Origin of the sequence: Acinetobacter sp. Ver3, assembly GCF_000632455.1 — a bacterium.
Classification (GTDB): Bacteria; Pseudomonadota; Gammaproteobacteria; order Pseudomonadales; family Moraxellaceae; genus Acinetobacter.
The window spans coordinates 1-54,404 of the sequence record NZ_JFYL01000015.1 but is presented as its reverse complement, the minus strand read 5'-3'; the positions used below and the strand labels follow the sequence as shown (position 1 = coordinate 54,404).

Here is a 54,404-nt window from a genome sequence, read left to right as displayed (position 1 = left end):
TAACTCTGTATAGAAATAAATGAAAGTGCACTCAGAAATAGACTTAAAATTGAATAAATTAAGATTTTTTCTTTATTTTTAATGATTTGATAACTTTGATAAAAAACACCACAGAGTAAACTGATGATTGTAAGCGGTATGTGAAATTGATGATTAAGAAAAGCTTTAAGAAAAACAGTGCAATAGCAAATTAATACGATACCGATAAGAAAGCGAGTGAAGGGATAATTCAATACATCCCAAAAGTCTGATTTAAAATTTAGACGTTTTTTTAGACTAATTTTATGTTTAATTTTTTCTTTATACATTGCGACTAGGATTTATTCTGATTGTTGTCTCATCTTTATGGATAAAAGTATATTTAGAAAATTTATTAAGTTCAAAAATAAAGCCGACGATTCGAGTGATGTGAAATCGTCGGCCAAAATACTTCAGTCATTCAAATTTAGGCTGCTAAACTAAATTTTTCTGCAAGAAGCATGATTTATAGGTCTCATTGGGGTATAAGGTCACCGTGTATCATTGCGGATGCCGGTGCAATGACTACGCGGTTGCTACTGACCTTGTACCTTATATAACGCATAAGGTTGTGATTCGGTTGACAAGAAAATTAAAAATATTTGATTTATTTTCGGTTATGCTTTGTGACAGGAATTTATTGCGTCTGAGAGTTATGGTTTCTTTAAGAAAATATTTTTTATGGTTCTTTTTACTTTGCTTAGGATTAACGCTGGTTGCAGGTATATTGGCAGCGTTATTGCCTTCGGCAATTGCAGGAATAGTCACTGCACTTCCATATTTAATAGCGATGATTGTTGTTTTATATAAATTTATTCATCAACAACAACGTGCACCTTCGGATCAAGAACGTAAAAAATTCACATTAGGCTTTACATTGATTTTTTGGGGCTATAACTTTCTTGGTGTTTTTTTAAGTATTTTATTTTTCTCGAGAAAAGACCCTGAAATTTGGCAGAACTTTTTACTCTATGTCCAAAATTCCAGTTTCTTAAGTCTCAGTGCAATTATGATTTTGATGCTGGCGATCCCATTATATTTAATTACCTTTTGGTTTTATGGTCCACAAGCGAAGCGCATGGCGAATAAATTGGTGGTAAATAAGTAATCATGAATTGAGCTCAAAGGCATCTTTCACCATGATAGAGGGATCAGATCATAAGAGTATTTCTATGTATCATCCTTGCGTTTTGGTTACTGGTGCAACAGGTTTTATTGGATCTTATTTGGTTGCATATTTGCTAGATCAAGATTATCAAGTGATTGGTTTAAGCCGACAGTCCAATCCAAAAATGAAGCATCCACGTTTGACATGGGTTCAATCTTTCGATGATATCCAACACGCTCAAATTGACTATGTTATTAACTTAGCGGGTGAAAGTATTGGTGATGGTCGCTGGACGCAAAGGCGAAAACAAAAACTCATCGACAGCCGAGTGAATACGACCGATGCATTATTACATTATCTGCTGACCCATCAGCAACATCCCAAGCGAATTATTTCTGGTTCTGCTGTAGGATATTATGGTATTGATCCTGATCAAGAATGGTCAGAAAAAAACAATGAGCAGGGATCATCTCAACCGATCTTTATGTCCGAACTTTGCCAAGAGTGGGAGAGGTCGGCGCTCCAACACAAAAATCAGTTTGATATTAAGGTCATTCGTTTAGGCGTGGTGTTTGGGCATGGCGGAGGAATTTTACAACAATTACTCTTACCGATTCGATTTAATCTGGTAGGTAAAATTGGTTCAGGTCGGCAGCCCTTAGCATGGATTCATATTCAGGACGTGATTCAGGCGATTGAATTTCTGATGTTGAATGACACTCCAAACGAAGTTTTTAATTTCGTTGCTCCTGAACAAACGAATCAGGTGTATTTTGTTCGCACCGCAGCAAAAATTTTAAACAAGAAACCGCTTTTAAGTCTGCCTGATTCATTGTTTAAAATCATGTTAGGTGAGCAGTCTCAATTGGTTTTAAATGGACAATACGTTATACCAGAAGCACTTATTCAAGCAGGTTATACATTTCAGTATCCAGAACTCACAATGGCGTTGGAGCAACTACTTCCATCACATTAAACTTGAAACTTCAAAGATGGGTCATAGGGTCTAGGATCAACGAGGGTGGTCTGATTCAGCATGAGTTGTCGTAGTAACTGCGCTGCAGCTGGCCCCATGCATAAACCATTTCTAAAATGACCAAAATTCGCCCATAAGTTTTTCATTTCAGGCATTAAACCGATATACGGAATTCCATCAGGTGAGCTAGGTCTCAAGCCTGCCCATTGTCGCACAATCGGGAAATTTTTAAGTTCAGGTATGAGTTGAATGCATGCTTGGTAAATGGATTGTTGTGTTTTCAAATTTGGGCGATGTTCAAAACCTAATTCCGCCATACTGGAACCACAGACGATATGGCCATCTCGACGTGGAATCATATACATGACATTGTACATACACATCGTGGGTAGCCAGTTTTCAGGGGTTTTGAATAGGATCATCTGCCCCTGAACAGGTTGAACAGGGATATTGAAATCGAGTTGTGATGCCCAATGTGCCGACCAAGCTCCAGTAGCGATAACATACTGATCAGCTTTAATTTGATGTTGATCATGCAGAACAATGGATTGCACTTGCTGATTTTGAATCAGTAATTTTTCTACCCACTTATGCTCGATAATCTTTACTTTTGAATGTGATTTAAGATAAGTCAGAATAGACTTTAAAAGACGAGGATTACGAACATTAGACAATTGTGGAAAATGCAAAGCCTGCTTGAAAGTATTAGAAACTCGTGGATTCAGATTTCTTAATTGAGTCTCGTCGAGTAAATCGCAATGCTGCATCGGCTCGTTATATTGCGCCTTATAACTGAGTCCAATCTCAAAATCATCTTCATCAAAAATTAACATGCCTGAATCGTGAATTTCGAAATCAATGCCACTCAATGGTTGAATTTTTTGATTCCAAGATTGATATAACGATTTACCATGTTGTGCCAATTGATTGACTGCTTTGGGATAACGCCAAGGATACATAGGTGACAAAATACCACCACCTGCCCAAGATGCAGCTTTAGCTGCTTGTTTTTGATCAATGAGGGTAATTTCACAACCTTGTTCGAGTAATTCAAGCGCTGTTAGTAAGCCGCTAATTCCACATCCAATGATGGCAACGTGCATTTTTATCCACCTTCAAAATGACGGGGTGTATTAGACCATATTCAAGCTCTAATCGTGCAAATAATCTCAATGATGTAAAGAGATCGATGAGATGTAAGATGTTAAATGAGTGAGTTAAAAGTTGGGTCTCGAATACAATGATGATGATTTTAGTAGAAAAAAAGCGCTTTATGGAAAAGCGCTTTTGATTCAATAGTGTATTACAGATCTTTAAGCATTTTTGCAGCATCTTCAGCAAAATAGGTCCAAATTCCATCTGCACCAGCACGACGACAGCTCATCAATGATTCTAAAATCACACTTTCAGAAAGCCAGCCGTTTTGGATTGCTGCTGCCAACATGGCATATTCACCACTCACTTGATAAACAAATGTTGGAATGCCAAATGTGTCTTTAACTTCACGTACAATATCTAGATATGGCATCCCTGGTTTTACGATCACCATGTCTGCACCTTCTTGAATATCTAGTGCAATTTCGTGAAGAGCTTCAGCTCGGTTTCCTACATCCATTTGGTAGTTATACTTATTACCACCTTTTAAATTAGATGCTGAACCCACTGCATCACGGAAAGGACCATAGAAGCTTGATGCATATTTGGCAGAATAAGCCATGATATTGGTATAAAGATGACCATTTGCTTCAAATGCTTGACGAATCGCAGCAATACGACCATCCATCATATCACTCGGTGCGAAAACATCGGCTCCTGCTTCTGCATGGCTTAAACCTTGTTTAATCAGACACTCAACAGTTTCATCATTCAGGACATAACCTGTTTCATCGATGATGCCATCCTGACCGTGTGTTGTATAAGGGTCTAAAGCGCCATCAGTGATGAGTACCATTTCTGGTAATTCTTTTTTTAGAAGACGGACAGTGCTTTGAACTAAACCATCATCTCTCCATGCTGCTTCAGCAGTTAAACTTTTGTCTTCTTGTGGGGTAACTGGGAATAAAGCTAATTTAGATACACCTAATTCTAAAAGTTTTTCAGCTTTGTTTAACAACAAATCAGCTGAAAGACGGTGAATATTTGGCATACTAGGTATTTCTTGGGTTTGATTTTGACCTGGTAGAACAAATACCGGATAAATGAGATGTTCAGCAGAAAGATGTGTTTCTCTCACCATCGCTCTGAGTTTGTCATTTTTTCGAATACGGCGCATGCGTGTTGCAGGAAAAGCAGGGCGATTAAACGTATAAGTCATCACAATCTCGATGTTTGGTATTTTACTTGGGTCTAATTGTAGCCCCCTTAAGGCGGTTTTTGGGAAAATGCTGATGGTTTTTTCTCATGATGTTAATTTGAGTTTTGTATGAACGATTCCCAAAAAAAATGGATGGGTAACCTCCATTTAGGTGCTAAACCAGATCTTGAAGTGGTATTAAATCAACTCACTCAAGTATTTAATACCTCTCCTTATTTCGCTTACAACGAAATGCAAATGCGTGTCGTAGAAGGTGAAATCCAAGGTTATATTGAGATGAAACCTAATCTCATTGGTAATATTTCTTTCCAAATTTTGCATGGCGGTGTAGCAGCAACATTACTCGATAGTATTGGCGGGATTGTTGCAATGGGCGAGCTTTACAAGCGTGCAGAGCCTGATATGTTGCCTGAAACTTTAAAGAAAGTTTCACGTTTAGCAACAGTGGATATGCGAGTGGATTATTTATCACCAGGGCGCGGAAAGTATTTTATTGCCACTGCTGAAGTCCTACGCATGGGTCGCAAAGGTTGTACGATGCGCATGAATATGGTGAATGATGAAGGTAAAGCAATTGCAACAGGTATTGCTTCATACGCATATTGAAAAATCTATGTATCTCTTATAAAAAAACCGCCCTTGTAGGCGGTTTTTTATACTAAACATCTGATCTTGAACGTTTTAACGCACTATTCCATTGATGTAAATGAAATTGACGTTGATCTTCAGACATTGTTGGCTCAAAGGCTTTTTCCAATTTCCATGATGCCGCAATATCAGACGGATTTTTAAATACACCTGCAGTTAAACCTGCCATTGCCGCAGCTCCCCAAGCCGTTGACTCCAAAAGTTGCGGTCTTAACACAGGAACATTCAGTAAATCGGCTTGAAATTGCATTAGCATATCATTTTGACTCGCACCACCATCTACACGTAATTCTTTTAAAGGGTTTCGAATATCAGATTGCATGGCATTCAAAACGTCAGCGACTTGAAATGCGATTGATTCGAGAGCTGCTCGCGCAATATGTGCTTTATTTGTCCCTCTAGACATACCGCATAATAATGCGCGGGCATCCGTATCCCAATGAGGTGCTCCTAAGCCTGTAAAGGCAGGAACAAGTACGACACCATCGGTATTGTTAACTTGACACGCCAATTGTTCAACTTCTTGGCTACTTTGAATAATTCCAAGTCCATCACGTAACCATTGTACAATTGCACCAGCCATAAAAACACTACCTTCAAGCGCATACGAGGTGTGTTCTTTACATTGCCAAGCTAAAGTGGAGAGAAGCTGGTTCTGACTCAGTTGAATTTGATCACCTGTATTGAATAACATAAAGCAGCCAGTACCATAGGTGTTTTTTGCTGAGCCTATATCAAAACATGATTGACCAAATAAGGCTGATTGTTGATCACCTAGAATCCCTGTAATTGGAATTTCTGCACCTAAGAGACCTTTGGCTGTATTGGCAATATGGCAATCAGAAGCCACGATTTTGGGTAGTATTGCTTTTGGGATATTAAATAGTGCGAGTAATTCGTCATCCCATTGCTGGGTATGCAAATTCATTAACATGGTTCTTGAAGCATTCGAGACTTCAATCACGTGTTCAGCACCTTGAGTGAGATTCCAAACTAACCAGCTATCAATGGTTCCAAAAGCCACTTCGCCTTGTTCCGCACGAGCTCTTAAACCATTAATATTTTCAAGTAACCACACTAATTTTCCAGCACTGAAATAAGGATCAATGCGGAGTCCTGTGGTGAAATTTATCTTGGTTTGTAAGTCTTGTTGAATGAGGGAATTACACCAATCACTCGCTCTGCGATCTTGCCAAATAATCGCAGGGGCTAGAGGTTCACCAGTTTTTTTATCCCAAATCACTGTCGTTTCGCGTTGATTGGTTAGGCCTAAAGCTTTGATATCTTTAGGCAGTAATCGCGCATCAGCAATTGCTTGCTGTACCACTGCGATTTGTGAGCTCCAAATCTCTTGTGCATTTTGCTCTACCCAGCCTGACTTTGGGGTTCGTATTTTAGTTTCTCTTTGAGCTGTTGCATGAACGTTTCCATGTTCATCAAAAATGATCGCACGACTTGACGTCGTCCCTTGATCCAGTGCAAGTAAATAACTCATAAAATATGCAATTTTGAACTTGAAAAAAGGGATTTTATCTCAATTATTGAAATAAGCGCATGTGTATGTGTAATTGTTGTGAAATTAGAGGTCGTATTTTCAAACTTTTATGCTATGATTGCGTTGTACTTTGGGGATGTTCCTGGCTTCGACGCTGGTGATGAAACTCATAGATGCATGCCGAGAGCGCATTTTCTCTCGTAAATAAAATTTGCATTTTAAATAGTCGCAAACGACGAATCTTACGCTCTAGCTGCCTAAGGGCAGCTTGTCCGCATCTCTGAATACTTGTGGTTAGAGATCCCGACTGAAGCGCACGCACACAAGTCCGTATAACATCAAGCCTTGGGGTGTTGTACTAAACTTAAAGGATCGCTCTCTTAACCCTGTTCGTCGGGTCTTTGAGGGTTAAAACAATAGACGATATCTAAGCATGTAGTAATCTCGAGTGTAGTGCTTGCGGACGCGGGTTCGACTCCCGCCATCTCCACCAATATACTTTATCAAATTTGATCAATCTTAATTAATCTCGATCAAATTTGACCTAAAAGCCTTAAGTTATAATGACTTAGGGCTTTTTTATCGCCTGATGTTTCTGTCAATCTTGATCAGTCTTAATCATTGTTAATCAGACTTAATCACGATACAGTGTTACACAGGTGTGACACGCGTGTAACAGGGGCTTAAAAAGTGCTATCCGACTCTCAAGTAAAAAGCTTAAAACCAAAAGAAAAAAGATATTCGATTGCGGACGGTGAGGGATTGTCGGTTGATGTGTTGCCGTCGGGTAAAAAGACATGGGTTTTATCTTACCGGGTTCATGGTAAACAGACTCGTAAGCAATTAGGCGTTTATCCTGATGTTGGGTGCAAAGAAGCTCGCCAGCTTGCGCGACAATATAAAGCTGAAGCACAAGGCAAAGTCTTAGATTCACCAATGGTTAAGGAGGTGATTGCTGAGTGGGTCGCAATGATGAAGCCACGCTGGTCAAATGAAAAATACATCAATACAGTGATTTATCGCCTTAATTACATTTCAGAAGATTTTGCACACACACCAATTGATGAGTTAGAAAGAAAGCAGGTCGTAAAGAAAGTTAAAGAAATGGTTGGCAAGGGCACGCTTGAGACGGCAAAGCGCTCTCTCAGACTTTTAAATGAAGTGTGCAACTTCGCTATTGCCTCTGATTACACGCAAAAGAATCCGTGTGCATTGGTGGGTGATGTTATTCCACAACAAGTTGTTAGAAACATGCCATCACTAGAAGCATCTGAGATGCCTGAGTTTTGGAAAAGACTGCATTCAGGCATCACAACTCAATCAGTGTTACACGCAGCGAAGCTTGCATGTTACACAGCGGTTCGTATTTCTGAATTATTAAAAGCACGATGGGATACTGGTGAAATAGATTTTGAGAATGATGTATGGGTGATTCCCGCATCAAGAATGAAAATGCGCCGAGATCATGCGGTACCACTCACAAAACGAACCAAACAATTATTTTTAGACTTATATAATAATCGTGAAGATGATGGGTATATCTTTAAAAATAGTCGTCGTTTAGGTCATCACATGCCGTCAGATTCAGTATTGGCGCTGATTAAGCGAAATGGTTATGGCGGTCAGATGGTAACCCATGGCTTCCGATCACTATTTTCAACTCATGCTAATAATTCTAAGAAATTCCGATCTGATGCAATTGAATACCAGATTGCACACGTTCCTAAAGATCGTATTCGTGGCATTTACAACCGTGCTGAATACTGGGAGGAAAGGGTTGAGTTAATGGAGTGGTATTCTGACGAGGTTGATAGTTGGATGAAAGGCGCTTAATTAGCGCCTTGTCCCAAAATTTCAGCTTTCATTTTCAATAAGGTATTTTCCGTGTAGCCCTTATAAGTTGGGGTGTCACGATCAGGAGGATACTTTTCAAGATAGTGCTTTTTGAAAGTATTCACACTCCCAAAGCCAAGCATTTTGGATACTTGGCTCATTGAGTACCATTTCATAACACCTCCAATCTTTTATTTGCTTGGATTTCTTCAGGAGTGGCGTGGCGTATCATTGTTAAGTTCGTGCATCGCTTAGCACCATCATCCATCCAAACTTCACTATTACGAACCCATGCAACAGCCATCAATTCACCATGCATAAAGTCATCAACAAATACGATATTGTCTTTTTCTTCAAAAATATTGTGCTGTCGGCGGTATTTTAGCAAGGCCTCATCAAGAATAGGGTTCATCCAATCATGTACTGGTCTATTCTTAACTAGCCATTCTTTTGCTTTTAGTGCCTTATCATACCCGCCCAATTGCTCAATTAGATTCACGACACTTCTCCCAAACTCTCCACCACGCTTTCGGGCAAATCATGCTCGATCAACCATTCTTGAACGATGTGATATAGAGCACCAAGTTCACCATCAGTTAACGTGCCTTGAATACCTGTTCCATTTCCTACACGTGGACCAATCAATTCAAGAAAGTTCTTTGCAAAATCAATGTTTGTGCGTTGAATTTCAGTCATTGGTTGGCTCCTTCTTTATACAAAAATTCACCGCATCTTCAATATCTGAAACACCAATCGCCAATCCACCATCTGTATTTAAGACATGCCAGCCATATGCGCTCTGGGATATCTCAAATCCATTACAAAACATTTTATTACCTACGAATTTTAATTTTGCTTCAATCATTTGACGGCTCCTGTGCTTCGAGCATGGCTTTATAGTCACGCCACAAATCCCATTTCTTTCTTAAAAGACTATCTCTATAAGACCTTTCCGATATCTCAATCCATACAGGATCGGTCTCCCCGAAAGGCTTAGGAACACGTTCTAGTGCCATGGCTTCAGCAATAGTCTCAGGAAGCTCTTTCGACACCAAAACAAACCCTTCAGGCACTGCTTGGGCTTTGACTGCTTGCCATAATTCCCAATCATCTGAAAAGTTCCATCCAGCATATCTTTTGCCAAATCTTCGCTCACAATCATCAAGATCTGTTTTAAGCTCATCGTAAGCTATGCCTATTTTTTCGGCTTTAAATCGCTCAAACGCCTCTCTTTCTTTATTAATATCCATCACGCCACCTCATAGAAGCGCTTAGCTTCTTCAAAATTTGATGTAGTAAGTGGTGATGAGCCTTTTTTGTAGCATTCAACAATCTCACCATATTTAAAAACTTTGCACGCTGTAGGTAGATCAAAACACTGGTACATCGGCTGTTTAAACCAATCATCTGTGTACAGCATTTTTTTGACGTGTTCAGTGCGAGTAAAATGCCACTGCTGCACTTGGCACCAATCATCAAATGTTGCGATTAAAAACTCATTGCCTTCTGCTTTCGTCATAGCGCGATAACGTTCTACTGCGCGTTCCGCCAATTCCCTGGACATCGCAGGTGTTTGTTCGTGAGGGCTGTCTCCCTCGGGGCGCATGCCTACACACCATAATTTTTTAGATCCCATCACGCCACCTTCGCCAATTTCACATCCAATGGACTAACCAAATGGACTTTAAATTCTTCATACAACTTCTGACATGCAGAGTTGCCACTCATCTTTGAATCAATAAGCACATAATCTAACTTTGTGCCTTTGCCTTTAAATGTCGCGCCACCGTCAGCAAGGTCTTTACGCACATATCCGAGCAGTACAAGCCAAATTTTGAAGGCTTGAAGGTCACGCTGTTTTATTCTAAAAATCATCTATACCCCCACGTGCTCACAAAGTCTTTAATGCATGCCTCAATACCGAACAGATTGATATCTCTATAAGTTTTAACTCTGCCTTTGCATGTGATTTCAACTGTGCGAGTGCGACTGCTGTATGTAAAGCTCATGCTGCCACCTCGAAAGCCTGTAGCTGTTTTAAGGCGATATCGACATTGCGATTAAAAGCAATCACTTCATTTTCAACACCCTGAATATCTAAGTCCTTTGCATAAACTCTTTTAATAAAAAGCTGTAAATGTTCAGGTAGGCGAGGGTCGTAACTCACAAAATCACACCATGCTCGACGAGTACAGGCCAACTGCCATGTGATCTGTGGAATATATTCAGCAGGCACCTCATCCATTAAAATGGTGTTCAAGTGTGTAGTCGTGGATGGGCACTTAATTTCTAATTGACCATCTTTACCAACCAAGCCATCTGGACTCGCCCCACTCATTTCAATAGCAGGGTGGTCAACCAACCCCACATTTGAAACAATCGCACCACGCTCATTTTCATAAGCAGTAATTGCAAAAGGCTCTTGATCAATACCCCATTGCATCAATGCGGTCGGCTTTGATTCCTCCTGAACGCCAGTGATGCGCTCAGAAAGAATAGTCAGTGTTAAGGCGTTATACTTCTTGCCTTTAGTTGGCTTAGCACCCATGTCTTTTATGCGCGATGCGGTAACTTTTCCACATCTTTGAGCATGCCAATCATCATTACGCTGGAGAATGTTCATAAGTCTCTCCATGTGATTGATCTGCTTTTTCTGCTGCTGCTTTAAGCGACTCTTTATGAATAGTCCAGAAGTGAGAACGGCATTTACCTTTAGGTAGTGAATCAAAACCAGCCTGAAGAGCCTCAAGACCCTCAAGAGCTAAGGCGCGCATTTCATTCAGATGCTGCAACTCAAACTCATCATAACCATCGGGGATTGTATTTTCATCGAAGCCACTAACTGTTTTTGGTGAGCTATTCTCCTGAATTCGTTCCGCTTCATCTTGGTCATAAATACCAACAAAACCAAAAGCTAAGCGTGCGCACTGAATCAAAGCCTTATGGCGCAAAAAACGCTTAGGGTGAGATTGCCATGGTCCCGCAAAACCATTAGCACCCATTGGCTCACGATATACTTCATCCAAATATTCACGAACCACAGTGGGGCGTTCACGGTCTTTGCGGTAAATCAAGCAGTCCACCCATTCAGGGCAATCAACCTTTGCCTTATTCATACGAACCATGTTGTCCGAAAATACAAACTCAATTCCGTTAAGGTTTGGGTTGCTATTGATGATGCGAGACCAACCATCAACACCCACTACAGGAATAATGCCTTTACTCTTATCAGGGAAAGCGTAAATTTCCTTGGTCCATGGATTTAATTTGTACTGACTTGCAACAATCAGCAGTGCGCCCATTTGCTCGCGTGTAATTTGTGTCGATGATTTAAAAGCCGTTTGAATTAAAGTTTGCTCAAGCTCAGCGGGATCAACGTTGTGCAAACCAAGCACAGTAGAAAGTTGACTGATCTGAGCGGTAATTAAATTCGTTTGTACTGGTGCATTCATATTTTTATTCCTTAAAATTTGATCGAAACGTGAGGCACCAGGCCTTTATTGATTGCATTCAGAATAGCTTTGCCCTGATCAGCACTCACACCAAGATTAGTCAAACCTTTAAGCGCCTCGCCACAGATTTGCTTTTTGTGCTCCACATCAGCCAAACGCGCTTCTTCAGCCTTGCGCTCTGCCTCAGCCTTAGCAAAAGTCTCCGCTTCAATACGCTTACGTTCATTTTCAGCAGCCTGTACAGCACGCAGTTCAGCAGCTTCTTTTTCAGCTTTCAGTCGAGCTTCACGTTGTTCTGCTTCAAACTTTTCGCGTTGTACACGTTCAGCCTCTAAACGAGCTTTTTCCTCCGCTTCACGGGTCGCACGTTCAGCGGCTTCACGAGCAATTTTTTCCTCATGTTCACGCTGAATGCGTTGTTGTTCAGCAAGGCGCAGTGCTTCGAGTTCTGCTTGCTCTGCTTCAAATTTTTCGCGTTCGATCAATATGACTTTCATGTGCTCTAAGCACTCATATTTACGAAGCTTTGCAACGTCCTTGAAATCATCAAATGAGTCATCTATCTCGATTGATTCGATTTCGGCTATTACTGATTTAATTAGCTCAGCAGGAGAACCAATATCGATACGCCCTTTATCAAATTCAGCTATTTTGCTCTGAATCTCTGCTTCGCGTGCTTTTTTAGCATTCTCCCAATCAGTTAACGGCTTGCGAATCTCATCACGTAGTGCATCACACTGGTCACGGAATAGTTTTCGATCTGCATCGATCTTGTTTGTGATTACCGTGTATTGCTCTTTAAGGGCTTTGCCGTGAGCATCAAAAGCAGTTTTTGTGGAAGCAACTTTACGAGCTATCGATGCGATCTCTTTGCGACCCTTATCAGTCGATAAATCAGGAACAATTGTTCGAGCTTGGGTTGCTATGCGATCAAACAAGGATTGCGCACCACCTTCAGTCTTAAAAGCCTCAACAATCTCATTTGAGTTTTCACTCAAAACTTCCAATTCAAATTTTGCATTCATTTCCAGTCCCTCAGTATTCTTCAGCAGCCAACTTCTTTGCTGCTAATTCCTTTTCAAAAGCTTCTTCAACAGCCCACTCGATGCGTTCATTTAATCGATAAATTTGGTCATCTGTGAGCATGAATTGCTGACCTTCTTGAATCGCCACACCATCACTTGCAAGCACATCAACAAGCGTATTCTCAATGGCTTTCCACGAGTCGATATCTAAATCAATTTCGTTTTGTGGATCGGAGGTGTGGTTAATCAAAAAGCTTTGTGTGGTTTTAAGCACAGGCATTGAGCAATCAATCGAACAACAACCAAGGCTTAAAACAAATTGGATTCGATCGCCTAAGACAATTTCCGATTCAACTTTAAAAGCTGGAAAACAGGGAGCTAACAAGTCAGTTTGAATTGATATTGCGTTCATTGTTCGGCTTCCTTGAATTTGAACTCTGGCAAAGGGATTGGCTCATTCGAATGGAATGCGTCTATCATTTCTTGGGTAACAGGAATTTCTTCTTCACAATCAACTTCATAAAATGTAATAACCAAATACTTTTCAGCCCACTTATTCAGGAAATTATTAAGCTCATTTTTCGCCTCATCGCTAACATCCTTTGACCCAGTATTCCCACCTGTGTAATCACTTAGGTAGTTGTCGTAAATACGACAGTCGTAATTTTCTAATACTTCATCTGCATCAAGAATGAATTGTGTTGGTGATGGGGTGCGCTTAATGCCTGTTAGGAATGTGTTTCCAACTTCAAGAGAGTCATCATCCAACATCTCTTCCAGAGCTTCGGCAGGATTTTCATAATCAGCCCAATTTTCATCGCCTGAAAAACTATAAATTCGATTACTCACTTCACCACCTCCGCACGAACTTCGGCTTGATTTTGTTGATATTCAGCTTCTTTATCAGCTGCATAGAAGCAAGCAGTTGTGAGACCACTCATAATTGAAACTACGACTAGGGCCATAACAATGTTGTGAATAGTGTCTTTAATGAATGACTTAGGTTTCATTTCAGTCTTAGTAGGTGGCTGATATAGGATTTGAGTTGTTTGACTCTTTGGATGTATTTGATTCATACTTAACTCCGTAAGCGTGCAAGTGTTTACAAGAGCCTCGAAGTAATCCTGCAAGATTTATGCTTCGGGGCTTTTTATTGTCTGTGAGGTAAATATCGCATTTCCGATATTATTAGTCAATAGGAAATCCGATAAAATTATAGAAAAACCGATATTTATATTTTTATGTTTTAATAGACAAAAGAAAACCCACCGATCGGGTGGGTTAGATGGAGTTTATTATGCAATATTAAGGTTTAATTGCTGACTAGGGATATCAACTGACTTGATAGAAGGACCATAGATCATAACTTCTAAGCCTTTCATTTTATGATATGCACTGTAATTCAACACATAATCATCTTGCACATATCCAGTATAAATATCTTTAATTTCTTGACAGTTATCGTAAGAAACTATCCAATTTGTTTTCACAAAATCCAGTGCCTTTCGAATTTGAACATGATCTTCATGCATATAGAAATTTCTATATAAACCTTGGCCTTTGACATAATAGGGAGGGTCTAGATAGATAAGGGAGTCTGGGGGCAGGAAGCTGTCGACTTCATTTAAAAGCTCAACTGCATCCTTATTGTAGACATTAATATGTTTAGCAAACTTGCCAATCATTTCAATTCGCTTAACAAGATCCACTTTATTAAAACGAGCATCCAGCTTGTACACGCCAGATTGAGCCTTTCCACCAATGACGCCACCTTTTAAAATTCCAGAACGATTAGTTCGGTTAAGAAAGAAGGTAGCAAAACCATGTTCAAGGGTTGAATGAATTTCAGGACTAGCCAAGATTTCTTTTTGTTTAAACCATTCTTCTATGGTTACATTAGTATCAACTACTTTCTTTAGAAAACTTTCAGTATCTTCAGTAATGCTTTTCCAGAAATTATAAATTGCTACATCAAAGTCATTGATATGAATATTTTTGCAGTAATCATTAAATAATAAATCTAGAGCAACACCAGCACCTCCCGCATATGGTTCGAGATAATCACCTGAAAGGCTATTCGCTTCCATCAAATCTTTTACAAAAGGAGCAAATTTTGCTTTACCACCAGGGTAACGTAGTGGTGTATGGTAGATACTCAAAAAAACACTCCTCTCATCATTTGTCAATTCTAAGTGTTTTCATACCAGCTTTCTACCAAATGAGAGGGAACCCCTTTGTTTTTTGTTAAAACATATTTGGTAGCAGTCTCTAAACTTTTACAAAACTTTATTTTTAAGTCAGGTTCTTCTGATACAAGTACTTTGTAGGGGTTTAAATTAATTCCCCCTTTAATAAGTGTCTGGATCTCATCTGATTTAAAAAAGTTTTTAAACAGTTGTCGTATTCTGTCTTCCTCAGCAGATGAATATTTCTGATCTTCGATATACATCTTCAATGAAAAATTATCATCAATAGCTAAAGGGAGATTTAGCTTATTATTAATTGCAGTCACAGTAGGGAGTGAGTTAAATACATCTTTTGTGAATTTTGCTTTATTACTCCAATAATTATCATTTTCAGGAAGTTTAAACAAAAATTCAAAAAGCAATTGATCAGGTGGCAAATTTCCTGGAAGCTTAATAATATTTTTATGGCCTTTAATAAGATTATCTTTTACATCTCCATCTAGGATCAATAAGCTAAACTTATTGAACTCCGGTACTTTTTGTCTAATTAACTCAATGTAATTATTACACCCCATTGATATGCCAGTCATTAACTTTAATGGTTTTCTTAACTTTCTTTGAGTTACTAAGGCATTGAATAGAGCTCTAGCTTCATCATCCTCAAAATACACATTGGTTTCAGGGAATGAAAGTTCAGAGCTTATTACTTTCATTTTTACACTAATATCAGCAAAAACATCGGCCCAAGATATATTTTCTAGAACTTCAATCTTATTTAACTTATTAGATAGATATATGGTTTTAAAATTTTTATGGTCTTGTTGAGCGAGTAAATGATATTCTTCAATTAAAATTGGAGAATGAGTCGTTATAATTATTTGCAAACTTAATTCTTTTGCATATCTATTTAAAATTTCCTTTAATTGATATTGAGCTCCAGGGAAAAGTCCAGCATCAGCTTCATCTATTAGTAATATGCCACCATGATAATCAGGGTATTCTTGCTGAAGCTTCTTAAATGAAAAGATTGCTTGAATTATTTGGCCTGCATTATCTTCACCAGCTGAAATAGCTTCATGATCATAATCATTAGAATGAACAACAGCCGAATCAATTGAGCCGGTGGTTGAGGTAAACTGACTGCCTGTCGATTTACATAATAGCTGATTATTGGCTCTGATAAACTCATCTGAATTTTTTTCTAAAAAATCCAAGTCTTTGGTTTCATACTTTGCTCTATGTGCAATTGGAATTAATCTGTTTAAACTTAAGTAAATAACTGGATGAGTGACATTTCTACTATCGTTGGTAACAGTTGATGTAACAATATTGTTTCGCACTATTGCTCGAGGTAGGCGGCGATCTTTAAGATTATAGAATTTTAATGATGGTGTAATGGTAGAATCGAAATATGCATCATATAAGGTATAGGATGCTTCTAAATCTCCAGCAAAATCAAAATTTTCAGAAAGCCTGAAGTGGTCACTAAATTTCGATTTAAAAAAGTTTGCATGTAAGGGGGTAAAGTGAAGATCTTGATTTTTTACATAGTCTTTATCAAAGCTAAAAATTTGCGCTAGAAGACCCAAAATAGTAGATTTTGCTGTACCATTTTTTCCGCAAATCACGGTGACTCTTTCGCCAAAAGGAATGACTATATTATTTAAAGCTCTGAATTTGATTACATTTAGACTTCTTACTTTTGTGATTTTTCTACTCATAAACAACTCATCTCAATCTACCCTCATATTGAAATTTACTATTTCTCCGAGATTACAAACTTCAAATATTTTCACCTTAACCCCATGCTGCCCAAGCCGCATATAGCGGCTTTTATTTTCTAAATCTTACGCAGTTTTTTCTTAGCTCGATAAACATAGCGAATACAATCCACCACCTCACCAACAAATTCACAGTCCTGATCAAGTGGAATAATATTTGGTTTAAATTCAGGATTAATCGCCTGTAGGTATTTAGCGCCATCTGGCTCAATTACTAGGCGCTTAAAAGTCGCATCATCAAACTTTCTAACAACAATGATATCGCCTGAGTTCATATCACTAAAAGGCAGGGTGGGATCCACAAGAATGTAATCACCTTCATGGAATTCTGGGTAGTTACTCAAACCCTGTACTTTCAAGTAAAAGCACTTCTCACAATCACCATCTGGAATGGGCAGCCATTCTTCCACCTGTGACATATCAACAGATTCAACATTAGTCATCGTACCTGCCTGAACCCATGACAAGACAGGGGCCATGCGTGGAACTACTGGCACAACGTTTATCAATGAAACCTCATCAAGAGCGCCTTTCTTTAATTCTTCAGCGGTCACACCAAGCGCATTAGCCAACTCTAAAATCGATCCAGTGGATTTCGCATTTCCTGTCTCTAGATCAGAGATAACAGATTGCTTAACTCCAGATTTTTGAGCCAATTCTTTCTGGGTCATTTTTTTCGCTTTGCGAATTTTCTTTAAATTTTCACCCAAAGTTGTCATGAACTTTTCCTTAAATACCGCTATCGGAATTCTGATACAAATCCCAATCGGTTTGGCTATTGTATAAATATCGGAAAACCTATATATTTATAAGAAATATAGGAGGTCTCCCATGAACCAATGGCAAAAAATGATCATTGATTTGAAGGAACAAGGATTAACTCAAACCCAAATCGCTACTGAGATTAATTGTTCTCAAAACTATGTAAGCAATCTTGAAAACGGGTTGTGTGGCAAACGCCTTGGATACGAGAAAGGCAAGAATTTGGAAAAATTATGGCTGGCGCACTGCGCACCCCAGCAAATTGCATAGGTGAATTTATGAGTCTTGAAAAGAAATCTACACATGTTCGCTTGTCTCCCGAAAACCATGAGCGTGCAAAGGTTCTCTCAAATATTAAAGGTAAGGACTTAGCTCAATACCTTGCTTATCTCCTGGAAAAGGAAATTGCTGGTGAATGGCATATCCTTAATTTACAAGCAAAATCCTTTGAGCGCTTGGGAGTAGCAGCTTTATTGCGGGACTTAAGCACTGAGGTTCAATTCCATGAGGGATCGGAAGGGATTCACGGGGATTTAGACAAAGAAAAAGCCTGATCCGCGAAATCAGGCTTTTGTGTTCACAAGTCATGAAGGAAAAATGAACATGAAATCAAATTTAGCATATGAACCATCATACCCACAAGGTGAGGTTGTTCGTTTTCCAAAAAATGAGCGAAAAGCCATGTCGGAAAAAAAGTTTAATTACGTCACCAGTATTCGCTCAATCAAGATGCACTCAACTACAAAGCATGTTGCTTTAACCTTGGCTACCTATGCTGATTTTGAAACAGGCATCTGCTACCCAACAATCCAAACATTAATGGATGACACTGGGTTGTCAAACCGTGTTGTTAGTCACCACATCAAGCAGCTCGAAAAACTTGGTTTTTTGTTGGTAAAGAGAGCAAGAGGAAGTAATTCAAAATACAAATTTGTTTTTGAAAATATCACCAAAGCAATGACGCAGAGTCACCACCTAAGAAAAACAAGTAGTGACTTTGACGACATGGAAGTAGTGACTTTAATGCATGAAGTAGTGACTTTAAGCGCACAAAGTAGTGACGCAGAGTCACACAAACATCCATTAACTACCAATAACTACCATGAAGTATCAGATAGTGTATCCGCACACGAAAAAACCGAGCAAAAAACAGAGGGTGAAAAACAAACTAAACCTACTGCCAAAAAACGTGAATCTGGAAAAGTAAAAACCTCCATTCCTAAAAACTTCGCAATCAGTGATCAAGTCCGAACTTGGGCGCAGGAAAAAAACTACAAACACCTTGAGCAACATCTTGAGTATTTCACTGCCAAGTGTGAAGCCAATGGGTACAAGTACCTGAATTGGGATGCTGCTTTCAAAACAGCAATTCGCGATGACTGGGCAAAGTTGAACAACAATCGGCAAACTGGCTACCAATCAGCAGCATCAAAAAACAGCCAAACCCTGAATAACCATGATGCCTTCTTTGCTCAGTACGGCATTGGAACAGAGCGTCAAGAGCAAGCCATTGATGTAAATCCAGACCATTCGTATGCAATCACTTGGGAGCATGAGCAATGAGTATTTTTACAATTGAACACGCGGCTCGCCTAATGAACAAGATGAAGGCGTTCTATGGGAAAAAATATGCTGAGCAATGGGGTGATATCCCAGCAGTAGAAATTGCGGATGCGATGGTTGAGTGCTTGCAAGGCTTAACTCAAGAGGATTTTAAACGCGGTTACTTGCGTATGCAGAAATCTACGTTTTGCCCAACCATTCCTGAATTTCGTGCATGGTGCGAACCAAAGACCGATGACTGGCTCGGCTCACATGAAGCATGGGCGATTGCTGAAAAGTCGATTGGCTTTGATGGTCGTGAGTTGACAGTGGTTTGGACTGAGCAAATGGCTCAAGCATTCAGTCGCTGCGAAGACCTAGTAAAGACTGGTGATAAGTATCAACGCGCAGAAGCAAAGAAAATATTTTGTGACGCGTACGACCGCCTTGTAACACAAGCTAAAGATCAGGGATTGAAGCCGATTTATGTGACTTCACTTGGGGTTGATAAAGACCAGGCGATTGCAGCGATTAAACAAGCAGAAGTTGATGGGTTTTTACCAGCACCTGAAGCTCAAAACTTGCTAGAGCACAAACAAACCACTCAAGAAATTAAGTGTGATGCGGAGCGATACAGGACTACAGCTCAAGAGGCTTTAGCGAAACTTGCACCACACATCAAGCGCAATCTGAACAAGATGCAACCTGAGCACAAAGAGATTCAGCCATGGGAAACAGTCGAAATGGGGCATATAGATCCTTTTGATGACATAGAGAAATACAAATCGGCGTGTGCGGCTGTGAATAAGCCTATTCCACAAGCTGTAAAAAATTGGGAAATGACATTAGCGCAGATGGTTGAAAAGCGCAGGGAAGATGCGAGAGGTGTGGCGTGAGTGGAGAGAAAACTGAAAACTTTGGCGACATGCTCTCAATTGTATCGTTTGCTCAATTTAAACCAGTCACATCAGCTTGGGTTTCTGCATACCTTTCGGTTTCCAGAAGATCCGCACAAAGATATATCAAAAATTTGATTGATGGTGGGTATTTAGAAAAAACAAGCAAAGGTGCGGTTGCCACAAGAAAGGCATTCCGAATGATTACAACTGGTGGAGCACAGGGATGAAAAAGCGAAATAAAAAATATAACCCAAAGCAAATTATCAAACAGAAAGTCCACAAATTCCAAATGACTTGGGAGGTGAATGAAGCAAAGCGAATTATCGAGCTTCACCATTTGATGAATGGGGTTGATCCTCAAGAGTCAATACATACGCCACTGCATGTTTGGATGAGAGCACATAAAGGGGATTTAGCGCTTGCACTTAAAACGCAGACGATCCCAGCAGAACAGAGCTATCACATTGTGAGTCGTATCCATGCTGTGAATGATGAAACGGGTGAGGCGGTTGATGTTGAGTTTCAGCTAGCTACAGCAACTCCAATGCATCTTTGGCAGTTCTTGGGTGATGAAGAAGCGGATATTTATGTTGAAGATGGTGGGTTTAAGAAGAAATGGCTTGGTTTCAATCATGAGCTGGAGAAATACCTTAACTCCATCGAAGGTGATTATCGAATCGTGACAAATCATTGTTGTTTAACGTGCTTCTCGTCTTTCAAAAGCTTTAAGCATGAAATGGAATTTAAGTCGATCAAGTTAATTAATCCTGAGTTGGGGTTGGGGGTAGCAGCATGACGAATCATTACGAAGTGAAGCAATGCAATCACATTTGGTTTGATGTGACTGCAAACGGTGATCAGTCTCAAATTCATGCATGTGCTGAATGTGGAGCGAAGAAGAAAACTTCTTTTGATGAGTACACCGACACCTTCACGCATTTAGAGAATCATATTGGCCCAAATACGGTGGTGATTAATTTGGATGCTGAAGAAGAATTAAATAGGGGTGCATGGGATGAGTGAGTTTAAGACTCTAGAGGAATATCAAAACTCAATCAAAGAGTTTAATGCTCAATCCATATTAGGATTTGAAGATTTTATTATCAATTCTAATAACGACAGAGCAAAGCTTCAACTTAGATGCACACCCCACACAGACAAGAAATGTGGGTATGGATGCCATGATTTAGATTTTGGTTTGAGTGTGTGGCAACACCAACAAACCAAGATTGATGAGCTTCAAAAGGAAAATGAAAAACTGAAATACGAGAGAGATGCATTTCAAGAGTTTCATCGTGATTGCAAAGTGGAGATTGATCTACTCAAAGCGGAAAAGGCGGAGCTTGAGAAAAGAATATCTAAAACACTTGGAATGCTAGACGGTGATCTTAGCTACGTGGAGGAAGATCGCAGACGAAACTTTGAGTTTCTGCAAATGGTAATGATTCGTTGTTTGAAAGATGACATGAAAGCCCTGCGAGGTGAATCTTGACCATCCGCATGACCGAAGAACAATTTAAAGCTCGTCAGATGCGCCAAAAATCCACCATTTCGGCTAGCAAGTCGAAAGGTGGCGCAAGAGCACTAGGGCGACTTAAACAGGGCGTAATGAACAATACAGAGCGCAAATACGCTCAACATTTAGAACAACTAAAACTATCGGGCGAAATCCAGTATTTCGCCTTCGATTCAATCAAGTTTCGCTTGGCAGACAAAACATTCTACTCGCCTGATTTTATCGTAATGAAAGCTAATGGTGAGCTTGAAGCTCATGAAGTGAAAGGCTTTTGGGAAGACGATGCAAAGGTAAAGATTAAGGTCGCAGCGTCAATGCATCCGATCCCATTTGTGGCGGTCTATTGGGATAAGCAAAGCGGTTGGAAGTTTGAGAATTTTTGAGGGTGGAAGTGATGGATATAAACGAAGCAATTGTATTGGTGGCCTTCATTGTTGGAATGGTGTTGCTGAGAATATTTGGAAAATAAGAGGGGATCGGGGATGAAAGTAATATTGATGGTTGTTGTGTCACTTGTGGTGATTGCCTTGATGAATAAATACAAAACTCCGAGGGTTATTAAAAATATTGTGGCGATTGTGTTCGGTGTGGTGGTTGGAACAAATTTGAGTGAATTTTAAGGGGATCGGGGATGAATGCAGTGGTAAAAACTCAAGTAATGGATTGGTCGAAATACAACATTGATGGATGGCTTGAGCAGTTTGGGGCATGGTGTGAAACGGTTAGAATGAAAGGTGGCTCATTACCAGATGGTTTACACGTAAATCAGATCTATTGGTTGATTCAAGAGGCTGACAAGACACCTCGCTCATCTAAGATTTATATTCGCTGCGAGATCAGTGATTTTGAAGCCGATCAAGTCCAAGCTTTATTACGTTCAGTTTTGCGCTCAGAGAGTGTGGATTATCAAGCTAAGTTTGCGGTGATGTGTTTGATTAAGCACAAGGTAGAGAATCGGAGTTTGAAGTCTGTGGGCTTAATTACAGGGCAAGGTGAGACCCAAACACGCATGATGGTTAATTGTGGGCGATTCTTTATTCATTCGCGTGACAATCGTTTGAAAATATAAGGCTTGACGCGCGCGGGCGTATACGCTATTTTGTGTTATAAGTGACCGAAGTGTAAATATTGCACTTGGTTCTAAAAGAAGCTCACCTCGGTGGGCTTTTTTGTTGTCTGTAAAAAGACAATTATCCTGCTGGAGTGCTGACCAGTGGAACATGCCTTCGAGTAAACTTCCCTTTATGGGGCTTGAACTAGGGAGTAGCGTCCCGACCAAAAGAGGGTTGAAAGCAAGTAAAGCAGACCGTGCATGTTAGGTGTGTGTAATTGTGAGTAGCGGTAGATCAGTTGCCGAGCTGGTCAATATCGTAATCTAAGGCAAGGGTGTGGCAGATCGCCACATCCTTTTTAATGCGCTTATGGCAGAAAGGATTATGCATCGGACTTCTATTCCGACTCATGTGGGTTCGAATCCTACTAGGCGCGCCAAATTCTTAAAGTGTGCATATATTTATAAATCAATAGCTTACAAATTGGTTGGGTGATTTTTGTGCTATAATTGATCTTTAATTAACAAGTTCAATGATATGACTAATATAGATCAAAATTTTTACACGATTGTTTATTACGCAGATGATCAACAACGTCAATTTCAGGCCCAAGAAAACCAAATCTATTCTGATGGGAAGTTGGATCGAGATAAGGTTTTAAGACTAATTTTTCGGAATGAAGAATCAAATCCAGCGATTTTATGCCCCAAGGTTATGGATAGTGCTGGTAATGTTTTGAATTAGCCGGACGTATTACGGCACACAAAAGCCCCTCGCATTCTAGATGTTGAGGGGTTTTCTTTTATTGGAGAAGCTCATGCGTTTGAGTCGTTTAAATCTAGGGATGTTGGTTGCCTCTGCATTTGGATTTAGTCAATCACTAAGTATGGCTGCCAGTAGTGTGGACGCCTTGAATCAAGTTATGAAAAGTACACTACCTCAGCAACCAAGCCAAAAGGTCAACCGTATCAGTCAAGCAAAGCGACGCAAATACAAGCGTCAAGGTCGTGTGTGATGAAAGATGTAATTGAATTAAATAAGGATGGTTACGGTTTTGGTCGTGAAGGCTATGGGCTTGGGCGAGAAGGTTGATGGTCGACAAAGTAGAAGCGCAGAAGAATCTTGAGTCACTGCAAAGTGACTTGAAGCATTTAGCAGCGCTCAATCATCTTAATTCACGATGGGAATTTAAAGCCCATTGTCGTAAGCGAATGGATGATATTGAGCAGCAGATTAAGAATATCAAATCGGTGTTGAAGAAATGACAAACGAAGAGCGGGAGTTGCCCGCAGGGGCGGAACCGCTTGAGAATGAAAAGTACGAGCTGTTTTGTCACGAATACCTGAAAGATTTAAATTACGCACGTGCTGGACGTGAGGTGGGTATTAAGAACCGCCAAAACGTAACGCCAATTTTTACACGTGATGATGTTCAGCAACGTATTGCTTATTTAAGTTCGGAGCGAATTGAGCGCACCAAAATTGATGCGGATTATGTGTTAAGGCGTTTGGTTGAGATCGATCAAATGGATGTATTGGACATCATGGATGACAATTATTCATTTAGACCTATCGGTGAATGGCCCTTAATTTGGCGTCAATATGTTTCCAATATTGAAAATCTAGAAGAATTTGAAGGCTTCGGTGAAGATCGTGAACAAATTGGCTGGATTAAAAAGATTAAATGGCCAGATAAAATTAAAAATCTTGAGCTTTTAGGTAAGCATGTGAGTGTAGGTGCATTCAAAGATAAGCTTGAGGTGGATGTTAATGTCGATCTTATGTCTGAACTTATTGACGAGATTAGTAGCGAGGAGTGAATTTTAGGAGGCGCAAATGGCAAAAATGACTTTTGCGGAACTTAAAATCAAACTCAAAGATCGCTTTTGGCGAATCAATAATCTTTACTACATCACGAATAAGCAAGGTCGTAAGATCAAATTCAAGATGACTGCTGAGCAGCTTGAATATTACGACAACATGCACACGCGCAACGTGATTTTAAAAGCGCGTCAGCTTGGTTTTACTACTGAAAAATGCATTATCCAATTGGATGCAGCGATATTTGAATCAAAGAAATGCGCGATGATTGCTCACAAGCTGAGTGATGCACAGCGTTTATTCCGAGAAAAAATCAAATACGCTTATGATGCTTTGCCTCAATTGGTGAAGAAAGCAAATCCAGTTGAGAAGATGACTACCGAAGAGCTGGTCTTTGTGAAAGGTGGTTCAGTTGCTATTTCAACATCTTTCCGTGGTGGTACCTTAGATAGTTTGCATGTATCAGAATTCGGTAAGATTTGCGCCAAGTTTCCTGATAAAGCTCGAGAAATTGTCACTGGTGCATTTGAAGCGGTGCCTTTAAGTGGTCGTATTACCCTTGAATCTACAGCAGAAGGTCGAGCAGGGTACTTTTACGACTATTGCCAAGAGGCTGAGAAATTAAGCTTGTTGGGTAGAACCTTAAACGTCCTTGAGTGGCGTTTTTTCTTTTTCTCATGGTGGAAAAATAAAGAGTATTCCATTCCCGTTAATGGTGAATTGTCGGATCGCTTAAAAGAATACTTTGCCTTACTCGAATCTAAGCATGGCATCAAGACCACACCTGAACAGCAGGCTTGGTATGCATCCAAAGAGAAAACGCTTGGTGATGATATTAAGCGTGAGTATCCATCAATTCCCGAAGAGGCATTTCAGCAGTCAGTTGAAGGCGCTTATTACGCTAAGCAATTCAAGTTTTTATATGCTGAGAAGCGTATAGGTGATTTGCCTGACAACTCGCATTTGCCAGTCATGACGTTTTGGGACTTGGGTGTATCCGATTCGACTGCAATTTGGTTTGTTCGTCAAATATCAGAAAACTACTACCAAGTTATCGATTACTACGAGAACTCAGGCGAAGGCATGAGGCACTACTTCAAAGTACTGAAAGATAAGGGCTACACCTACTCAAAACATTATGCACCGCATGATATTCAGAATCGATCTTTGATGAATGATGGAAAGTCTCGACTTGATATCGCAAAAGAGGGTTATGAAATAGACGGATCCATTTACTCAGTAAAATTTGAAGTGGTGCCAAATATTGGAGTCATGGATGGGATTGAGTTGGTCCGTGAAATTTTACCCAACTGTGAATTTGATGAAACCAGGTGTGAGCAAGGTATTACTCATCTAGAAAACTACCGCAAAGAATGGGATGACAAAGGATTTTGGAAAGACAAACCTTTGCATGATGCTCATTCTCATGGTGCTGATGGCTTTAGATATTTTGCAGTGGCAATGAATAAACGAAAAAAAGTCACATCAATCAATATACCAATGTTTGGATTTTAATATGAGCATTACAAGCAAACATGCTGACTATGAAAAGCACGTCAAAGTCTGGGAAAAGCTAGACCATGCTTGTAGTGGTCAGGAAACAGTGAAGTCAAAAAACACTGCTTATTTACCAAAACCTGCGTTATTCGGGTCAAAAAATGATGAAACAGGCGATAAGAGATACAAGGAATATATTGCTCGTGCAAGCTTTCCAGGTGTGACTAAAACAACACTGGCAAATCATATTGGTTTAGCTTTTGGCAAAGTGCCAGTATTCAATCGACCTGAAGATTTGGAATATTTAGAGCGAAATGCTGATGGTGGTGGACGTTCAATCCACCAAGTTGCACAACGCGCGACTCGATTAATTGAAATGCATTACCGCTGTGGTGTTTACGTTGATTATCCAGTCGTCCCGCCAAGTCGAAGTAAGGCTGAGGAGCGTCAAAAAGGCGCTTTCCCGATGATTCATATCATTGATGCTAAGTCGATTGAAGATTGGGATTACATTGTTGTTGGTAATCAAAAAAAGCTGAGCTACGTTAAAATTTTAGAGACTGTTAAGACTCGAGATGGTTTTGATGTATCTGAATCGAAGCAATACCGTGTACTTTGGCTAAAAAACATTGATGGTCGATTTGTTTATTCGATTGAGGTGTTTGTTCAAGATGAAAAGGGGGATTGGCTTTCAACTGGTGAAGCTTATCCGCGTGATTACAATGGTCAGACTTGGGATTACATACCTTTCACTTTCTGCGGAGGCGTAGACAACTCTGAAGAAATCCACATGCCAGCGCTTTATGAATTGGCAGAAATTGAGTTTTCATACTATCGAAGCTCAGCTGATGTGGAAGAGTCGGCGTTTGTGGTGGGTCAGCCTACTTTGTGCCTTCCAAACATCACTGATGAACAGTACAAGATGGTTCAAGAGTCAGGCGCTCAAGTGGGTAGTCGCTCTGGTATTCCAGCTGATGCCAAATTTATCCAAGCCGATGAAAATGGTCTTGCTTACAAGCGAATGCAAGATAAATGGGATCAGATGAAGGAAATGGGTGCTCGTTTAATTGAAGTTGGGTCTGCAAATAAGACAGCGACTCAGGCTGATAACGAAAACTCAGTTCAACATTCAGTTTTGTCTTTAGTCGTTGCCAATGTTTCAGAGGCTTTGACTATCGCGTTACGTTGGTGTGCGAAATTTGCCATGCCGACCCATGATTTTACGACTAAAGAACTTAGCTTCACGATTGCTCAAGACTTCAATAAGCCAAAGTATGATCCAGCTCGTTCACGATTGATTTACGAGGCTTGTCTAAATGGTTCAATGCCTTGGTTTGTTTGGTATCACTACGAGCAGACAGGCACATTCACCGAATCAAAATGGGAGGATGTTGTGAAGCAGATTGAAGCACGTGAGGATGGGATTGAGGATGAATAAGTATGAACATCTCAACGCAAAAAGCCTTGGTAAATGCGTTGAGTCAACACAACGCTTATCTATACCGAGCTTCATCGCAATCAGTAAACGAACTCACTAAACACTTTAATTCTCTCTCAAATGCTCAATTACAGCGTTTAGCTGAATTGCTTGAGGATTTATCAGAGTCAGAACGAAACGCCCTAAAATCGCTTAATTTTGGATCTAAAGCGAAAGCGTCAAAGCGTATTGAAGAAATCAAATCCATTCTGAATGAGTGGTTCACTTCAATTGATGTGGATTTAACTGAAAAGTTTGAGAAATCTGCATTAGAGCTTGCGATTTATGAAGCGACATACACAGCAAAATTGGCGGGTGAAACTGCTGCTGTCATTGGTGGTGCTGAAGCATTAAAGAGTGCTCAAAAAGCTCCATTTGCTGGCGGCGCTTTGGTTGATTATCTCTTTGCGGATATGGCTGAAACGCTTCGTAAGAAAGTTGAATATGTCATTCGTGATGGCATTCAGCAGGGTCTAACCAACCAGCAAATCGCTCTTAAAATTAAAGGGCGAAAGTCTCTCGATTATAAAGATGGGATTTTAGAAGCATCACGCCAATCTATAGAGCGCCAAGTCAGAACAGCTCGAAGTCATATATCTAATGCTATTTATATTGATACATATAAGGCGTTAGGGTTTACGCACGTAAAAGTAGTGGCAACTCTGGATGGTAGGACGTGCAAGTACTGCGCCTCAATTGATGGTCATGTATTTGCGATTGATGATCCGAAGCGACCACGTTTTCCCGTTCATCCGCACAATAGAACAACTTATGTTGGATGCGATGCAGACGGTAATGTTCTTGGAAAGCGTCCTTTTGTTGCTGATGATCGAAAAGTTAAGGACATTCCCAAAGATCAGCGTGACGGGGAAATTGGTCAAGTTGATGCAAATACCTCATACCCTGAGTGGTTTGCTAAACAAGATGAGTTCTTCCAAAGAAAGTGGCTTGGTAAATCAAATTATCTGCTCTACAAAGAAGGCAAATACCCAATTGAGAAGTTTGCAGATCCATTAAATAAACGTGGATATACGCTTGCTGAACTTGAAGAAATGGATAAAGAGACATTTAGGCGAGTTTTAGATGCAGCTTAAAGCTTTAGGTGAAAAAGATTTTTAGGGAGTTGGGATTGTGAAAAAAGAACCAAAGAAAACAGGGCTAAAGCGTACAGTTTGGTTATTTGAGCGTGAAATCTTAGAAAATCTTGAAAAAACCAATCTTAAAGATCATCGCAAGGTTCTTAAGTTCAACCGTTTTTCTATGAAATATGAAATTAAGCCAAAGTATGACAGCGGTCGAGCTGATGCAATTGTGATGCGTGATACTGCAAACCACTGGTTGAAGATTTGGTTTATCGCATTTCAAACATGTACTGGTGAGCATTTAAAAGTTAAAGCTTAAAAATAGTCAAAATTAAATCCATGGCCTGAAAGGGTCTTTTTTTATGTGAGAAGAAAATGGAAAACCAACACCAAAAAATCAAAGGCTATCGTGATTTATCTCAAGAAGAAATTAACTTGATGAATGAGATCAAAGCTATCGGTCCACAAGTTCAAGCTGTGATTGAGAAGGTTCAAAAGCACATTGCAACCCAGCGATACAATTGTCGTTGTGATGCAAATATGCAAGTTCTGGATGTTGAAGAAGATCGTCGACTTGATGCTGCTACACCAGAGCGATTTGCTGCAATGGCTAAGACAGACTTTCAAACAGGTTTGATGTACTTGGTGCGTGCTGTCGCTCAACCAACAACCTTTTAAATATTTATCAAATTTCAGCACCTTCGGGTGCTTTTTTATTGCCTGTAATTCGGATGAATGGGGCGCAACCGAGCGGATGCTCACAACTAATGGTGGATACCAATGAAACTTAAAACGACTCAAATCGATGGCAAAACATATGCGGAAGTAGACACTCAAGGTTTGCCTGTTTATGTGCACGATGATGGCAAGGAGGTTGGTTTTGACGCTGGCTCAGCTATGCAAAAGATCAGCTCCTTAAATGCGGAAGCAAAAACGCATCGTGAAGCAAAAGAACAAGCCCTTGCACAACTTAAAAACTTTGAAGGCATTGAAGATCCGAGTGCTGCTAAAAAAGCTTTAGAAACTTTGAAAAACTTTGACGATAAAAAACTTGTGGATGCAGGTGAAGTCGAAAAAATCAAACTCGAAGCGATCAAAGCAGTCGAAGAGAAATATGCTCCAGTAGTTCAGAAGTTGGAAAAAGTCGAAAACGATTACCACAAAGAGCTAATCGGTGGCGGGTTCTCACGTTCTAAGTTTATTCAAGAAAAAATTGCAGTGCCAGTCGATATGGTTCAAGCCACTTTTGGAAATAACTTCAAAATCGAAGATGGGAAAGTGGTCGCATATGGTGCTGATGGTCAAAAAATTTACTCACGCTCTAAACCAGGTGAAGTCGCTGACTTTGATGAAGCTTTAGAAACTTTGGTTGGTGGATATCAGTATAAAGATTCGATTTTAAAAGGTAATCAGTCTCAAGGTGGTGGTTATCAGGGTGGTGGCGGTTCTCATAATTCTGCGCCTAAATCTTTGGCTGATTGTAAAACCAAAGAGGAAAAAATTGCTTATATGAAGCAAGTGGGCGAACAAGCTTAACTAAAAGGAGAGGCACATGCCTTTTGATTTACAAGTATTTAATAAACAAACTTATGCTGCAATGTCTGAAACGGTGGCACAAGATGTTGCGAAGTTTAACGAAGCATCACAAGGTGCGGTTCAGTTAATTTCACAACCATTTAATGGTGATTTTGACATCGAAGCATCATTTAAAGCCATTGATGGTATTGTGCGTCGTCGTAATGCTTATGGTCAGGGAGCTGTTCAAGCTAAGCGTTTACAGCAAATGCTGGATGTGGCAGTTAAGGTTGCAGCAGGAACACCACCGATTCGCTACGAAAAACAGCAATATTTATGGGTGCTTCAAAACCCTGAAATAGCAGCATTAACAATCGGCGAACAACTTGCGAAAGCTAAAATTGCTGACATGCTAAACGCTGGACTTTTAGCAGGGTCTTCTGCAATCGGTGGTAATACTAATGCAACACATGGTGATGGTGCTGGTGATGCAACATTCCGCTTGTTAAACGCTGGTGCTGCAAAGCTTGGTGATCGTTCAAGTGCGATTCGTGCTTGGGTGCTTCACTCAACAACCATGCATAATCTTTTTGATAATGCTTTAGCTAACTCAGAAAACCTTTTCCGTTACGACGGTATTAACGTTGTTCGTGACCCGTTTGGACGTTTATTCGTTGTTACTGATTCGTCTGCATTGGTTGGTGATAACTCAGGTACTGCATTCTATAAGACATTGGGTCTAGTTGAAGGTGGTGTTGTTGTGAATGATAGCAATGACTTTAATGCTGAGCTTCGCCCTATTACTGGTGGTGAAAACATCGAGTACGAATACCAGGCTGAATGGTCATACGGTGTAGGTGTTAAGGGTTATGCTTGGGATCAGTCTGCTGGTGGCAAATCACCAAATGATGCAGCAATCGGCACAAGCACAAACTGGGATTTAATTGCAACTAGCGTTAAAGATACTGCTGGTGTGTTAGTTAAATCAAAATAATAGAAACGCCCTCGAAAGAGGGCTTTCTTTTTGAGGATTAAAAATGTCTCAGAAACACAAAAAGATATATTTTACGAGCGACTTCTCGCCAGAGAATATCCAAAAACTAAAAGCTGAAGGCTGGATTATTCGCGACCGTCGAGCTGTCAATATTGGAGACTTTATTGAAGAAGCTAACGAATACGGTGGTGATGTTCCTGAATACTACAAGCCAAAAACACAACAACTCACTGTTCAATTAAATACTGAAATCGCACCTGAACTTCAAAAAACCATTGATGATGCAAAAGCTGAATGTGAAAAGGTTGCTGCTGAAAATGACGCCTTAAAAGCTGAAATAGAAGGCATCAAAACTGAGCGTGATGCATTGGTTGTGAAAGCGAAAGAACTTGAAGAGCAGCTTAATGTATCCCACGCTGAATTAGTTGCTGTTAAAAATGCAGGTACAACTGGTGATTTGCTGTCTGAAAATACAGATGCAACAACAACCAAAGAAACAAAGAAAAAATAGGTGAAACATGAGCTTTATTACAGAACAGCAAGCGCTTCAGATCATTGGAACACCGTTTGAAATCTCCAGTGATAAAGCTCAAACCTTGATTCTTGCTAATGCTTGGGTGAAAAATCAGATTGGTTTTGTTCCTGAATCAATTGATGAGAATCTTACTTTAGCTGCTGCTGAAATTGTTCGCGGCATCATTGATGAAGCGCTATTTGTCGGTGTAGATCGTCAAACGGTAAGCGAAACGGTTAACGCTAATGGTGTGTCGGTGAGTGAAACATTTGCTGAGGGTTCAGTTGTTGTAACTCGATATGAGCAAATCGCCAAAGCATTGATTCAATCAGTTGATCTTGCGAATCCAAATAAGTCGAATGGCTTTGGTTTTGAGGTGTATCGATGACCAAAAAATTACGCCTACCAGCTTGGCATGAGACGCCATTTCAACATATGCGCTACACGCTAGTCACAAATCAAGAGCAGCTTGATAAATTGCTATTAAAGATGGCAAGTAAGCCGAAACTATTTGAGTTTCTTGAGGGTGGTGCAAGCGCAAGAGTGAATTTTCTACCAGATGATTCTGCAATAGTGCAAATTAGCAACCAGACCGATTGGACAATAAATCAGATTCACAGTCTTCTAACGCACGAAGCGATGCATATATGGCAAGAAATTAAAAAGAGAATGGGTGAAGAAAACCCGAGTGTTGAGTTTGAAGCATATTCAATTCAGCTCATCACGCAAGATTTATTTTATCTATATGATTGGAGTTTGGGTTATGATTAAAAACAAAATTCAATCCAAACTCGCCAAAGCGTTAGATAGTAAATTAATCGATGCAACTCACCCTTTTTCATGCACAAGAATAATTTCAAGTGGTCGATGGAATCCAATTGCTGGTCAATATGAAAACCAAGAAACTGAGACTTACACAGGTCGAGGTATATTGTTTGGCAATTACCTGAAGGATTTGTCAAAGCCTTCTGACTATCTAGTTGATGATTGCAAATCGATTGTGTTGCAAAACGAAGTTACAGCAGAACCGAAAATTGGTGATGTTTGGGGCACTCCTAAAGGTGATTTTAGGGTGATAAATGTTTCGCCTGATGCTGCGGATGCAACATGGCTTGTACAGATACGCAAGGTTACAGTGTAATGAGCTGGAAAGGTTATAAGCCCACACAATTTGCTTTAGATGTAATTGAAGAAAGCGAAGAGCATGTGAAGAAGATTGCAGGTGTTGGGCTTCAATCAGTTGTTGCTGGTTCACCTGTGATGGATGGTGCATATCGTGGTAATCATCGAATTTCAATCAATGAAGAAGACCACACATTTGATGAAAATATTAAAGACCTAGGTGGTCAAAGCACGATAGCCAAAGAAAGCGCCAAAATTGTGAGATTTAAGCTCGGTGATAAGTTGTATATTCAAAACAATGCGCCTTATGCGATAAGGCTTGAAAATGGATGGTCAGACCAAGCACCAAACGGTGTTTACTCAATCGCATTCATGAATATGAGAAACGTAAAATGATGACACTAAGCCAAGCTGAGCGTGTGATTTACACTCGAATAGGTCAATTTATTGATCGAAGTAAATACATGGTAGGTGCTGATATTCACCTGATTGGTCAAACTGAGCCATTGGGTAAAGTTGAAACAGGTCAGCCTGATATTGATGTTATATATGAAAATTCACCACCACACACACCGCCTAAAAATAAATTGTGGTGCAAAGTGTATATAGATTATGCGAATAGCTTGGTGGCTGAACTTGCTGACAACCCACTGGTTAGACATAACGGATTAATTCAGATTCAGTGTTTTGCACCACTTAGTTCAGGAACTCTACCACTATTGAATCTATGTGATGAGTGGTTGCTACTCTTGCAGTCATTTAGTGAAGACGATCTGGAGATTCATACAGCCCATGCACCAGCACGTATCGATGACCTTAATTTCTTGGGTCGAATTATTAGAGCTGAGTTCCGAGTGAATTAGCTTAAACACTTTATTCCACCGCCTACATGGCGGTTTTTTTACGCCTAAAATTAGGAGATTGCCATGTCTAGTGGTGCTAAACAGATATTACAAATCGCAAAAGAAACAGTGATCGGCACAACGCCATCGCCTTTTGCACGACAAACTATTGCTTTTACAAGTACATCGTTAAACCAGGAGGCTGAGAAAACAGCGTCAGAGTCGATTGTCGATTCACGATTACAGTCAGCATCAATGGTAACTAAAGCATCGTATGGTGGTGATATTTCAGCGGAAGCGGTTTACGGTGCTTATGATGATTTAATTGCAGCTGCTGCATTTAATGCATGGGCAACCAACTCGCTGACATTTGGTGGTGTAAATCGTCAAACATTCAGTATTTTGTATGGTTATGCTGATGTAAATAACTATCACACATTTGCTGGTATGCACGTTAATAGCTTTGCAATTAATATTCCATCAAACGGAAAAATCAGCTTTACATTTGGCTTTATGGGTCAGAAACGTACTGTAGCAACTAGCGCTCCAGCAGGCACAATTACCGCTGCATCTACCAATAAAAAACTTTCTAATGTATCGGTGGGTGAGATTCTTCTCGATGGTGTGTCAACGATTGGTAATGCTTGTATTTCAGCGTTCTCATTCAATTGGGATAACTCGATGCAAGTGCAAGAGTGCTTGGGTAAGGGTTTAGAAGTTGGCGCTATCTTAGAAACAGCGGCAGTTGGCACAGGTAGTTTTACAGTGGCTTGGGGTTCTAAAGCTGCCGAGTATTATGAAAAGCAATTTACCAACACTCCTGTAACCCTTGTTATTCCAATTACTGACGCTGACGGCAATAAATACACATTAACAATCCCGAAAGCAGAAGTAAGCGCTCCGCTTGCGACAGGTTCTAAGACTGATATCTTGCAAACCACTTTTGAATACACAGTTGTTGATCAAGCGCCAACTCTTGTTCGTACACCAAAAGCATAATTCACACCGCCTTCGGGCGGTATTTTTTCTGAGGTAGATATGGCTTTAAAAGTCGAGATTCAAAAAAGCAAAGAAGTGGCTCTTTGGAAAGAGTATAAGTCAGGTAAAAAAGTTTTAGCTGAATTTAAAATACGCGGTATTGGCTACAAGGCTTACCAGGTTGCAATTGAGCGTGCTCACAATCAGGTTAGCTCTAAAGGTTTTGATGTGACACAAGCATCATCAAGCGATAAGCTGCTCCATGAATTACACTTAGATGCTGCTGCATGTCACTTGATTGAAGACTGGAAAGGTGTGATTTTAAGTGAAGATGGTGTTGAAACAGAAGTACCTTACACTCCTGAAAATGCCATGAAATTATTCAGTATGGGCGACATCGGCATTCAAATTTGGGCTTGGATCAAGACTCAAGCTGAGGAAATTCAAGTCGAAAGCAACAAACTGGCGGCTGAAACGGTGGGAAAGCCTTAAATTTATTTGAATGGCTTCAATTTGATTCTGAAGAAGCCGCGATTGAGGCTTCGGAGAAGGAGAGAGCGATTGCTAAAGCAACGGGTCGCTCGATTCCTGATCCAATTCAAAAGCCTGAATACTCATTCACAGCAAGTTCAATTCTAAACGCTTACAACATTATTGCTCGATCACGAAGATATGAGCAGGGCACACCTTTAGCTATCGACATGATGGCGATCAAGCAATATTTAGAAATCTATGATGCGCCTTGTGAGCTACATATCTTTGTTGAGGCTTTGATTGTAATTGATAATAAGTTTTTGGATGGGGTTTATAAGAAGCGAGCTTAGACACATTTATATACATTGACCAAAAAAATTAAGACAAAAGGCGTTTTACTGATACAATGAGATGAAACAATAACTTTTAACGAGCCGTTGTTCATCGTGATTAATGGTATTTAGTATATGAAAGCACAACCCTTAACTGAGAAGTTACTTGATGAGCTTACCGGCTTCGATCAAAGCGTCACTCTGAATGAATTTACGCAGCGTAGATATTTACTCGAATGTGATAAAGCTATTCGAGTAGAACCCGCTGAAGGCTATATGTGCAAAGGTATTGTTTATGCACTATCTAACAATTTTGACAAAATGTGTGAAAGTTTCCAGAGAGCAAGAATGCTAAGCCCTAGCGACTACTTAATTAAAAGCAATTACATTGCAAGTTTAGGTAATTACGGAAGGTTTGAGGAATTGATAGGGTTGGTAAAGCCTGAAGAGGCTATCGAAAACTCTAATCTACTACATGCATTGTTTCGTGCATTAATTGCCACTGCTGAAATCGAATTGTTAACGCAAATTAATCCCAAATATGCGCAAAGAATTAAACAAGCGATCGCAAATCAATATCTTGAATTAGAGACAGTAAAGCAGTACATATTTCTTTTTAACAATTTGATGCGCCAAAAAAAATTAAGGTTCGCCATGATCCCTTCTATCAGTTGGCTAGAAGATGATGGGGATTTATTTGTCTATTATGATTTTGTGGGATCTGCGTCTGAATCAATGGAACTAATGGATGAGTTTGACAATCTTGTGGCCGAAAGAGGGTTAAAACAAGTAGCACGAAAGCTAACTATAGTTTTAATACCACTTAGACCATGCTAGGTTAGCAATCAATGAAGTTTAAGCCATACGACAGATTTTTGAGCGCAAAAGACATTCTAGCAAAGTGTGAACAAAATCAAGCGACTTATAGAAGCGTTATCCATCAAGCTTACTACGCAACATTCAACCAAGTGGTTGGAGAGGTGGATAATCGTTTATTTTATCCAGTTGATTCACTCACAAAACAATCTAGTGTGCATAAAGCCTATTTAGATGCTTGTATAGATAGGCACGACAAGCTGAAATTTGATCATATAGACTTCGATACTTTGGAAACTGTAATCAAAGACTTTAAAAGGTTGAGAGGGCTACGAAGAGTATCTGATTATGAGTTGGAAAAAGAGGTATGCAAAGGTGAGGCTGAACTTTCGATACAGCTTTCAAACAGGGTATTTGAATCAATTGAAAAATTAAATTAATAAAAGCACCTTAGGGTGCTTTTTTAAACCTCATATTTGAGGGGTCTGCAAATTTGGAACTCATGATAGCTCTTAAGGCTCATACCCTCGACCATCAAGGCTATTCAATCTGTTTTCAATGTCATAGTTATTAGCTTCTAGTTGCTCTACATTACCCTCCAGTCGCTCAACTCGATTGTTTATGTCTTTGAGTTTTAATAGTTCATTTAATATTGACTTAGCCCAAGCCTCTAATTTTTCAGGATCAGTAATATTTTTTGGGTTCGTCGGCTCAGGGAGGCTATCGAGTTCAAATGTTGTCTCGAGTCGCAAAATTAATTCAGCGGTTAGCGTTCTGCCATTGTTCTTGGCAGCTTCATCCAGCTTATCTTTAAGTTCAGCAGGTATTCTAAAGTTAACTTGTGGGTCTGTACGTGCCATAGGTTTATAACAACTAATGTTCCAATGTACATAAACTATAGAGTGCTATAAATAAATAGTCAAAAATTTGTTGACATCAAATAAATCACCTGCTTTAATGTGATTGTGATGCCAAGTTACATCACGTGCTATAAGGGGCTTATAATGGCAAGACAAGATCCACAGGTAAACGTGCGTATACCTGAAAAAACATTGGAGCGATTTAAAGAGGAAACTCAAAAAGATCGTAGAACTATCACAGCTCAGCTAAATATGATTATTGAAGAATGGTTAGAAAAGCGAGAAAACCAAAACGAAGCGAAAGTATGCAATCAATAGGCAACAAAAAAGCGCTCAGACCTTCGAAATTCTTAAGCGCTTCAGTGTTGTTAAACCCAAACCAAATAGGATTATTAACATGTCCAATATTACTAAATTTACCCAAGATAAGCAAATTATGGTGAGTGAGCTACAGATGCGCCGCTTACTAGAGTTTGTGCGCAATGCAGATAATGCTTTTAATCAGCTGTATGCATTAGCAAGTGTGCTAGCTGAAAAGTCGGAAAGTCATTCGATTAATAAAACCTTGGCTCAAATGGCGATAGGTATCTGCAACACATATTCTGATGAATGCTTGGAGGAGGTTAGGTTCTTTAAAGAAGAGTCAAAACAACTAATCCCGATGTTTGCAGAGGAGTTAGCGGCATGAATGCAGTGATTAACCTTGAAAAGAATGCGCCATTTGTAGAGGTGGAGATTGGCGGCGAAGTTCAGCTTGGTGTTGATGCTAGGTCGCTTCATAAAACGCTTGGCAGTAAACAAGACTTTTCAACTTGGATTAAGCGTCGTATTTCGCAATGTCAATTTAGGGAAAATTTTGATTTCATCTCACTCCACCAAAAAGTGGAGCGAGAAACAGGAGCCACCAGTAGAGTGGAGTACATCATCACTGCTGACATGGCTAAACATTTAGGTTTAATGGAAAAAACACCACAGGGTCATCAAATCCGTGAATACTTTATCCAGCAAGAGAAAGTTGCTCGAAATACGATGTATGGTATTCAGCTTGAAATCAATAAGGCAATGTTGCAGCTTGATCATGTAAAAGATGTTCTATCAAATGCAGGTCGAACACTCTGCGTTATGGGGAAGCAGGTCAAGCCGCAATTAATGCAGAACCTTGATGATTTGATTGCAAAGGCGCAACCACAATTACCATTTAATGCAGGGGAGTAACTTAAAATGCAAACCAGGAATACTTATGATGAAAATAACATGGTTAGCATAGTGCAATATTTAAATGACAAGATTGCAACCAATAAAAACTTAAGCACTTTAGAAGCATTGGCCCTAACAACAATTTACATGGCAGCAATCTCATCAGAGATTAATAAAATTGATGGTGAAGGCAGGTTTAAAGCGTTAAATCAGATGAGTTTTGCGTTGCATGAGTGGTCAAAAAATGAAGCGTCTGGATTAGGCGGGATTAAAGAAGTATTAATGGATTTATCACGGCTTTTCCCATATAGGCAAGGTTTGTTTGAAGCTATAGCCAACAACCCTGAATTTAGAAATACAACACCCTCTACCAAAGTCATGAGTACCTATATTGTAAGAGAGGTGGGAACTAAAAATATCAAAATAGGAAAAAGTACCAACCCTTCGTCAAGGATAAAAAATATAGAGTCTTCTTCGGGAAGGATTGTTGAGACTTTAAAAATTTATGGCCTTGATATTGAGATAGAGCTTCATGAGAAGTTCAAAAAATACAGAAGAGTGGGTGAGTGGTTTTTTGATATCAATGATGAGATATCTAATTACACTCAGCAGCAAACTTAATCATTAAGTATTGAGTTATCAAAAACCCACTTCGGTGGGTTTCTTTTTACCCTAAATTCAGTATCCTATTCTCAAATAAAAATTTGGGGGTGGGTGTGAGAAAGTTTTATGTTTTATTAATTTTATTAACTGCTTCATCGTTAGCTAGTGCAAAAACCATATCTACTGAATCTTTAGTAAATATTGTGAGCACCAACACCTTGGATAATTGTAAAATCAATGGATTTAATATACTTAATGCAAGACCTGATTTTGCCAAAACCATAAACGGTAATTTGAATAAGTTTGGGTCTCTTAATATTTCTAATTTTGATGCTTCTGATTGCTTAACATCAAGGAATGTTAGTAAAGATGTCTTAACCAGTCACTTTTATCAAAAAAATAAAAAGACCGTAGGGCATAGTTTGCAAATGTTCTCTGCCCTCAATCTTAAGTCTGGCGCGAGTTTAATCGCAATTATTGATAACAATAACCAAAGCTATATTCTGGGTGGGGTTGATCCACAGATGAAAGCCGCGCTCCAAGAAAGTTTTGGCGACAATGATTATTTTCAAAAAGTTAATTTTGATTCAAGAAAAGAGTTTGGTGATATAGCTAGCGCCAACAAAGGCCCTCAGATTGATACAAATTCCCCAAACTCCAATGAGAGTTTGCTCAAACAAGCCAAAATCAACCTTGCTAAACGAGGTGTCAAGGATCTAATTAAAACCGATACTAGTTTTGATTTGAGTCTTGAGGATGGTGAAGGGAATAAGCGCAAATCCTTAATGATGGTAAGTTTAGATAAGAAAAACCCAATACCATTATTAAGGGCGAACTTAATTAGCAACACAAATATTCTGTCCAGTGTAATTAAGTATAAATTGAAAAACCCATACTCTTACAAGCCTCGAGAAATTCTTGCTACACAGCAAGGGGATGAGTTGGAGATTATTATTAAATACACAGCAACCAATAGCTATGGCGCTGAGGTGGTTGGGATTGATGGTCGTAAGTTTTATCTCAAGGCCAGTGGTGAGTTTAATTCAACCCCAAATTTCTAAAAATATTTATTTATAAACCCCGCAACTGCGGGGTTTTTTATTGCCTAGGAGTTTTTAATGACAGATAAATCCAAGTGGTTTGTATTTAAGTTGGAAGATGATGAAGGCTTTGGTTGTTTTCGACTTAACCCAATTAATGACCCAAAAGTGCAATCCGAGTTATTGGGTTTAAACAACAAGAAAATGATTTTAAAGATGAGTAATGAAAAGATAGCAGAAGAATTTTCTATGCTAATCGCCAAATACATCATCAAAGATTGGGAGAATCTTGCATTCAAAACACCTGCTGGCGAAGTGGAAGGTGAAACCCCTTACTCGTTTGAGAATGCTTACCAGCTATTAATGCATGGCGATCCAGACATGAATCTGGCTAACTGGATTATCGAGAAATCAAAAAGCATCGTTTAGGAAAACCACACTTCAAAGCTCGCATTATGCGGGCTTTTTTACACCTATAGGAAAGTGATATGGCTGTTCAAGAAAGTAAATTAGTAATTAAAATCGACTCAGGTCAGGCCGCTCGAGATGCTAAAGCAATCAGTAAAGAGCTTGAAAGTATTGAGAAGCATGGGGTGTATGCAACCAAATCTATGGATGCTGCCTCAGTGGCAATTCGCCAACTTGCTGGTACGGTTGCAGGACTAGTCACGGTATCGACTGCATTAAATAAAATAGACACTTATACAAACCTGAACAACCAATTAAAACTAGTCACTAATTCTCAAGAAGAACTGAATAAAGCGCTAGATGATACTTATGCTATTGCTCAGCGTTCAGCAGCATCATGGGAGGCTGTTAATAGTGTTTACGCTAAGTATATGTCTAATGCTAAAACCCTTAATTTAACCCAAGATAAGGCGGCAAAATTAACAGAAGTCACAGCAAAGGCGGTTGCCTTAAGTGGCTCATCAGCAGAAGCAGCTACTGGTGCATTGTTTCAATACGGTCAAGCATTGGATGGAAATATTCTACGCGCCGAGGAATATAACAGTCTTGTGGATGGTGCTGGTGGCTTATTAAATGCAATGGCTACAGGCCTCAATGTGACACGTGGCGAACTTCGTCAAATGATGCTTGATGGCAAGCTAACAGGCGAGGTGATTACAGAAGCTTTACTCAAAGCAAGCGATAGCGTGGATCAACTTTACGCTAAAACAGACACTACGATCGGCGGCTCACTTCAAATGCTTAGTGACTCTGTAACAAAGTTTGCTGGTGAAGCTGGTCAAGCAAGTGGTGGAGCAGCTGCATTATCTGCATCCATCAGAATACTTGCGGAAAACTTCAACATGGTTGCAAGCGCAGCTATGGTGGTGGGTGCTTACTATGTAGGCTCGCTCATTCCAGCAATATACGCAAGCACTGTAGCGGGGTATGGAAAAGCTAAGCAACTTGCTGAACAAACAACAATTCAATTAGCGGCAATTCAGGCAGAGCGTGCCGCTGCCGCCGCAGAGCTTAAGGGGGCTGAGGCGCAGGTTGCTAACACACAATCAACATTAGCAGCCTTGCAAGCCGAAAGAGCCCTCGAAATTCAGCGAATGAAATCCCAAATTACAGCACAGGGTCTTGTAGCATCACAAACGCGTCTAGCAGAAATAAGTGTTATTGAGTCGCAAGTTAAAAAAGAGCTCACGGTTGCTAACACTGCGCTCGCAGCATCGCAAATGCGTGTCAATCAAGCTCAAAATATGGCAATAGGTGTAGGTCGAGGTTTGCTTGGTATACTTGGTGGCCCAGTTGGTCTCGGGTTAACGGTTGCAACGGTTGCAGCGTCATACTTGCTCTTAAAAGATAGCTCGGATGACACAACGCAATCTTTAAGAGCTAACAATGAGACTGTTCAAGATGCAATTGAAAAATACACTGCACTCGATACTGTAAAAAGACGTCAACAATTATCCTCTGAAAAAGACCAACTTGAGGAAGCATCTAAGTCATATGAAAATCTATCTCAAAAGCTTACAACCAATGCTTACTCTATATCTCGCCATAACGACTTAACGAAAGAGCAAGCAAAAGCCCTAAATTTAGTCATTGGTGAATTCAAGAAAACTGGAGATTTAGATAGCTTTTCATCGAAAATTAATAGCCTTAATTTTGTGAGTCAAGACTCTAAAAATAAGTTCAATAGTCTTGCTGGACAAGTGAGGGATGCTGGCACTGAGTTCAAAAATCAGAAGCAATTTGTTGATGCTATTGGTCAATCCCTTAGAGAGACAGGGTCTTCAGGTGATGAGGCCGCTAGAGGTGTGCGCAATGCGGCTAATGCGGTAGCTGAATACACTGGTAAGTTAAAAGCGCAAGAATTTGACTTAGCTTTTATTAATGCATTGACTCAAAAACACGGTAAGACAGCTCAGGAGGCTGATTTACTCCTTCAGGCTTATCGAGAAAATGAGAAAAAAGGCATTAAGGGTATCACGGTTGAGCAAAAGAAAATCATTAGCAACATTGAGGCTCAAAGACGCTCAGCGGAAGCTTACAACAAAGCTCAAAGTCAGTCAGTCTCTGATCAGAAGAAGCAATCTAAAGATTCTTTAAAATCCATCAGAAATCAAGCCGAGTTGAGAAATCAAATCCTCTTTGAATATTCTGACCGAGAAGCAAAGATGTATCTCGATCTTGAGAGAAGAAAGGCTGAAATTAGAGAGGCTTACGCGCAAAATCCAGCTGAAATGAATAAATATCTTGATTGGGCTGATAGAAGGTTTAAAGCAGAGAAGGCGTTGTATGATGCTGAATTAGCGAATCAATTATATTCTTTTAAATTAAGTGAGACTGAAAAACTTAATTTAAATAAAAATATTGAAGAGATGCGTATTCGCACATCAGGTGAATACACCCAGGAAGAGAAAGCATCACGCATAAAAGCCCTAAATGAACAACAAGCTCATGAACTCGCTCTCATCAAGCTCTCACAAGAACAGCGTATCTTTCAAATTAAGCAAAACTTAATGACTGAAACTGCTGCAATGGAGGAGCGATACAGATTAGAGCGCGATCAAATACTTTTAAACTCCAATCTTACTCAACAGCAGAAACAAAAAGAGTTGAACTTGATTCGAGCTGCACAGCAAGAAGAATCAAGAAATAAGCTTAACAATGCTATTCAGCAATGGGGTCAAACCCAAGCGCAAATGAATGGCACTGGTAACCAATTTGCTTTAGAGCAAGAGAGGTTTGGTCGATACGATCAATCGCAGAAAATATTCGACAATGAACTTTCAATGGTGAATCAGGAAGCTCAAGACCCAACCGCCGACTTGCAAGCAATTGCACAGAAGCGTGAGGAGATTTGGCAGGCTCATCAAGATCGGATGAAGGCGATTGAATCAGCCTATCAGACTGACTCTATGAGTCTACAGCTAAGTTACGGTCAGGAGGTAACAGGTGCACTAGCAGGAATGTTTGGTGCGATGTTAGGTGAATCTTCGTCAGCTTACAGAGCGCTTTATGGCGCACAACAAGCGTTTGCATTATCACAAGCTGGAATGAACGTCTGGAAGGCAGCATCTGATGCATATGCAAATGAGCCTGGCACTGTTTGGCAGAAAATGGGTGCGGCAGCATTAGCAACTGTTGAATCTGGAACTTTTGTTTCATTGATTCAAGCAGCAACACCTAAGGGCTTCGCGGATGGCGGCTTCACTGGTTATGGTGGTAAATACGAGCCAGCAGGCATCGTTCATAAAGGCGAGGGTGTATTAACCAAGGAGGAAATCCGAGCAATTGGAGGCCCAGCAGGATTTGAGGCATTACGAGAATCAATTAAGCATGGGTATTCATCAGGTGGTTTAGCTGAAGATACTCGGCGAGTTGGTATTCGTGCTGTGAATGCGATTAATTCGGGTGGCTCTGGTGGAAAAGCTGTCATTCAACCTAAAGTGGTTATCAATAATTACTCCTCTGAGAAAGTTGAAACTTCGACGAATCAAGATGGTGAATTAATGGTGACTATTGGCAAAATGGTTAATTCAATGGTAGATCAAAAGATTGATCAGCGTTTTATTAGAGCTAGACGACAGGGTGGTGAGTTATATGGAATTTAAAAAGAGTGATGTTAAAGCAGTGTTTTAAACCGCTTTAACACTCTTGGAGATTAAGATGCAAGATGAAGAAATTCTGAGTGAAGCCAATTCACAAGTGGGCTTAAGAAACTTTCAAGATCAGATGGGGTATAAGCCTCCACCGCAACATGCAAAGCTTTTACTGGATGCTGGGCGTAAAGCTTTACGTCAAAAACAAACCACTCTAAGCGGGTTTCCATACTGTGACGTGCTTCTTTCCCAGCCTTTTCCTCTACATGCTCGTAAAACAAGTCATCCAGATTATTAAGGTTAATTCCTGTAGTATTAACACTTGGTCTAAAGCAGAATTGTATATAGGCATCCAAGACGCCCTGAATGTCGGGAGCCTCCCCAAGCCAACACCCAAGTGTCATTATTGCAGTGTTTTCCTTATTTATGCGTAACACCTTGTCTTTGAGTGTTGGCATTAAATTAAGTTCAAGTATTTCATCTATTCGGTCTGGGTAGCGAGTGAGATCTATAGCTCCGATATTAAGTCCACCCTCTTCAATATCCGACCTAAACGGCCAAATCTGGTATGTCTTTCCAGTCATATCCTCGATTGTCATGATAGAATTATCCTTGTTAGATAGTTTTTAGCAAATCAATACTAACACTCAACCCGTTCTTTTTAGGACGGGTTTTTTATTGGGTTAAATTTATGAGCAACCGAAAATTTACTTTTCCAGCCGACCGAGAGAGCAATAGTCAAACCAATTCATTCCAAGTTTTGCAAAGTCAATTTGGAGATGGGTATAAACAAACAACCTCGGTTGGCATCAACAGTAAGCGTGGGGTTTGGAATTACACGCGCACAGCTTATAAAGATGAGATTTTGCAGATCAAAGCCTTCTTTGATGACCATAAAGGTTCTGAATCTTTTTTATGGGATTCACCTTTAGATGGTGAAGTTCGAGTGATTGCAGGTGATTACACACCTGTCCACATCGGCGGATTGGTGTGGAGAATTTCCACGACATTCACACAAGATTTTCAACCTTAAATTAATTTAAACAACGCCCCGCTTAGTCGGGGTTTTTTATTGGAAAAATTATGGCGACAACCAAGATTGAATTAACCAGAACCCCCAAAAAAATAGCTAGCGCTCACACACCCACCTACATCCAATCAAGCAGGGAATTTCGCTTTGCTTTTAGCGCTACTCAACCAAATAACCTCAATACCTTTCATACAGACATGAAAATTTACACAGATGGAGATTTGGGGGATATGTGGGCTTGGGTGGCAGACCCTGACTCTTATGGTTATGTGGTGGTAAGCACAGCATGAAAAATAAATCAATCAATCATCTTTCGAGGTTTAAAACCCCGCGGATTTTAAACCTCGCATCAAGCACTAAAAAAAATCTCTACATGATTGGCTCAACTAATCACTTTATAGGATCAACAGAAGGCTTGATCGGCAGTAGATTGCCAATCACGAACTAAATTAAGAGGCAGATATATGGCTAAGCAAACGATTAATCAAGGCACAGCACCAACCGGCGCAGGCGGTGATACATTTAGAACTGGCTCAGCAAAACTTCAAGCGAATGATGATGAGCTTTATGCACACTTAGGAGCAAGTGACGGCAGTTTAACTGCTGCAAAAACACGTACCGCTCTAGGGCTGGGCACAGCAGCAACAGCCACGATTACAACATCAACTACAGACAAGACAACTGGGCGAGTATTAAAAGTCGGTGACTTTGGTTTTGGGTCAAGCATTCCGCCAAATTACTCTAAAGTTCCAGATATTAAAGGATTTTTCAAAGTATCACCTGCGGTTGCTGATGACTTTGCGCATGATTTTTCTGGTGGGTTAGCCCTACCGTATGGCGCAACAGAAGTATTTTATCTATTTGCTCCAGTCACAATTAATAAACCACCTTATTACCGAAAAGTGAGGAATCTTGCTGGTGGTGAACAGGAGTACATGCCAAAGCAAACATTTTATACAACAGAAAATACAACCGTAGATGCTAATGGATTTATCAAAAACGCCTCTCCTATCGTTAAGCTTTTTGCAGATGGAGTTGAGCTGAATGATGAAGCCCAACAACAGGATATTGTTTTTGAAAAATTAGGTATCGGTGATTATTTAATTAAAGGCTCAAGTGGTTTTGCACAAGAAGGTTGGTATATTGAGACCCCGAAAGATGCGAACGGAAATGTACTTTTTTCAGTGATTTACACAACGCTAGAAAATGGTGACATCTTAGTAAAAACCTATAAGAAAAAGTTTGATCTTGAAACCGCTTCTATTGTCGCTGATTTGGAAAATCCTATGGATATTACTGCAGGTCGCTGGATTGATTTACGCTTGCAAGAATTACCACAGCCTGAGATTGAGGTGATCGATGAGCCTGAACAGTGATTTTCAAAAGCTCCATGTTGACGGCCTGATTACGCTTTTTGAACTCGATGCTCGCGCTTTAGGTGCGGGTATTTTACGTTTCCATGGTCACATTGCATATCAAGACTGGGAACGCATTTATAGCCTGATTGGTTCGAATGCCTTAATGGGTGATGAAACCAAGATGATTGGCGAAGTCTATGAATCAGCAGAAACAAAAGCCTGGATGCGCAACATCATTTGGCAGGGTGAAACCTTTGAGCCGATTGCGATTGAAGTTTCAGGTTTGGAAATGCGGTCAGACGGCAAAGCTTCAGCGCCAACATTGAGCATGGCGAATAATATCAACGGCATTCAAAACGCGGTATCGGCTTACTGTCTGCAGTTTGGTGATTTTGTTGGCGCAAAACTTAAAGTCATTACAACGTTGGCCAAGTATCTGGACGCTGAAAATTTCTCAAGCGGCAATGCTTCAGCGTCAACTGAAGCAAAAGAGCAGCTTTGGTACATTGAGCAAAAAACGTCTGAAAACTCTCAAGCAGTAACTTTTGAATTATCAAATCCGATTGATTTTGAAGGTTTGCGCATTCCAGTTCGTCAGATTTCAAATTACTGTCACTGGTGCGCGGTAGCGGGGTATAGGGGCGAAGAGTGTCAGTACACAGGCACAGCAATGTTTACAGATAAAGATGAACCTACCGACAATCCAGCCTTGGATCGATGCTCAGGCAGACTTTCATCTTGTCGTATACGCAATAATGAAAGTCGCTTTGGTGGCTTTCCAGCTTCGAGTTTAATGTGATGACTGAATTTTATGTTGGTGAAATAGTTGAATTCCACGTGCCAGGTCGAATGATTTTAGGTGACGGAACTCTTGTTAAAATTTTGAAAATAACGGGTGAGTGGGCTGAAGTTACAACAGGTTGTGGATGCTGGCTTGAGAAGCTGGAAAACTTGAGAAAGATTCAATGAAACTAACCACAAAACTTAAAAAAGCAATTCATTTGCATGCTTCGGAAATATACCCAGCTGAATGCTGCGGCGTGATTGTAGATAATGAATATATTCGTTGTCGCAATGTGGCGGAGCATCATGATCAGTTTGAAATCCATCATGAGGATTTAGCAAAAGCCGAGGACTTGGGTGAGATTCAAGCCTATGTGCATTCACATCCTGATGCAACTGCTAGAGCCTCTGATTATGACCTGCATCAAATTGAATTACATGACAAACCATGGGTGATTTGCGCTTATCCTGATTTAGAGTTTCAAGTGTATGAGCTGTGTGGCTATAAAGCCCCTTTGGTTGGTCGCAACTATTACCACGGTTGGCAAGACTGCTACTCAATTGTCCGTGATTTTTACGAGCGAGAACTTGGTATAAAGCTCATGGATTTTGAACGTCAAGATGCATGGTGGGAATCCAAAGAAAACAAATCTCTTTATTTGGATGGCTTTGGTGTAGCTGGATTTGTTGAAGTGGATGAGCCGCAATACGGTGACGTGCTTTTATGTCGCGTTGGGCGAACAGAGCATGTCAATCATGCGGTGATTTGGTTGGGTGATAACGGTATGTTGAAATCTGAACATACAGAGCCGTGTATTGGTTCAGCACTTATTTTACATCATCCATACGGTCGAAAATCATGCCGTGAAATCTATGGTCCACAGTGGCAGGAACGAGTAGCAAAGGTAGTTCGATATGCTCAAAAAAATTAAGCTTTACGGTGTGTTAGCTAAGAAGTTCGGCAAAGAATTTCACTTGGCTGTAGATAGCACAGCCGAAGCAATGAGGGCTTTATCTGTTCAAGTACCAGGTTTTGAAAAATTTATGCTCCATGCTCATGAGCAGGGCTTAGAGTTTGTAGTCTTTCAGGATAAGCAAAACATTGGTGAATCTGAGTTGCAAATGACCACAAGTGCTAAAACCATCAAGATTGTACCAAAAGTGAAGGGTGCAGGTGGCGCAGTTCAGACAATTTTGGGCGCTGTGCTCGTGGTGGTGGGTGTACTTGTGACAGTGGGGACGCTTGGTGGGGGTGCAGCATTGGGTGCAGGCCTGATCGGTGCTGGTGCCGGCATGATGATTGGTGGTATTGCAATGATGCTGATGCCTAAAGTTGATTCGCAAGACCAAAACGAAGATGGAAACCGAGCCAACAAGGGGTTTGGTGGAGCAGTCACAACTGTCGCACAAGGCAACCCCGTGCCGATTTTATACGGACAGCGTGAAGTTGGTGGGTTTATTGCCTCGGCTGGACAGTACCCAGAAGATTTAATGTAAACAAGTAAAATACACAGGCGCATTAAGCGCCTTTTTTATTGTATGAGAGAAAGCATGAACGCAGTAATTAAAGGCGCAAAAAAAGGGTCAGGCTCAGCGAGAAAGCCAGTTATTGCACCTGATTCAGCACAATCCAAAACATTTATTAAAATCCTTTATGGATTATCTGAAGGTGAAGTTCAAGGCTTAGCTAATGGCTTAAAGTCTATTTACCTTGAAGAAACTCCGCTTGTCGATGGCAACAACAATCCAAACTTTCAAAACGTGCAAGCTGACTTTAGACACGGTACAAATGATCAGACTTACATTGAGGGCTTCCCTGATATCTCGTCTGAGCAAGCGATTGGTGTTGAATTAAAGTCTGCAACTCCATGGGTTCGTGCAATTTCAAATACTCAGCTTGATGCTGTACGAGTGCGTTTAAAGTGGGGCGCATTACGTCAAACCAATGCAGACAACGGTGATGTAAAAGGCTACACAATCCGCTATGCAATTGATTTGCAAACAGGTGGCGGCACGTGGGCAACAGTTCTTGATACGCAAATCTCAGACAAAACATCATCTAATTATGAGCGCTCACATCGTATTGATTTGCCGAAATCTGATACAGGTTGGCAGATTCGTGTCCGCAAAATCACACCTGATGCAGAATCTGAATACATTAGTGACAAGATGTATGTTGAGGCGTTAACTGAGGTTATTGACCTTAAATTAAGCTATCCAAACACGGCTATGCTCGGTCTGCAATATGACGCCGAGACATTCTCAAATGTGGCGAAAATTGCAGTGGATTTAAAGGGTGTAAAAATCCGAGTGCCAAGCAATTACAACGAAATTACGCGCAAATATACAGGCATGTGGGACGGTACTTTTAAGCGAGCTTATAGCAATAACCCTGCCTGGATTTACTACGATATCTGTACTTCAAAACGCTATGCACTAGGTGATCGACTTACATCACTTATGATTGATAAATGGTCATTGTATCGCTTGGCGCAATACTGTGATCAGATGGTAGATGACGGCAAAGGTGGTCAAGAGCCGCGTTTTACTTGCAATGTTTATTTGCAATCTACAGAAGATGCATATGCGATTCTAAATAAATTGGCGGGCGTCTTTAGAGCCATTACATTTTGGGATGGTAATTCAATTGTCTGTGATGCTGATATCCCGCAAGACACATTCTTCACATACACTCGCGCCAACGTAATTGATGGGTTATTTGAATACTCAGGATCAAGAGCGCGTGATCGCCACACGGTTGCAAAAGTGGCATGGGATAACCCAAAAAATCACTACAAGACAGAATATGTGTATGTGCGTGATGAGGCTGCTATCGCCAAGCTTGGTGTTCGTGTAGTCGATATTGATGCATGGGGCTGTACATCTGAGGGGCAAGCACAACGAGCAGGTTTGTGGGCTTTAAAATCCGAGCAACTTGAAACGCGCACAGTATCTTTCAAGGTCGGCTTGGATGGTCATATTCCTTTACCTGGTAAAGTAATTGAAATTGCAGATGAGTTATTTGCTGGTCGTGCTAATGGCGGTCGTATTTCAGCAGTTTCAACGAATCGCAGAACTATAACGATTGATCGTGACAATGTGGTGTGTCGTGCGGGTGATCGACTCGTCGTAAATGGCGAAGATGGCAAAGCTCAAGCGCGTACAGTCTCATCAGTAAATGGTCGAAACATCACTGTTTCTAGTGCTTTCGATTCTGTTGCAGCTCAAAATGTCTGGGTTGTGGATGCGCAAGATTTGAAAACAATGAAGTTTCGTGTCATGAGTATTACTCAAAACGAAAAACATCAGTTTTCAATCAATGCAGTTCAATACGAACCATCTAAATACGATGCAATCGATCATGGTGCATTTATTGATGAGCGACCGATTTCAATTATTAACCCAACCACACAAGAGCCTGTATCAAGCGTGGTGCTTACGTCTGAAAACATGGTACAACAAGGCATTTCCGTGGCAACAATGCTGATTTCATGGGATCAAGCGCAAGGGGCGACAAAATATCAGGTTGAATGGCGTAAAGACAACGGGGCATGGAATAAATTACCTTTAACTGGCAGCAATTCGGTTGAAGTTCAAGGTATTTATTCAGGCAATTATGAAGCAAGAGTGACTGCAATTTCTGCTTTTGATGTGTCCTCATTGCCAACCTATTCAGTGCTTACGAACCTTGAGGGTAAAACTGGAACACCGCCAGCACTAGCCAACATTCAAGCCACAGGTATTTTGTTTGGATTCAAGGTTAATTGGAGCTTTCCAAGTCAAGGCGCCTTGGATTCTGCGTACACTGAAATTCAGATTGCAACAACTGCTAACGGTGCCAATGCTGCGCAGCTGGGTTTGTTTGCTTACCCAACGGATACGCACGTCATTCAGGGCATGCAGCCGAACTTGACCCGTTATTTCCGTGGTCGATTGATTGACCGAATCGGGAATGTTGGCCCGTGGTCGCAATACGCAAGTGCAACAACATCAGCCGATGCGTCCGCTGTGCTGGATATTTTGTCAGGTCAGTTATCAGAATCGCACTTGAGCCAAGGCTTGATAGAAAAGATTGAAAATTCTGACTTGGAAAATAATCAGGCTTTTATTGATGTTCAGCAGAAAATAGAAGGCTTGGATGCTCAATACTATTTAAGGATTCAATCAGGAAAATATGTTTCAGGCTTTGGCTTGGGGGTTGAGGGCGGTCGTTCGGATTTTATTGTCCATTCCGATAGCTTCGCATTGGGCAATCCTGCGGGTGGAGATGAGGGTGTTAGCTACCCATTCATCTTCCGCTCTACACCTTACACCGATCCAAATACAGGCACTGTTTTTCCTGTTGGTGCTTATATGAAATCTGCGTTTATGGATTATGCTTCTATCGATACTGCTCATATAAAAGAGTTGGCGGTTAAGTCTGCTCAAATTGATGATTTGGCTGTGACTACTGCGAAGATTGGTGATTTGCAAGTTGATACACTGAAGATTGCAGATAATGCGGTAACTGTACCTGCTGCCACCAGACTTTCTTCACCTATTCAAAGAAATAGTACTAGGCAGCCTACTACTTATGGTGGAGGTGTTACCTCCCTTATTGATTCATCCCAGTATTTTGGTGATATCTTATCCTTAACTCTTAATCGTAACGGGGGTAAGTGTCGCATAGAAGGATCAATATGGATGGATAAAATATACGGTACGCTTTACACCAGTTCTGGAAGCACAATCCCAAAAGAAGAACAATACGTAGGAGTATTGGTTTTTAAAAATGGCGATTTGCTTTCATGGGCACGTGTTCCAACCAGTTTCAAGGACACTAATCAGGTTAGGGAGCATAGCGGTCTAGCTTCTATTCCAGTTGTAATTGATGATGCCGGAGTTGGCCTAGCTACCTACTCTATTAGATTAGGGGTGACAAGTGATAGAACTAACTCTGGCACTCAAATGTCAGTATTCTCTGAGCCACCAACAATTATTAGTGCTACCCTTGCAGTAATGGAGCTTAAAAAATGACCACTATTGTTAATTCTTTTGGTAAACCTCAATACACCATAAGCGGTAACGAAGATATAGTAGCTCTCAATACTCCGCATGGTTGTATTGCCGTAACAGATCCACCAAGCCCAAATATGTACTATCAGGAAGGTTGGGTGGATATGCCACCACAGCCATCCCAATTTCATGTCTTTAGTTACGAGACTAAGGAATGGATTGATCCACGCTCACTTGATGAAATCAAAGCACAAAAATGGGCTGAGATTAAGACAGGGCGTGATCAGCTTGAGTTCGGTGGCTTTGAATTTGAAGGTAATGTTTATGATTCGGATCAAGTGTCACAAGGTCGAATCATGGGTGCTGCTGCTGCGGGGGTAGATCAGATATGGACTTTAGCTGACAACACTACTGTTGAGCTTACAGCACAGCAACTTAATCAGCTTTATCAAGCATTACAAGCTCATATTTCATCAACTCATGAACGTGGGCGAGTTGCTCGACAAGCTATTTTCTCAGCCTCATCGAAAGAAGAGGTTGAGGCTATTCAATTTTAGGGGAATATATGGATGACTTAAAATTAGTCATTGCGTCACTTGAGCCATTTTATACAGCCATTGCGAGTTTCGTAATGGCTTTTTTAATGGCAATTTTTCGCACTGCAAGAAAACACGGTAAAGCAGATTGGTTAGAAGCCTTTATGTGCGGGCTTTTCGCAATTGGTGCTTGGTCACTTATGACATGGTTTAACGTACCTGAAATTGTGGCTGTTGGCGTGTCGTCTGCAATCGGCTTCAAAGGCACTCATTATGTGAGTGATAAAATTGATAAGGTTGATCTAAATGCAAAAAAAGATAACAACTCAACAAATCCATGAGCAGGCAAAAGCTCTTGGTGTTGACTACGCAGCACTTCGAGCAGTCATTGAAGTTGAGTGTAAAAGCTCAGGATTTAATATTGATGGCACGCCTGTCATTCTTTATGAGCGCCATGTCTTTTACCGAAGACTAAGGGCAATCAATTGGATCACAAAGTCGAATGAATGGGCTAAAACTTACCCTGATTTATGCAATCCGACTGCTGGCGGATACGGTAAATTTTCAGAACAGCATGGCAAACTTGAACGCGCATCAAAGCTTAATCGTGATGTAGCTTTAGAGTCTTGTTCGTGGGGTTTAGGTCAAGTCATGGGCTATCATTGGAAGTCACTCGGCTACCCTTCTTTGCAAAATTTCATCAATGCGATGTACAAAGACGAAGCTAGTCAACTTGACGCGATGTGTCGATTTATCAAAGTAAATGGACTGGTCGATGAGCTCAAGCGCAAAGATTGGAAAGGTTTTGCTCGTGGATACAATGGTCCAGCATATGCAAAAAACAGTTATGACACAAAGTTAGCTGAAGCATACAAAAAGTGGAGTAAGTAATGCCCATTATTCAACTTCTGTGGAAATATCGAAACTTGGTCGCAATAGCGACTTTTTTTATTTTATGGCTTGGTCAAATTGCATATACAAATCATTTAAGCGGAAAGTTGGCTGAAGCTGATGCTGAATGTGTAAAGCGCATTAATAAAGTCAATGATGCATATCAATCAGCCTTGGATGCTTGGAAAACAAAAGTATTCATTGTTGAGAATGAGCTTGAAACCGAGCGCAACAATATCAAAATCCAATTTCGAGATATTAAACATGAAACTCAAAAAATTATTACTGAGCGCGTTTATACTGAGTGCAAGCTTGATGATGCAGGCATGTCAAACGCCGAAACCGCCCGCATTGCCGCAAATACCCGCAAGCCTAATGATACCTTGTGATGAATACAAAGCGCTTTCAAATAATACAATGGGTGAGTTATATACTCGTTACATTGAAAGTTTGGAGATTGGTGCTGAGTGTTCAGCAAAGGTTGATGCCTTTATTAAAATTCACACAAACTAATGAACATGCTATGGTGCTCTTAAAAAAGGGCACCAGTATGAAAACAAGAAAAATTATTAAAAACTTCAATGTCGACTATACATACAGAATTAGTTTGCTTTGCCTTGTGGATGAAAAAGATAAAATTATCGAAGTCTACGACCACAAGGGAAATAAACTGGTCCACAACAAAGAAGCCAGAACTGTGTTTCACAATGGCAAATTTTTGTTCTATTAATTCACAGGATACGGATTCAATATATCGGTGTTATAATGTCCTGAGTTCAAATCCGAAAGCATCAATCGAACTCAGGTTTAAGTGATTTTTTACAAAATTTAAGTGGGGTGCAAAGTTAACTTGTTACACAGATGTTACACGGTCTGTATCCTGAGTTAAAAACTACTCTGTAAAACAATGGTTTATATACGTGATACGTATCCCGCCATCTCCACCAAAATTCTTGTAATAAAAAAGCCACTTATTTAAG

At 40.3% G+C, this 54,404-nt stretch carries 75 protein-coding genes, 1 tRNA gene and 1 other RNA gene; 56 read left to right on the top strand and 21 right to left on the bottom strand.

Annotated elements, in window-relative coordinates:
• The first annotated feature begins 673 nt into the window (after nt 1-673).
• Together CL42_RS06390 and CL42_RS06385 are read left to right on the top strand one after the other, a co-directional pair.
• Entirely contained in the window at nt 674-1,126 is a 453-nt protein-coding gene (locus CL42_RS06390; protein WP_035266293.1) for an ABZJ_00895 family protein, read from the top strand.
• A 64-nt stretch (nt 1,127-1,190) separates the two neighbouring features.
• Nucleotides 1,191-2,102 carry a TIGR01777 family oxidoreductase gene (locus CL42_RS06385; RefSeq protein ID WP_035266292.1) on the top strand — a complete coding sequence of 304 codons (912 nt, stop codon included), beginning with the start codon at nt 1,191-1,193 and terminating at the stop codon, nt 2,100-2,102.
• On the opposite strand, the gene thiO is transcribed toward CL42_RS06385, so the two are convergent.
• Nucleotides 2,099-3,205: a glycine oxidase ThiO gene (thiO, locus tag CL42_RS06380; protein ID WP_035266290.1), complete on the bottom strand. Its 1,107-nt coding sequence runs from the start codon at nt 3,203-3,205 to the stop codon at nt 2,099-2,101. The genes CL42_RS06385 and thiO overlap by 4 nt on opposite strands.
• 200 nt (nt 3,206-3,405) lie before the next feature.
• Complete coding sequence (hemB, locus tag CL42_RS06375) at nt 3,406-4,416, bottom strand: porphobilinogen synthase (RefSeq protein ID WP_035266288.1); 1,011 nt, start codon at nt 4,414-4,416, stop codon at nt 3,406-3,408.
• A 108-nt stretch (nt 4,417-4,524) separates the two neighbouring features.
• Here hemB and CL42_RS06370 point away from each other — a divergent pair, with 108 nt between their 5' ends.
• On the top strand, nt 4,525-5,022 hold the full coding sequence (locus CL42_RS06370) for a thioesterase family protein (RefSeq protein ID WP_035266285.1): 498 nt from the start codon (nt 4,525-4,527) through the stop codon (nt 5,020-5,022).
• A gap of 52 nt (nt 5,023-5,074) precedes the next feature.
• Here the strand turns inward: CL42_RS06370 and glpK are convergent, their stop codons facing one another.
• Nucleotides 5,075-6,559 carry a glycerol kinase GlpK gene (gene glpK, locus CL42_RS06365; RefSeq protein WP_035266283.1) on the bottom strand — a complete coding sequence of 495 codons (1,485 nt, stop codon included), beginning with the start codon at nt 6,557-6,559 and terminating at the stop codon, nt 5,075-5,077.
• A gap of 132 nt (nt 6,560-6,691) precedes the next feature.
• Here glpK and ssrA point away from each other — a divergent pair.
• Both ssrA and CL42_RS06360 read left to right on the top strand, forming a co-directional pair.
• Nucleotides 6,692-7,052, top strand: a transfer-messenger RNA (tmRNA) gene (gene ssrA, locus CL42_RS16640).
• A gap of 197 nt (nt 7,053-7,249) precedes the next feature.
• Nucleotides 7,250-8,392, top strand: coding sequence for a tyrosine-type recombinase/integrase (locus CL42_RS06360; RefSeq protein ID WP_035266280.1), 1,143 nt, complete (start codon nt 7,250-7,252; stop codon nt 8,390-8,392).
• Here the strand turns inward: CL42_RS06360 and CL42_RS06355 are convergent.
• From CL42_RS06355 to CL42_RS06285, 16 genes are all read right to left on the bottom strand, one after another.
• Nucleotides 8,389-8,568: a hypothetical protein gene (locus tag CL42_RS06355; RefSeq protein ID WP_035266277.1), complete on the bottom strand. Its 180-nt coding sequence runs from the start codon at nt 8,566-8,568 to the stop codon at nt 8,389-8,391. The two genes, CL42_RS06360 and CL42_RS06355, sit on opposite strands and share 4 nt — an antisense overlap.
• The gene (locus tag CL42_RS06350) at nt 8,565-8,891 is read right to left on the bottom strand and encodes a hypothetical protein (protein WP_035266276.1); all 327 of its coding nucleotides are present in this window, start codon (nt 8,889-8,891) and stop codon (nt 8,565-8,567) included. The genes CL42_RS06355 and CL42_RS06350 overlap by 4 nt, the downstream gene beginning before the upstream one ends.
• A complete protein-coding gene (locus CL42_RS06345) occupies nt 8,888-9,088 on the bottom strand; it encodes a hypothetical protein (protein ID WP_035266274.1) in 201 nt (66 codons plus the stop codon). The genes CL42_RS06350 and CL42_RS06345 overlap by 4 nt, the downstream gene beginning before the upstream one ends.
• Nucleotides 9,081-9,257: a hypothetical protein gene (locus tag CL42_RS17000; protein WP_155756963.1), complete on the bottom strand. Its 177-nt coding sequence runs from the start codon at nt 9,255-9,257 to the stop codon at nt 9,081-9,083. Before CL42_RS17000 ends, CL42_RS06345 begins: the two co-directional genes overlap by 8 nt.
• Complete coding sequence (locus CL42_RS17390; protein WP_035266272.1) at nt 9,250-9,642, bottom strand: hypothetical protein; 393 nt, start codon at nt 9,640-9,642, stop codon at nt 9,250-9,252. The genes CL42_RS17000 and CL42_RS17390 overlap by 8 nt, the downstream gene beginning before the upstream one ends.
• On the bottom strand, nt 9,642-10,028 hold the full coding sequence (locus CL42_RS06335; protein ID WP_035266270.1) for a hypothetical protein: 387 nt from the start codon (nt 10,026-10,028) through the stop codon (nt 9,642-9,644). The genes CL42_RS17390 and CL42_RS06335 overlap by 1 nt, the downstream gene beginning before the upstream one ends.
• Nucleotides 10,028-10,267: a hypothetical protein gene (locus CL42_RS06330; protein ID WP_035266267.1), complete on the bottom strand. Its 240-nt coding sequence runs from the start codon at nt 10,265-10,267 to the stop codon at nt 10,028-10,030. Before CL42_RS06330 ends, CL42_RS06335 begins: the two co-directional genes overlap by 1 nt.
• Nucleotides 10,268-10,397: 130 nt before the next feature.
• A complete protein-coding gene (locus tag CL42_RS06325) occupies nt 10,398-11,015 on the bottom strand; it encodes a lambda exonuclease family protein (RefSeq protein ID WP_035266264.1) in 618 nt (205 codons plus the stop codon).
• Complete coding sequence (gene bet / locus CL42_RS06320; protein WP_035266261.1) at nt 10,996-11,844, bottom strand: phage recombination protein Bet; 849 nt, start codon at nt 11,842-11,844, stop codon at nt 10,996-10,998. Before bet ends, CL42_RS06325 begins: the two co-directional genes overlap by 20 nt.
• Before the next feature lie 11 nt (nt 11,845-11,855).
• Nucleotides 11,856-12,869, bottom strand: coding sequence for a hypothetical protein (locus CL42_RS06315; RefSeq protein ID WP_035266259.1), 1,014 nt, complete (start codon nt 12,867-12,869; stop codon nt 11,856-11,858).
• 10 nt (nt 12,870-12,879) lie between these two features.
• Nucleotides 12,880-13,281, bottom strand: coding sequence for a hypothetical protein (locus CL42_RS06310; RefSeq protein WP_035266257.1), 402 nt, complete (start codon nt 13,279-13,281; stop codon nt 12,880-12,882).
• A complete protein-coding gene (locus CL42_RS06305; protein ID WP_035266255.1) occupies nt 13,278-13,718 on the bottom strand; it encodes a hypothetical protein in 441 nt (146 codons plus the stop codon). The genes CL42_RS06310 and CL42_RS06305 overlap by 4 nt, the downstream gene beginning before the upstream one ends.
• Nucleotides 13,715-13,945 (bottom strand): hypothetical protein, encoded by a 231-nt coding sequence (locus CL42_RS06300; protein WP_035266252.1) that lies wholly within the window; start codon nt 13,943-13,945, stop codon nt 13,715-13,717. Before CL42_RS06300 ends, CL42_RS06305 begins: the two co-directional genes overlap by 4 nt.
• A 219-nt stretch (nt 13,946-14,164) precedes the next feature.
• Nucleotides 14,165-15,028: a DNA adenine methylase gene (locus CL42_RS06295; protein WP_035266251.1), complete on the bottom strand. Its 864-nt coding sequence runs from the start codon at nt 15,026-15,028 to the stop codon at nt 14,165-14,167.
• Nucleotides 15,029-15,057: 29 nt separating this feature from the next.
• Complete coding sequence (locus CL42_RS06290; RefSeq protein WP_035266248.1) at nt 15,058-16,776, bottom strand: AAA family ATPase; 1,719 nt, start codon at nt 16,774-16,776, stop codon at nt 15,058-15,060.
• 119 nt (nt 16,777-16,895) lie between these two features.
• Complete coding sequence (locus tag CL42_RS06285; protein ID WP_035266245.1) at nt 16,896-17,555, bottom strand: LexA family protein; 660 nt, start codon at nt 17,553-17,555, stop codon at nt 16,896-16,898.
• Nucleotides 17,556-17,667: 112 nt separating this feature from the next.
• On the opposite strand from CL42_RS06285, the gene CL42_RS06280 reads away from it, so the two are divergent.
• The 32 genes from CL42_RS06280 to CL42_RS06125 all read left to right on the top strand — a co-directional run bounded on the left by CL42_RS06280 (nt 17,668) and on the right by CL42_RS06125 (nt 36,510).
• The gene (locus CL42_RS06280; RefSeq protein ID WP_035266242.1) at nt 17,668-17,868 is read left to right on the top strand and encodes a helix-turn-helix domain-containing protein; all 201 of its coding nucleotides are present in this window, start codon (nt 17,668-17,670) and stop codon (nt 17,866-17,868) included.
• A gap of 8 nt (nt 17,869-17,876) precedes the next feature.
• Nucleotides 17,877-18,152, top strand: coding sequence for a hypothetical protein (locus tag CL42_RS06275; protein ID WP_035266239.1), 276 nt, complete (start codon nt 17,877-17,879; stop codon nt 18,150-18,152).
• 49 nt (nt 18,153-18,201) lie between these two features.
• Nucleotides 18,202-19,161 carry a helix-turn-helix domain-containing protein gene (locus CL42_RS16485; protein WP_051586547.1) on the top strand — a complete coding sequence of 320 codons (960 nt, stop codon included), beginning with the start codon at nt 18,202-18,204 and terminating at the stop codon, nt 19,159-19,161.
• The gene (locus CL42_RS06265; RefSeq protein ID WP_228133236.1) at nt 19,158-20,036 is read left to right on the top strand and encodes a hypothetical protein; all 879 of its coding nucleotides are present in this window, start codon (nt 19,158-19,160) and stop codon (nt 20,034-20,036) included. The genes CL42_RS16485 and CL42_RS06265 overlap by 4 nt, the downstream gene beginning before the upstream one ends.
• Entirely contained in the window at nt 20,033-20,266 is a 234-nt protein-coding gene (locus tag CL42_RS06260) for a hypothetical protein (RefSeq protein ID WP_035266236.1), read from the top strand. Before CL42_RS06265 ends, CL42_RS06260 begins: the two co-directional genes overlap by 4 nt.
• Entirely contained in the window at nt 20,263-20,835 is a 573-nt protein-coding gene (locus tag CL42_RS06255; RefSeq protein ID WP_035266234.1) for a hypothetical protein, read from the top strand. The genes CL42_RS06260 and CL42_RS06255 overlap by 4 nt, the downstream gene beginning before the upstream one ends.
• Nucleotides 20,832-21,062, top strand: coding sequence for a hypothetical protein (locus tag CL42_RS06250; protein WP_035266232.1), 231 nt, complete (start codon nt 20,832-20,834; stop codon nt 21,060-21,062). Before CL42_RS06255 ends, CL42_RS06250 begins: the two co-directional genes overlap by 4 nt.
• Entirely contained in the window at nt 21,055-21,531 is a 477-nt protein-coding gene (locus CL42_RS17495) for an FtsB family cell division protein (RefSeq protein WP_051586546.1), read from the top strand. Before CL42_RS06250 ends, CL42_RS17495 begins: the two co-directional genes overlap by 8 nt.
• Nucleotides 21,532-21,533: 2 nt before the next feature.
• Nucleotides 21,534-21,938 (top strand): hypothetical protein, encoded by a 405-nt coding sequence (locus CL42_RS06240; RefSeq protein ID WP_035266322.1) that lies wholly within the window; start codon nt 21,534-21,536, stop codon nt 21,936-21,938.
• 99 nt (nt 21,939-22,037) lie between these two features.
• Complete coding sequence (locus CL42_RS16985) at nt 22,038-22,175, top strand: hypothetical protein (RefSeq protein WP_155756962.1); 138 nt, start codon at nt 22,038-22,040, stop codon at nt 22,173-22,175.
• Nucleotides 22,176-22,186: 11 nt separating this feature from the next.
• Nucleotides 22,187-22,624 (top strand): hypothetical protein, encoded by a 438-nt coding sequence (locus CL42_RS06235; RefSeq protein ID WP_035266229.1) that lies wholly within the window; start codon nt 22,187-22,189, stop codon nt 22,622-22,624.
• Between the two features lie 346 nt (nt 22,625-22,970).
• Nucleotides 22,971-23,046, top strand: a tRNA-Arg gene (locus CL42_RS06230).
• A 378-nt stretch (nt 23,047-23,424) separates the two neighbouring features.
• The gene (locus CL42_RS06220; RefSeq protein ID WP_035266224.1) at nt 23,425-23,622 is read left to right on the top strand and encodes a hypothetical protein; all 198 of its coding nucleotides are present in this window, start codon (nt 23,425-23,427) and stop codon (nt 23,620-23,622) included.
• Nucleotides 23,623-23,698: 76 nt separating this feature from the next.
• Entirely contained in the window at nt 23,699-23,872 is a 174-nt protein-coding gene (locus tag CL42_RS17245; RefSeq protein WP_171076761.1) for a hypothetical protein, read from the top strand.
• Nucleotides 23,869-24,426 carry a terminase small subunit gene (locus tag CL42_RS06215; RefSeq protein ID WP_051586545.1) on the top strand — a complete coding sequence of 186 codons (558 nt, stop codon included), beginning with the start codon at nt 23,869-23,871 and terminating at the stop codon, nt 24,424-24,426. The genes CL42_RS17245 and CL42_RS06215 overlap by 4 nt, the downstream gene beginning before the upstream one ends.
• Nucleotides 24,427-24,451: 25 nt before the next feature.
• The gene (locus CL42_RS06210; RefSeq protein WP_035266319.1) at nt 24,452-25,942 is read left to right on the top strand and encodes a terminase; all 1,491 of its coding nucleotides are present in this window, start codon (nt 24,452-24,454) and stop codon (nt 25,940-25,942) included.
• A gap of 1 nt (nt 25,943) precedes the next feature.
• The gene (locus CL42_RS06205) at nt 25,944-27,362 is read left to right on the top strand and encodes a DUF4055 domain-containing protein (RefSeq protein ID WP_035266221.1); all 1,419 of its coding nucleotides are present in this window, start codon (nt 25,944-25,946) and stop codon (nt 27,360-27,362) included.
• Between the two features lie 2 nt (nt 27,363-27,364).
• The gene (locus CL42_RS06200; protein WP_035266220.1) at nt 27,365-28,495 is read left to right on the top strand and encodes a minor capsid protein; all 1,131 of its coding nucleotides are present in this window, start codon (nt 27,365-27,367) and stop codon (nt 28,493-28,495) included.
• A 37-nt stretch (nt 28,496-28,532) separates the two neighbouring features.
• On the top strand, nt 28,533-28,802 hold the full coding sequence (locus tag CL42_RS06195; protein ID WP_051586544.1) for a hypothetical protein: 270 nt from the start codon (nt 28,533-28,535) through the stop codon (nt 28,800-28,802).
• 56 nt (nt 28,803-28,858) lie between these two features.
• Entirely contained in the window at nt 28,859-29,161 is a 303-nt protein-coding gene (locus CL42_RS06190; protein ID WP_035266218.1) for a hypothetical protein, read from the top strand.
• Nucleotides 29,162-29,263: 102 nt separating this feature from the next.
• Complete coding sequence (locus CL42_RS06185) at nt 29,264-30,019, top strand: DUF6651 domain-containing protein (protein ID WP_035266216.1); 756 nt, start codon at nt 29,264-29,266, stop codon at nt 30,017-30,019.
• Nucleotides 30,020-30,035: 16 nt separating this feature from the next.
• Entirely contained in the window at nt 30,036-30,992 is a 957-nt protein-coding gene (locus CL42_RS06180; protein ID WP_035266212.1) for a major capsid protein, read from the top strand.
• Between the two features lie 43 nt (nt 30,993-31,035).
• Complete coding sequence (locus CL42_RS16475; RefSeq protein ID WP_051586543.1) at nt 31,036-31,503, top strand: hypothetical protein; 468 nt, start codon at nt 31,036-31,038, stop codon at nt 31,501-31,503.
• A gap of 7 nt (nt 31,504-31,510) precedes the next feature.
• Nucleotides 31,511-31,894 (top strand): hypothetical protein, encoded by a 384-nt coding sequence (locus tag CL42_RS06170; RefSeq protein ID WP_035266209.1) that lies wholly within the window; start codon nt 31,511-31,513, stop codon nt 31,892-31,894.
• Nucleotides 31,891-32,277 (top strand): hypothetical protein, encoded by a 387-nt coding sequence (locus CL42_RS06165; protein ID WP_035266207.1) that lies wholly within the window; start codon nt 31,891-31,893, stop codon nt 32,275-32,277. Before CL42_RS06170 ends, CL42_RS06165 begins: the two co-directional genes overlap by 4 nt.
• Complete coding sequence (locus tag CL42_RS06160; RefSeq protein ID WP_171076760.1) at nt 32,270-32,647, top strand: hypothetical protein; 378 nt, start codon at nt 32,270-32,272, stop codon at nt 32,645-32,647. Before CL42_RS06165 ends, CL42_RS06160 begins: the two co-directional genes overlap by 8 nt.
• Nucleotides 32,614-33,024, top strand: a complete 411-nt coding sequence (locus CL42_RS06155; protein WP_228133235.1) for a hypothetical protein — start codon at nt 32,614-32,616, stop codon at nt 33,022-33,024. The genes CL42_RS06160 and CL42_RS06155 overlap by 34 nt, the downstream gene beginning before the upstream one ends.
• Nucleotides 33,021-33,491, top strand: coding sequence for a hypothetical protein (locus tag CL42_RS06150; protein ID WP_035266204.1), 471 nt, complete (start codon nt 33,021-33,023; stop codon nt 33,489-33,491). Before CL42_RS06155 ends, CL42_RS06150 begins: the two co-directional genes overlap by 4 nt.
• A gap of 63 nt (nt 33,492-33,554) precedes the next feature.
• Nucleotides 33,555-34,469 carry a phage tail tube protein gene (locus tag CL42_RS06145; RefSeq protein WP_035266201.1) on the top strand — a complete coding sequence of 305 codons (915 nt, stop codon included), beginning with the start codon at nt 33,555-33,557 and terminating at the stop codon, nt 34,467-34,469.
• Between the two features lie 39 nt (nt 34,470-34,508).
• Nucleotides 34,509-34,940: a hypothetical protein gene (locus CL42_RS06140; protein WP_051586542.1), complete on the top strand. Its 432-nt coding sequence runs from the start codon at nt 34,509-34,511 to the stop codon at nt 34,938-34,940.
• Between the two features lie 449 nt (nt 34,941-35,389).
• Nucleotides 35,390-36,091, top strand: coding sequence for a hypothetical protein (locus tag CL42_RS16470; protein ID WP_051586541.1), 702 nt, complete (start codon nt 35,390-35,392; stop codon nt 36,089-36,091).
• An 11-nt stretch (nt 36,092-36,102) separates the two neighbouring features.
• Entirely contained in the window at nt 36,103-36,510 is a 408-nt protein-coding gene (locus CL42_RS06125) for a hypothetical protein (RefSeq protein WP_035266196.1), read from the top strand.
• Nucleotides 36,511-36,582: 72 nt separating this feature from the next.
• Here the strand turns inward: CL42_RS06125 and CL42_RS06120 are convergent, their stop codons facing one another.
• The gene (locus tag CL42_RS06120; RefSeq protein ID WP_035266193.1) at nt 36,583-36,930 is read right to left on the bottom strand and encodes an Arc family DNA-binding protein; all 348 of its coding nucleotides are present in this window, start codon (nt 36,928-36,930) and stop codon (nt 36,583-36,585) included.
• A 144-nt stretch (nt 36,931-37,074) separates the two neighbouring features.
• On the opposite strand from CL42_RS06120, the gene CL42_RS06115 reads away from it, so the two are divergent.
• From CL42_RS06115 to CL42_RS16460, 7 genes are all read left to right on the top strand, one after another.
• Complete coding sequence (locus CL42_RS06115) at nt 37,075-37,248, top strand: Arc family DNA-binding protein (RefSeq protein ID WP_035266191.1); 174 nt, start codon at nt 37,075-37,077, stop codon at nt 37,246-37,248.
• 79 nt (nt 37,249-37,327) lie between these two features.
• Nucleotides 37,328-37,618, top strand: a complete 291-nt coding sequence (locus tag CL42_RS06110; RefSeq protein ID WP_035266188.1) for a hypothetical protein — start codon at nt 37,328-37,330, stop codon at nt 37,616-37,618.
• Nucleotides 37,615-38,145, top strand: coding sequence for an antA/AntB antirepressor family protein (locus CL42_RS06105; RefSeq protein ID WP_035266185.1), 531 nt, complete (start codon nt 37,615-37,617; stop codon nt 38,143-38,145). Before CL42_RS06110 ends, CL42_RS06105 begins: the two co-directional genes overlap by 4 nt.
• Before the next feature lie 6 nt (nt 38,146-38,151).
• Nucleotides 38,152-38,748, top strand: a complete 597-nt coding sequence (locus tag CL42_RS06100) for a GIY-YIG nuclease family protein (RefSeq protein WP_035266183.1) — start codon at nt 38,152-38,154, stop codon at nt 38,746-38,748.
• A gap of 95 nt (nt 38,749-38,843) precedes the next feature.
• Complete coding sequence (locus CL42_RS16465) at nt 38,844-39,791, top strand: hypothetical protein (RefSeq protein WP_051586540.1); 948 nt, start codon at nt 38,844-38,846, stop codon at nt 39,789-39,791.
• 57 nt (nt 39,792-39,848) lie between these two features.
• On the top strand, nt 39,849-40,199 hold the full coding sequence (locus CL42_RS06090) for a hypothetical protein (protein WP_035266180.1): 351 nt from the start codon (nt 39,849-39,851) through the stop codon (nt 40,197-40,199).
• A gap of 59 nt (nt 40,200-40,258) precedes the next feature.
• The gene (locus CL42_RS16460; RefSeq protein ID WP_051586539.1) at nt 40,259-43,843 is read left to right on the top strand and encodes a tape measure protein; all 3,585 of its coding nucleotides are present in this window, start codon (nt 40,259-40,261) and stop codon (nt 43,841-43,843) included.
• 50 nt (nt 43,844-43,893) lie between these two features.
• Here CL42_RS16460 and CL42_RS16455 read toward each other — a convergent pair whose 3' ends face one another.
• Nucleotides 43,894-44,430 (bottom strand): hypothetical protein, encoded by a 537-nt coding sequence (locus CL42_RS16455; protein ID WP_051586538.1) that lies wholly within the window; start codon nt 44,428-44,430, stop codon nt 43,894-43,896.
• Nucleotides 44,431-44,522: 92 nt separating this feature from the next.
• Between CL42_RS16455 and CL42_RS06075 the strand changes: the two genes are divergently transcribed.
• The 12 genes from CL42_RS06075 to CL42_RS06025 all read left to right on the top strand — a co-directional run bounded on the left by CL42_RS06075 (nt 44,523) and on the right by CL42_RS06025 (nt 53,813).
• Nucleotides 44,523-44,864 carry a phage tail protein gene (locus tag CL42_RS06075; protein ID WP_035266179.1) on the top strand — a complete coding sequence of 114 codons (342 nt, stop codon included), beginning with the start codon at nt 44,523-44,525 and terminating at the stop codon, nt 44,862-44,864.
• A gap of 50 nt (nt 44,865-44,914) precedes the next feature.
• Complete coding sequence (locus tag CL42_RS06070; protein ID WP_035266177.1) at nt 44,915-45,151, top strand: hypothetical protein; 237 nt, start codon at nt 44,915-44,917, stop codon at nt 45,149-45,151.
• 174 nt (nt 45,152-45,325) lie between these two features.
• A complete protein-coding gene (locus CL42_RS06065; RefSeq protein ID WP_035266175.1) occupies nt 45,326-46,237 on the top strand; it encodes a hypothetical protein in 912 nt (303 codons plus the stop codon).
• Nucleotides 46,221-47,018 carry a phage minor tail protein L gene (locus tag CL42_RS06060; protein WP_035266173.1) on the top strand — a complete coding sequence of 266 codons (798 nt, stop codon included), beginning with the start codon at nt 46,221-46,223 and terminating at the stop codon, nt 47,016-47,018. Before CL42_RS06065 ends, CL42_RS06060 begins: the two co-directional genes overlap by 17 nt.
• Nucleotides 47,015-47,188 carry a hypothetical protein gene (locus CL42_RS17240; RefSeq protein ID WP_171076759.1) on the top strand — a complete coding sequence of 58 codons (174 nt, stop codon included), beginning with the start codon at nt 47,015-47,017 and terminating at the stop codon, nt 47,186-47,188. The genes CL42_RS06060 and CL42_RS17240 overlap by 4 nt, the downstream gene beginning before the upstream one ends.
• Nucleotides 47,185-47,934 (top strand): C40 family peptidase, encoded by a 750-nt coding sequence (locus CL42_RS06055; protein WP_035266170.1) that lies wholly within the window; start codon nt 47,185-47,187, stop codon nt 47,932-47,934. Before CL42_RS17240 ends, CL42_RS06055 begins: the two co-directional genes overlap by 4 nt.
• Complete coding sequence (locus tag CL42_RS06050) at nt 47,918-48,499, top strand: tail assembly protein (protein ID WP_035266167.1); 582 nt, start codon at nt 47,918-47,920, stop codon at nt 48,497-48,499. The genes CL42_RS06055 and CL42_RS06050 overlap by 17 nt, the downstream gene beginning before the upstream one ends.
• Nucleotides 48,500-48,553: 54 nt before the next feature.
• Nucleotides 48,554-52,018, top strand: coding sequence for a host specificity protein J (locus tag CL42_RS06045; protein ID WP_035266164.1), 3,465 nt, complete (start codon nt 48,554-48,556; stop codon nt 52,016-52,018).
• Nucleotides 52,015-52,554, top strand: a complete 540-nt coding sequence (locus tag CL42_RS06040; protein ID WP_035266161.1) for a DUF4376 domain-containing protein — start codon at nt 52,015-52,017, stop codon at nt 52,552-52,554. Before CL42_RS06045 ends, CL42_RS06040 begins: the two co-directional genes overlap by 4 nt.
• 8 nt (nt 52,555-52,562) lie before the next feature.
• Entirely contained in the window at nt 52,563-52,874 is a 312-nt protein-coding gene (locus CL42_RS06035; RefSeq protein ID WP_035266158.1) for a phage holin family protein, read from the top strand.
• The gene (locus tag CL42_RS06030; protein ID WP_035266154.1) at nt 52,840-53,424 is read left to right on the top strand and encodes an N-acetylmuramidase family protein; all 585 of its coding nucleotides are present in this window, start codon (nt 52,840-52,842) and stop codon (nt 53,422-53,424) included. Before CL42_RS06035 ends, CL42_RS06030 begins: the two co-directional genes overlap by 35 nt.
• A complete protein-coding gene (locus CL42_RS06025; protein ID WP_035266151.1) occupies nt 53,424-53,813 on the top strand; it encodes a hypothetical protein in 390 nt (129 codons plus the stop codon). Before CL42_RS06030 ends, CL42_RS06025 begins: the two co-directional genes overlap by 1 nt.
• The last annotated feature ends 591 nt before the right edge of the window (nt 53,814-54,404 follow it).

Excerpts from the sequence above, each read along its gene's own strand:
- CL42_RS06390 (WP_035266293.1), top strand. The coding sequence starts at position 674 with ATGGTTTCTTTAAGAAAATATTTTTTATGGTTCTTTTTACTTTGCTTA.
- CL42_RS06385 (WP_035266292.1), top strand. The coding sequence starts at position 1,191 with ATGTATCATCCTTGCGTTTTGGTTACTGGTGCAACAGGTTTTATTGGA.
- thiO (WP_035266290.1), bottom strand. The coding sequence starts at position 3,205 with ATGCACGTTGCCATCATTGGATGTGGAATTAGCGGCTTACTAACAGCG.
- hemB (WP_035266288.1), bottom strand. The coding sequence starts at position 4,416 with ATGACTTATACGTTTAATCGCCCTGCTTTTCCTGCAACACGCATGCGC.
- CL42_RS06370 (WP_035266285.1), top strand. The coding sequence starts at position 4,525 with ATGAACGATTCCCAAAAAAAATGGATGGGTAACCTCCATTTAGGTGCT.
- glpK (WP_035266283.1), bottom strand. The coding sequence starts at position 6,559 with ATGAGTTATTTACTTGCACTGGATCAAGGGACGACGTCAAGTCGTGCG.
- CL42_RS06355 (WP_035266277.1), bottom strand. The coding sequence starts at position 8,568 with ATGAAATGGTACTCAATGAGCCAAGTATCCAAAATGCTTGGCTTTGGG.
- CL42_RS06345 (WP_035266274.1), bottom strand. The coding sequence starts at position 9,088 with ATGACTGAAATTCAACGCACAAACATTGATTTTGCAAAGAACTTTCTT.
- CL42_RS17000 (WP_155756963.1), bottom strand. The coding sequence starts at position 9,257 with ATGATTGAAGCAAAATTAAAATTCGTAGGTAATAAAATGTTTTGTAAT.
- CL42_RS17390 (WP_035266272.1), bottom strand. The coding sequence starts at position 9,642 with ATGGATATTAATAAAGAAAGAGAGGCGTTTGAGCGATTTAAAGCCGAA.
- CL42_RS06335 (WP_035266270.1), bottom strand. The coding sequence starts at position 10,028 with ATGGGATCTAAAAAATTATGGTGTGTAGGCATGCGCCCCGAGGGAGAC.
- CL42_RS06330 (WP_035266267.1), bottom strand. The coding sequence starts at position 10,267 with ATGATTTTTAGAATAAAACAGCGTGACCTTCAAGCCTTCAAAATTTGG.
- CL42_RS06325 (WP_035266264.1), bottom strand. The coding sequence starts at position 11,015 with ATGAACATTCTCCAGCGTAATGATGATTGGCATGCTCAAAGATGTGGA.
- bet (WP_035266261.1), bottom strand. The coding sequence starts at position 11,844 with ATGAATGCACCAGTACAAACGAATTTAATTACCGCTCAGATCAGTCAA.
- CL42_RS06315 (WP_035266259.1), bottom strand. The coding sequence starts at position 12,869 with ATGAATGCAAAATTTGAATTGGAAGTTTTGAGTGAAAACTCAAATGAG.
- CL42_RS06310 (WP_035266257.1), bottom strand. The coding sequence starts at position 13,281 with ATGAACGCAATATCAATTCAAACTGACTTGTTAGCTCCCTGTTTTCCA.
- CL42_RS06300 (WP_035266252.1), bottom strand. The coding sequence starts at position 13,945 with ATGAATCAAATACATCCAAAGAGTCAAACAACTCAAATCCTATATCAG.
- CL42_RS06290 (WP_035266248.1), bottom strand. The coding sequence starts at position 16,776 with ATGAGTAGAAAAATCACAAAAGTAAGAAGTCTAAATGTAATCAAATTC.
- CL42_RS06285 (WP_035266245.1), bottom strand. The coding sequence starts at position 17,555 with ATGACAACTTTGGGTGAAAATTTAAAGAAAATTCGCAAAGCGAAAAAA.
- CL42_RS06280 (WP_035266242.1), top strand. The coding sequence starts at position 17,668 with ATGAACCAATGGCAAAAAATGATCATTGATTTGAAGGAACAAGGATTA.
- CL42_RS06275 (WP_035266239.1), top strand. The coding sequence starts at position 17,877 with ATGAGTCTTGAAAAGAAATCTACACATGTTCGCTTGTCTCCCGAAAAC.
- CL42_RS16485 (WP_051586547.1), top strand. The coding sequence starts at position 18,202 with ATGAAATCAAATTTAGCATATGAACCATCATACCCACAAGGTGAGGTT.
- CL42_RS06265 (WP_228133236.1), top strand. The coding sequence starts at position 19,158 with ATGAGTATTTTTACAATTGAACACGCGGCTCGCCTAATGAACAAGATG.
- CL42_RS06255 (WP_035266234.1), top strand. The coding sequence starts at position 20,263 with ATGAAAAAGCGAAATAAAAAATATAACCCAAAGCAAATTATCAAACAG.
- CL42_RS06250 (WP_035266232.1), top strand. The coding sequence starts at position 20,832 with ATGACGAATCATTACGAAGTGAAGCAATGCAATCACATTTGGTTTGAT.
- CL42_RS17495 (WP_051586546.1), top strand. The coding sequence starts at position 21,055 with ATGAGTGAGTTTAAGACTCTAGAGGAATATCAAAACTCAATCAAAGAG.
- CL42_RS16985 (WP_155756962.1), top strand. The coding sequence starts at position 22,038 with ATGAAAGTAATATTGATGGTTGTTGTGTCACTTGTGGTGATTGCCTTG.
- CL42_RS06235 (WP_035266229.1), top strand. The coding sequence starts at position 22,187 with ATGAATGCAGTGGTAAAAACTCAAGTAATGGATTGGTCGAAATACAAC.
- CL42_RS06220 (WP_035266224.1), top strand. The coding sequence starts at position 23,425 with ATGCGTTTGAGTCGTTTAAATCTAGGGATGTTGGTTGCCTCTGCATTT.
- CL42_RS17245 (WP_171076761.1), top strand. The coding sequence starts at position 23,699 with ATGGTCGACAAAGTAGAAGCGCAGAAGAATCTTGAGTCACTGCAAAGT.
- CL42_RS06215 (WP_051586545.1), top strand. The coding sequence starts at position 23,869 with ATGACAAACGAAGAGCGGGAGTTGCCCGCAGGGGCGGAACCGCTTGAG.
- CL42_RS06210 (WP_035266319.1), top strand. The coding sequence starts at position 24,452 with ATGACTTTTGCGGAACTTAAAATCAAACTCAAAGATCGCTTTTGGCGA.
- CL42_RS06205 (WP_035266221.1), top strand. The coding sequence starts at position 25,944 with ATGAGCATTACAAGCAAACATGCTGACTATGAAAAGCACGTCAAAGTC.
- CL42_RS06200 (WP_035266220.1), top strand. The coding sequence starts at position 27,365 with ATGAACATCTCAACGCAAAAAGCCTTGGTAAATGCGTTGAGTCAACAC.
- CL42_RS06190 (WP_035266218.1), top strand. The coding sequence starts at position 28,859 with ATGGAAAACCAACACCAAAAAATCAAAGGCTATCGTGATTTATCTCAA.
- CL42_RS06185 (WP_035266216.1), top strand. The coding sequence starts at position 29,264 with ATGAAACTTAAAACGACTCAAATCGATGGCAAAACATATGCGGAAGTA.
- CL42_RS06180 (WP_035266212.1), top strand. The coding sequence starts at position 30,036 with ATGCCTTTTGATTTACAAGTATTTAATAAACAAACTTATGCTGCAATG.
- CL42_RS16475 (WP_051586543.1), top strand. The coding sequence starts at position 31,036 with ATGTCTCAGAAACACAAAAAGATATATTTTACGAGCGACTTCTCGCCA.
- CL42_RS06170 (WP_035266209.1), top strand. The coding sequence starts at position 31,511 with ATGAGCTTTATTACAGAACAGCAAGCGCTTCAGATCATTGGAACACCG.
- CL42_RS06165 (WP_035266207.1), top strand. The coding sequence starts at position 31,891 with ATGACCAAAAAATTACGCCTACCAGCTTGGCATGAGACGCCATTTCAA.
- CL42_RS06160 (WP_171076760.1), top strand. The coding sequence starts at position 32,270 with ATGATTAAAAACAAAATTCAATCCAAACTCGCCAAAGCGTTAGATAGT.
- CL42_RS06155 (WP_228133235.1), top strand. The coding sequence starts at position 32,614 with ATGGCTTGTACAGATACGCAAGGTTACAGTGTAATGAGCTGGAAAGGT.
- CL42_RS06150 (WP_035266204.1), top strand. The coding sequence starts at position 33,021 with ATGATGACACTAAGCCAAGCTGAGCGTGTGATTTACACTCGAATAGGT.
- CL42_RS06145 (WP_035266201.1), top strand. The coding sequence starts at position 33,555 with ATGTCTAGTGGTGCTAAACAGATATTACAAATCGCAAAAGAAACAGTG.
- CL42_RS06140 (WP_051586542.1), top strand. The coding sequence starts at position 34,509 with ATGGCTTTAAAAGTCGAGATTCAAAAAAGCAAAGAAGTGGCTCTTTGG.
- CL42_RS16470 (WP_051586541.1), top strand. The coding sequence starts at position 35,390 with ATGAAAGCACAACCCTTAACTGAGAAGTTACTTGATGAGCTTACCGGC.
- CL42_RS06125 (WP_035266196.1), top strand. The coding sequence starts at position 36,103 with ATGAAGTTTAAGCCATACGACAGATTTTTGAGCGCAAAAGACATTCTA.
- CL42_RS06120 (WP_035266193.1), bottom strand. The coding sequence starts at position 36,930 with ATGGCACGTACAGACCCACAAGTTAACTTTAGAATACCTGCTGAACTT.
- CL42_RS06115 (WP_035266191.1), top strand. The coding sequence starts at position 37,075 with ATGGCAAGACAAGATCCACAGGTAAACGTGCGTATACCTGAAAAAACA.
- CL42_RS06110 (WP_035266188.1), top strand. The coding sequence starts at position 37,328 with ATGTCCAATATTACTAAATTTACCCAAGATAAGCAAATTATGGTGAGT.
- CL42_RS06105 (WP_035266185.1), top strand. The coding sequence starts at position 37,615 with ATGAATGCAGTGATTAACCTTGAAAAGAATGCGCCATTTGTAGAGGTG.
- CL42_RS06100 (WP_035266183.1), top strand. The coding sequence starts at position 38,152 with ATGCAAACCAGGAATACTTATGATGAAAATAACATGGTTAGCATAGTG.
- CL42_RS06090 (WP_035266180.1), top strand. The coding sequence starts at position 39,849 with ATGACAGATAAATCCAAGTGGTTTGTATTTAAGTTGGAAGATGATGAA.
- CL42_RS16460 (WP_051586539.1), top strand. The coding sequence starts at position 40,259 with ATGGCTGTTCAAGAAAGTAAATTAGTAATTAAAATCGACTCAGGTCAG.
- CL42_RS16455 (WP_051586538.1), bottom strand. The coding sequence starts at position 44,430 with ATGACAATCGAGGATATGACTGGAAAGACATACCAGATTTGGCCGTTT.
- CL42_RS06075 (WP_035266179.1), top strand. The coding sequence starts at position 44,523 with ATGAGCAACCGAAAATTTACTTTTCCAGCCGACCGAGAGAGCAATAGT.
- CL42_RS06070 (WP_035266177.1), top strand. The coding sequence starts at position 44,915 with ATGGCGACAACCAAGATTGAATTAACCAGAACCCCCAAAAAAATAGCT.
- CL42_RS06065 (WP_035266175.1), top strand. The coding sequence starts at position 45,326 with ATGGCTAAGCAAACGATTAATCAAGGCACAGCACCAACCGGCGCAGGC.
- CL42_RS06060 (WP_035266173.1), top strand. The coding sequence starts at position 46,221 with ATGAGCCTGAACAGTGATTTTCAAAAGCTCCATGTTGACGGCCTGATT.
- CL42_RS06055 (WP_035266170.1), top strand. The coding sequence starts at position 47,185 with ATGAAACTAACCACAAAACTTAAAAAAGCAATTCATTTGCATGCTTCG.
- CL42_RS06050 (WP_035266167.1), top strand. The coding sequence starts at position 47,918 with ATGCTCAAAAAAATTAAGCTTTACGGTGTGTTAGCTAAGAAGTTCGGC.
- CL42_RS06045 (WP_035266164.1), top strand. The coding sequence starts at position 48,554 with ATGAACGCAGTAATTAAAGGCGCAAAAAAAGGGTCAGGCTCAGCGAGA.
- CL42_RS06040 (WP_035266161.1), top strand. The coding sequence starts at position 52,015 with ATGACCACTATTGTTAATTCTTTTGGTAAACCTCAATACACCATAAGC.
- CL42_RS06035 (WP_035266158.1), top strand. The coding sequence starts at position 52,563 with ATGGATGACTTAAAATTAGTCATTGCGTCACTTGAGCCATTTTATACA.
- CL42_RS06030 (WP_035266154.1), top strand. The coding sequence starts at position 52,840 with ATGCAAAAAAAGATAACAACTCAACAAATCCATGAGCAGGCAAAAGCT.
- CL42_RS06025 (WP_035266151.1), top strand. The coding sequence starts at position 53,424 with ATGCCCATTATTCAACTTCTGTGGAAATATCGAAACTTGGTCGCAATA.